Genomic DNA, 57,671 nt, shown 5'->3' with positions numbered 1-57,671 from the left:
CTTTTGAAGTTAAAAATACTCTTACACAAAATGATATAAAAGATAATATGGATACTATAAATAATATAAGAGTAAATTCTTATGAACCAACTCTTGAATTTTATAATCAAGTTCAAATTATAAGATATTACTACAATTTTAATAATATTGATGTAGATAGATATAATATAAATGGAAAACTTACTCAAGTATTCATTGGTGCCAGAGAAATAGATAGTAGCTCTATAGATCCAGATACATGGCAAAATAGACATCTTATTTACACTCATGGATATGGATTGGTGATGAATAAAGTTAATTCTGTAACTTCATCTGGACAGCCTAATTTTGTTATAAAGGATATGCCTCCTAATAATTCTACAGATATAAAAATTGATAATCCTAGAATATATTATGGAGAAAATACTGATGATTATGCAGTAGTTAATACTAAAATAAATGAGTTTGATTATCCTAAAGGTAGTAGTAATGCTACTAATAAATATGATGGTAAATTTGGAATAAAGATGAACTTTATTAATAGAATTTTATTTTCATTATACAAAAAAAATATTAATTTTCTTCTTTCAAGAGATATAAATAGTGATAGTAAAATATTAATAAATAGAAATATAAAAGATAGAGTAGAAAAAATAGCACCTTTTTTGGAGTATGATTCTGATCCTTATATGGTAATAAGTGGTGGGAAATTATACTGGATGCTAGATGGGTATACTGTTTCAAATAAATATCCATATTCGCAACCTCAAAGTAATGGAATAAACTATATAAGAAATTCATTCAAGGTTGTTGTAGATGCATTTAATGGAACTACTAATTTTTATATAGTTGATAAAAATGATCCTATAGTTAAAAGTTACTCAAAAATATTTCCCGGGTTATTTAAAGATATAAGTGCTATGTCACCTGATTTAAGAAAGCACTTTAAATATCCAGAAGATCTTTTTACAATACAGTGTAATGTTATTGGAAAATATCATGTAACTGATCCAAGTGTATTTTATAATGGTGAAGATGTATGGGAAGTTGCTAAAAATCAGAAACAAGTTGATGGTGAGAAGAATTCTATGAATTCACCTTATGTTGTTATGAAACTTCCTGGTGAAAAAACTGAAGAAATGATATTGATACAATACTTAAATATAAAGAATAAGGATAATATGGCGGCTCTATTTGGAGCTAGAATGGATGGAGATAACTACGGTAAAATGGTATTATACAAATTTCCACCGGAGAAAACTGTATATAGTCCATACTTGTTTAAGCAACAACTAAATCAGGATCCTACTATATCACAGCAGTTATCATTGTGGAATAAGGACGGTTCAAATGTACAATTTGGTGATACTATAATAGTTCCAATAAATAATTCTCTTGTTTATGTAGAGCCAGTTTATTTAAGGGCTAGTGGAAAGAATAGCATACCTGAAATGAAAAGAGTAATAATGTCTTATGGAGATAAGATATTAATAGCTAAAAATATTGATGATGCAATATCTCAAATGTTTAATTATAATAAAGAGCAACAGAATGTATCAGGGTCTGATAGTGCTAGTACTACAGAAGATATAAGCAGTAAATCTGAGCAATTAGAAAAGGCTCAGGATTTATATAATAATGCTATTGAAGCTCAAAAAAATGGAGATTGGTCTAAATATGGTGATTATATAGATCAGCTTGGTAAGTTAATAGAGGAATTAAATAAATAATAATTTTTAAAAGACTGCCTATATAATTTTTGTAGACAGTCTTTTAAATTAGAAATATTATATATGATTAGATGGTAAAAGGTAATATAATATAATTGTTGGCTTAAAATTAAGTTTTTTCTTTGAAAGGGAGTTTATATTATGGATTATGATGTACTTATTTTAGGTGGAGGTATAATAGGATGTTCAGTTGCCTATGAACTTTCAAAGTATAGTTTAAATATAGCATTAATTGAAAAGGATTATGATATAGCAGATGATGTAGCTCTTATAAATGCTGCTGTAGTTTATGATGGAACTGAATGTGAAAACACATTATTATCTAGGCTAGAATCCATGGGAAATAGTATTATAAGAGAAATTGCACCTAAATTCAATATAAATTTTGAAGAAAAAGGGTATTTTATAACTTCGGATAATGAAAATCGGAAAGATGATATTAAAACTATCTATAATAGGGCACTGAGAAATGGAATTAAAAATATACATATGTTAAATAGAGATCAAGTATTAAATATCGATCCAAATTTAAATATGAGGATTGATAAAGCCATATATTCTAAGAATATGGGAATTATATCACCATATGATCTTGCAATATCATATGGTGAAATTGCATTTGACAATGGTGTCAATTTTAAAATGGGTGAAGAAGTGCTTAATATAGAGTCAATGTCTAAAGGGTTTAAAGTTGTAACAAATAAGAATAAGTTTACATGTAGTATGGTGTTAACAACTATACAAGGTAAATATTATAATTTAGATAAAAATGATAGAAGAGTTAGAAAGAAAAAGTACATAAGTTATTACTTTATAGATAACATTCAGAACTTATATAAGAGTAATAATATATCTTCTATATTAATGGAGGATTATAGTAAAATATATATTATTCCAACACAAAATAATGGACTTATGGTGGAAATAAACACTGATGAGGATATAGATTATGAATGTGGATTAAAGATAATAGAAGGATATATTGGTAAAATAGATGAAAATAATGTTAATATATTTTATAAGTCTAAATACTATGATGATGATCTTATTATAGACGATAGCTTGATTGATAAAGGATATATAAGAGTATTGGAAAATCATAGAGGACAAATTACAATGACACCTGCAATTGCTAAGATTGTATGTGAAAGTATAGTTAATAATTTAAATTGTGTTCCTAAAAAGGATTTTATAGATAAAAGAAGAGAGTTCTACAGATTTAGAGATATATCAAATGATAAGAGAAGAGAGATAATAAAACTTAACAAGAAGTATGGTAAAATAATATGTTATTGCGAAAATGTAACTGAAGGTGAAATTATAGATTCAATAAGAAGGCCATTAGGAGCGCGTACTATAGAGGGTATAAAGAGAAGGACTGGAGCTACATTTGGAAGTTGTAGAGGATCTAGATGTCTTTATAAAGTAGCTGATATATTAGCAAGAGAAACTAATAAGAATATAACAGACATTGTTAAGGATTCTAGTGGTTCAAAAATATTATTAAGTAGAATAAAAGAATTTGATGAAATTTAGTTGGGAGGAATATTTATGGATACAATTAATTTTAAAGATCAAGTTAAAGATAATGATAAATTTGGAATATTTACAAGTATAGTTAGAATAGAAGGAGCAAATCGGAATGTTATTCCTGTTAAAAGTACTAAGCCTATAAGAAAGAAACTATGGATAGAATGTTCTAAAGCGCTTAGTAGATTACATGTAGGAGCTCCCATAACTGCAGGAGATATTATTTGTAAAAATATACTTAACACAAAGGTAGATATAGTTGCAACGAGAACTGTAGAAAAATGTGTTTATTGATATTAAAATCCTAAAATAATTTGACTATTTTATATATATAATATATAATTAAAATCGAAAATGTTAATTAGTTTAAGCGTCAGTAGCTCAGTTGGATAGAGCAGTTGGCTACGAACCAGCGTGCCGGGGGTTCGACTCCTCTCTGACGCACCAAAGACAGTTAAAACACTGAATTTCAGTGTTTTTTATTTTATTTAAAAATTAAAGATAACTACATCAAAGTAGAAATTAATCTACAGATTAGTAGTTATCTTTAAAGTTACAAATAAAATTTTAATATGAAAATTATGAATTTTTTGAAAAATATGCGGAGTTTTATATAAAAATATATTTATATAACAATTTTATCTAGTTTGTTTTACTTTAACAGATGCACTTCCATCAATTACTACAGTACCTTTTTGGTTTATACATTTGGTATTTAGTATAACAATATTTTTTTCATCCAAAATATCAGTGATTGTAACTTGAGTGGTTATAGTATCATTTATATATACAGGTCTTTTGAATTTTAAATCTTGGCTTAAATAAATAGATCCTCTTCCTGGAAGTTTATTTGCAATTACAGCTGAAATAAAACTAGCTACAAGTAATCCAGGAGTTATCCTGGTCTTAAATATAGTTTTTTTTGCGTATTCTTCGTCTAAATGTATTGGATTAACATCACCACTAAGGTTAGAAAATTTTGTAATCATATCTGATGTTATCTTATTAGTTGTTGAAGCAGTATCACCTAATTTAAGCATAATATCATCCCCATTTCATATATTTATATTTTTTTGTATTACTTAAGTTAATATTAAATTTTCTAGTATTAACTTAAGTAATCATATAATTTATCTGAATAATATATATTAATTTATGATAACTGCTCATCAATCTAAGCAATTGATAATTTTGTATTTTTTATACCCATTAAACCATCATTAAATATTCTATAATCCATAGTTTTCAGTTTTGAAGATATTATTGGTTTGAAGTCCATGTGATTTAATATATCTTTTTCAAGATCTATCCCTGGAGCAATTTCTTGTAATATTATACCATTATCTCCCAGTGTAAATACTGCTCTTTCTGTAATATACATAACAGTTTGATTTTTATGCCTAGCATATTCTGCACTAAAAGTAATTTGTTGTACGGAGTCTACAAATTTATTGAATTTACCTTCTTGTAGTATTTTGAGCTTTCCGTTATCTATGGAAACTTTAAGTCCTCCACTTGTAAATGTTCCGCAGTATATGACTTTTTTAGAGTTTTGGCTTATGTCGATAAAACCACCACAACCTGCAATTTTAGTTCCAAATTTACTTACATTTATATTTCCAAACTTATCACATTGAGCAAGTCCCAAAAATGCTACATCAAGTCCACCGCCATCATAAAAATCAAATTGAATTGCTTGATCTAGTATACTTTGAGGGTTTGTTGAAGCACCAAAACTTAATCCATTTGATGGTACCCCACCAATTCCACCAGATTCTACAGTTAAGGTCATTTCATCTGCTATACCTTCTTCTTTTGCTATTAAGCCAACACCTTCTGGCATTCCAATTCCAAGATTAATTACGGCGTTAGGAACAAGTTCCATTGAGGCTCTTCTGGCTATAACTTTTCTCTCATTTAGTGGCATTATAGAATTTGATGATTTTAATAATACTTTAGCTTGACCTGAATAAGATGGATTATATTGTTCAGCAAATGTCTGCATATGATTTTTTGGATCTGATATAACTATAGCATCAACGCATATTCCTGGAATTTTAACTTTTTTAGGATCAAGAGTATCTTTGGATACAATATTCTCAACTTGGAGAATTACTATTCCACCTGAATTTTTAGCAGCTTGTGCCATAGCAGTTACATCAAGAACTGCTGCCTCTTTTTCCATAGTTGCATTTCCATATTCATCTGCATAAGTTGCTCTTAAAAGTGCAACATCTATTGGAATGCTTTTATAAAATAAATATTCTTTGTTATCTATTGTAACTAATTTTACAATATCTTCTTTAGTTACTTCATTGAGTTTACCACCTTCAATTCTAGGATCTATAAAGGTTTTTAACCCAACATGTGTAAGAACTCCAGGTCTTTTTGCGGCAACTTCTCTATACATTTGAGATATTACTCCCTGTGGTAAGTTATAAGCTTGTATTTTATTCTCCATAGCTAATTTTTGTAGCTTAGGAGCTAATGCCCAGTGACCACCTATTACCTTTTTAACTAATCCCTCATGTCCAAAATGATTTAAACCTTTACTATCACTATCACCTTGACCAGCAGAATGTATTAGCGTTAAATTTTTAGGAGTTTGATTTTTTAAATATGATTTTTCTATTTCAGCTGTAAGATCTTCAGGATGGGAACATCCAACAAAACCACTAACTGCAACAGTATCTCCATCCTTTATTAAACTAATTGCTTCAGCCTTAGAAATTAGTTTTGATTTCATAATATCATCTCCTATAATAATAAGTTTTTGTGCTTCACTGTATTTAATAGCAATTATAATGCCAAAGTTTTAATAAGTTGTTTAAATTATGTAATATCAATGATTCTTGAAATTATTGTTAAATATATGAAAAAATAAAGTGTATATAATATATACACTTTATACAAAAATTTACTTATATAACGTTAATTACTTGTATGAGGTAAATGTTTATTTATTTTACATGTAAATTTATTTTACACTAAATTATGAAAATGTATTTGAATTGAAATTAATTTTAACAATTGATTTGGCTATTTTAAATTGTATAGCTTGATTTTCTTATATAAATTAGCTCTGCTTATTCCAAGTATATTAGCTGTTCTATTCTTATTCCAATTATTTTTTTTTAAACAATCTGATATAACTTGCTTTTCAACATTTTCAATTATATCTTTTAAGCAACTATTTTTATTTCTAATATTGATTTGATTTCTAAATTTATTATTTGTTAATCTTTGTGGTAGATGCTCTAATTTTATAATTAAATCTGAATCAAGTAGATTTATTGCTCTCTCAATAACATTTTCAAGTTCTCTCACGTTTCCTGGCCAATCATATTTTACTAAACAGTCCAAAGCTTCTTTTGATATACCTTCTACATATAATCCTAAACGATTTGCAATATTGTTTTTTAAATTAGTAGCAAGAAGTGGAATATCAGATTTTCTTTCTCTTAAAGGAGGTAGTTCTATTTTTACAACGTTGAGTCTATAATATAAATCTTCTCTAAATTTACCCATTTTAATTCTCTCTTCAAGATTCTTATTTGTTGCTGCAATAATTCTAACATTAATTTTTTTTAGATTAGTTCCGCCTACTCTTTCAATTTCTCTCTCTTGAATTACTTTTAAAAGTTTAACTTGCATATACATTGGCATATCACCGATTTCATCTAAAAAAATAGTCCCTCCATCTGCTAGTTCAAATTTTCCTGCTTTACCGCCTTTCTTAGCTCCAGTGAAAGCTCCCTCTTCGTAACCAAATAATTCCGATTCAAATAGTTCAGATGGAATAGAAGCACAATTTATTTCTATAAATGGGCCTAAATATCTTTTACTAGCATTGTGTATGCCATGAGCAAATAATTCCTTACCTGTTCCGCTTTCTCCTGTTATGAGTACATTTGAATTTGTCTTTGCAACTTTTAGTGCTAGAGATTTAACTTTCTGTATTTTGAAGGAATTTCCTATAATATTCTCAATAGAATATTTTGCTTTTCTTTCTTTTCCAAGTTCATTTTTATAAAACTCAATTTCTTTTTGTAGGTTGTTTATTTTTTTGCTTAAGGTATAAAAATCACTTATATCTTTAAATATAACTTTACCAATTGCACCAATAACTTTACTATCCTTTTTAATTGGAACGCGCATGGAAATCATTTTGTTTCCTTTTATTTCTTGAATGTCACCTACTTCTATATTACCACTTTTTATAATTTCATGTAACCTGGTATTTTCTATTACATCAGTAACATGTTTACCTTCTGGATTAGTACATCCCAAAAAATCCTTATAAGCTTTACTCATCATAGTTATAATACCATTTTTATCTACTAGAACTACACACTCGTTTAGAGTATTCATTATAGTATCTAATATATTTATATATATTTCATTTTTTACTAATTCTTGTTTCATTCTTTGATTGTCTGTAGTATCTTCAAAAATTGCAATTGCTCCAACTACTTCATTATCTATTATAATTGGTATTCTACTTGTTATAAGTTCTCTTTTATTTATAGAAAATTTTTTGTTTAATTCACTCTTTCCTGTTTTTAAGGTTTTAATGAGTTTTGTTCCATGAACTACATTTTCTACATAAGTACCTATACTATCTTTTGTTATAGATAAAAGGTTTTCAGCTTTGGAATTTATAATTATTAGAGAGCCATTTTTATCAACTCCTATTAATGCTTCATTTATATTTTTGATTATTGCGTAAAAACATTCTTTTAAAAACATAAAATACCCCCTTAACGGATATAACTAACTTATATAAAATGTTTTTTATAATGAAAATTTATAGTTTAGTACCTATTTTTTCTCCCATTAATACTTTAGTTTCAAATCCCTGTTTGGTTTGTTTTATTATATCCTGATCTAAGACAATTTTGTTTTTTTCAAAGAATAAGATTATAGTGGATCCTCCAAATTTAAAGTATCCTTTTTCATCTCCTTTAGACACATATTTATTTGGTTTATAAGTTTGGACTATAGAGCCGACACATGTAGCACCTACTTCTACATACAGTATATCTCCAAAGTTTTTAGAATGAAATATACTCCATTGTCTTTCATTTTTGCAAAATAGATTTCTTATTTTCTTTAAAGCCATAGGATTTACTGAATAATAATCACCTTTAATTCTTTTGGAAGTTGTACATTTACCGTAATCAATAAAATGGAAGCGGTGGTAGTCAATTGGAGCGAGTCTTAGAATAATTAAATCTCCTGAATTAAATTTTTCAGATGTTCTTGTGTCTTTAATTAAATCATATAATTTGTATGTAATTCCCTTTATTTGAACTAGGTTATTTAGATCTATATTAGAATAAGCGAGAAGTCGTCCATCACCAGGAGATATTAAAGAGTATTCATTTTTATCAATTGGCCTAGAGTTTGGTTTTAATTTCCTTGTAAAAAAATCATTGAAATTTTTAAATTGACTTTTATCTTTTGATGATTGTGTCATGTCTATATTAAAATTTTTGATGAAAGAATTTATTTTTCTTTTGCTTAATATACTGTTGCAATAATATCCATATAATTTAGAAAAAAACTTTTTTTTTATTATAATTTCTAATAATTTCATTCCTATAGGAGAAGAATAAGTCCATTTAATATAAGTATATCCTGCAACAGTTTCTACTTCATATTTTTTTAGCTTTCTATTATAATACTTGATCATATAATAACTACCTCTAATGTAATTTAAGTTATATTCTCTATTATAAATTTTCTGTTAAATACGGTCAATACAAATGATAAAAGTGGATTCTATAAATTATTTTCATTAAAATTCTAGATAGTATATAATATATTATTGAGATATTACTATAATATATGTATAATTATACTGACTAGTCAATTTATATATAAATAGAAACTTGGAGTGGTATTTATGAATAATACTAAAGATATAATTTTTAAATCTGCCGTAAAGATTTTTTCTAATAATGGTTATAATGGAGCTACTATGGATGCCATAGCAGCGGATGCTGGTGTTGCAAAAGGGACTCTATACTACCATTTTAAAAGCAAGGAAAAAATATTTAAATATATAGTATTAGAAGGAATGAATATTATAAAAAAAGAAATAGAGGAAGTAGCTAATAAAGAGCAGAATTCTCTATCAAAATTAAAGGTATTGTGTAAGATTCAACTGGGATTAGTATATGAAAGAAAAGAATTTTTTAAAGTAATAATGAGTCAACTTTGGGGTCAAGAAGGAAGACAGTTAGAACTAAGGGAAGCTGTAAATAAGTATATTATATATATAGAAAAATACTTACAAGATGCCATAAATGAGGGAACTATAAAAGATGGTGATACATATTCTATGGCATATACATTGTTTGGAACGATTTGTTCTGCAGCTGTATATGAACTTATAAATGAAGATAAGCAACATGCAAATAAAGACAAGAAAAAATACGGAAATATGATTGATAATATTATAAACTATGTATTAAGCGGAATTATGAAGTAAAACCATGATATAAATGATTTTGATTTAGAACCATTTATATCATAGTTTATCAGATTTAATTATAGAAATTAATATTATAAAAATTAATACTAGGGAAAGAGTTAATCCTATTAGTCCTATTAGTGGCATATTATATATTTTAGGTTGCGTATTTGAATTTAAAATTAAGCATGAACTAATTAGCATAGAACATGATATAAATGATAGTGAAAGTCTATTTGTCATTTGGTTTAGCTTTTTTATATAAATATCTGTTTTATCTAATTTTATTTTAAGTTTAGCTCTTCCATTTAATATTCCATCAATTAGTCCTACTATTTTAGTAGGAAGCTTTACTGAATTTTTAGTTAAAGCATAAGAATTCATTAGAATATCGTCTAAGGTTATATTATCTATAATATATGATTTGCTGCTATTTTTAACAAAAGGCACAGCTATATCTAAAATTTGAATTTCAGGAGCTATCTCACTTACAAGTCCCTCTACTATTATTAAACTTTTTATTAAAAGTATAATGTCTTTTGGAAATCTAATATTATTATCTTTAGCACAATTAAATACATCTGTAATTAAAGCAGAAATTTGTATGTTTTCAAGAGAAGTAGATAAATAGTTATCAAGAAGAATACTTATATCATCATATAATTTATTTTTGTCTACAAGTCCTTTTTTTATTCCTATAGACATAATTATTGACACTAGCGTATCTAAATCCTTATATACTATAGATATTATCATTTTATTTAAAGCTAATTTTAGAGAATAGGATACGCTACCCATTAATCCAAAATCAAGAAAACATATCTTACTATCCTGTATCAATAAATTTCCTGGATGTGGATCTGCATGAAAGAACCCATCTGTAAAAACTTGCTTGAAAAATGACATAGCCAGTTTTTTACCAACATCATTTAAATTATATCCATTTTTCTTTAACATATTTAAATTATTTATTTTAAATCCATCTATTTTTTCCATAGTTATGACTTTATTTTTAGATAGATTTTCTACCACATAGGGAACATGACAAAAGGCAACATTTTGGTTTAGTTTTTTAAATTTTATCATGTTTTCAGCTTCCAATTTGAAATTAAATTCTTTATCTGTTGAAAATTTTAATTCATCTAAAGCTTCTTCTGGATCTATTATTGAATCTTGAAATTTATTTTTAGTTATTTTTATTATTTTATATAATATAGATATGTCAGTTTCCATTTTTTCTTTGATATTAGGTCTTTGAATTTTTACTACTACTTCTCTTCCATCCTTTAATATTGCATTGTGGACCTGTGCTATAGATGCAGATGCAAAAGGTTGCCTTTCAAAGTATAAAAAACATTCATCTATATTTTTATTAAAGTCACTGAAAAAAACTTTATTTATATCTTCAAATTTTTCAGATGGCACATCATCTTGTAATTTTGAGAGTTCATCAATAAATTGTGAAGGTAGTATATCAGGTCTTGAACTTAAAATTTGACCTATTTTAATGAATGTAGGTCCAAGTTCTTCAAAAGCCATTCTCAGGTTTTCAGGTGAATTTTTACCTCTAGTTCTTATAAATTTAAAACCATATTTACTTAATACCTTCACAATTTCTTTAAATCGTGTAGATGATTCTTGATACATTTATTATTATAAAATACTAAGATTGTAAATCTTAGTTATTATTTAATTTTTCTTCTATTTTTGTTAATCTCTCATTTATTTGTGATATGTCATCTTTTGAAGCAAAGTTTAAGTTATTTAATATAGTAAAAAGTTCTTCTTTGTTTAATGGTTTAATTTGATCTTTTTTTGTAGTTATATTCTTTTTCAGTGATTCTGAAAGTTCTTTTCCTTCATCAACAGTAATTTTACCTTTTTCAACCATTTCTTCAATTAATTTTGCTGCCTTTTCATAAGTATATGCTGCTGAACCAACACCGGCTAAAAATAAACTTTTTAATTCATTTAACATATATTAAAGTCCTCCTTCATTTATTTTTATAATTTTAAATAAGTATTTTAATTATTTAAAATTATGTATTTATAATTATTTTATAGTATTAATATATTTTATGAAGTTTATAAGTTATTATCTATAAAAAAATTGACATTAGTAGAAATATATAATAAAATATTAAAGTAGTAAAATTTATGCACTCGTAGCTCAGTAGGATAGAGCAGTGGTTTCCTAAACCACGTGCCGGAGGTTCGACTCCTCTCGAGTGCACCATTATTATAAAGTTAATAAATAACTTTTATTATATTATAATCCTGTGAATCAAATTTACAGGATTTTTTAATTAATTTATTTTATAAATTAAGTTTAAATTAAAATTATGTAAGTTTCAATATAATAATAGAAAGTTAACATTATAGTAATATATGGAGATAATATGGATTTTATGCAAGAGGCCATAAAAGAGGCTAATTATTCTTTAAAAATAGGAGAAGTGCCAGTAGGTGCTGTAATAGTTAAAAATAATAAAATAATATCTAAAGCTCATAATTTAAAAGAGAAAATGAAAAATGTAGCATATCATGCTGAGATGATTGCAATAAGTGACGCCTCTAAGAAAATGGACAATTGGAGATTAAATGGATGCAGTATGTATGTTACTTTGGAACCATGTCCTATGTGTGCTGGTGCCATAATTCAAAGTAGGATAGATAAAATTTATATAGGAACATTTAATCCTACATGTGGAGCATGTGGATCTGTTATAAATTTAGTTCAAAATAAAAATATGAATAGCTTTATAAATGTAGAGTGGACCTATAATAAACAATGTAGTATATTATTAGAAGAGTTTTTTAAATTAAGAAGGTGTAATTCATAATTTAATTTGATTTATTTATAGTGCTTTTGTATAATGAACTAGTGAGAACTTTGGAGAGATGTCCGAGAGGTCTAAGGTGATTGACTCGAAATCAATTGTACAGTTAATCCTGTACCGGGGGTTCGAATCCCCCTCTCTCCGCCAGAACAATTTAAAATATTAGAAAATACCATATAGAATATTAATGTTTTAATTGTGTTCTATATGGTATTTTTATTTTTTAGTTAAATGATAATAATGAGGGTTAGAAAACATTTTCACTATAATGTGAAATGTTTTACACTGGTATAATATTTAAATTAATGATAAATTATAAATAACAAAAGTCAATTAAATTTAATTGAACAATAAAAAGCTTTTATATTGAAAATTAATTTATATATCTTCGAAAGCAGTGGGTTTATGAAAATTTATGAAAACCTATATAGGAGGATTAAATGATATTTTGTTTAAATTCAAGGCAAATAGAAATAATTAAAATGCTAATTGATAGTAATGAGCCAATATCAATAAAAAATATAGCATTAAACTATGGTGTTACTACAAGAACTATTAGATATGATATTGAAATTGTTGAAAAGTGGCTTAATGAAAATGAATCATTACTTGTTAGAGTTCCTAGAAAAGGAATAATTATATCAACAAATTTTGAAAAAAGAAAATTACTTGATAAATTGAAATTTATTCCTGTAGAAAATAGGGTATTGTCAAAGTCAGAAAAAATAAAGTATTTAGTTTTAGAGTTATTTACAAGTGAAAAACCATTATCAATTGAAATATTGTGCAAAAGATTATTCTTTAGTAAAAATACAATTATGAAGATTTTAAAAGATGTGGATTTCTATTTAAGGAAATATAAATTGCTTTTGCATAAAAGTAGTAAAGGTGGATTTTCTATAGGTGGAAAAGAAGAAGATTTAAGAAGATTAATCCTTACAATTACTACAGAAATAATAGATTATCAAACTTGGATTGAAATGATAAGAGAAGGAGATGATGAATTAGAAATTAATAATAGTTTATCTATTCTTAAAAATTTTATCAGTATAAAAAGTATGAAAAACTTATCAAAATGTTTTATTCAAATAGAAGAGTACAATAATTATTATATTACTGATATAAATTTTGTTAATCTCATTTTGTATATTCAAATATTGTATAAGAGGTTTAAGCAAGGGTGTTTTATAAAAGAATATTCAAATACACTTATTGGAACAACTGAATATGATATGGCCATTCAGTTAACTTATAAAATGCCAAGTAATATAAGATCGAAGTTACCAAATGGCGAAATAAATGAGCTTGCAAAATATATAATTGAATCTAAATCTTTTAATACTATAAATGAATTGAATAAACTATCAGTTTCTAATATTGCAGATGAAGAAGTTATCTTAATTACTGATAAGTTGATTTCATATATTGAGGAAAAAATCAATATAGATATAAAATCTAATAAACAATTGTATAATAGTTTGGTACTTCATATGAGGAGTGCTATTCCAAGAATAAAAAACAATAATCAAATGAGTAATATATATTTGGATGAGATTAAGGAAAATTATCCATATATTTTTCAGATAACAAAAGAAAGCGTATCCAAAATGATTAGTGAATTTCACAATGAAGTAAGTGATGATGAAATAGGATATATTGCAATTCATATAAGATCTTTTTATGAAGAAAATTTTAACAAGTTAAATTACTTTAATGTTTTAGTAGTTTGTCAAGAAGGAATATCTTTTTTAAATATTCTGACTAAAAAGATAAAACAGAATTTTCCTAATCTTAAATTAATAGGTACATGCTCTGTATATGATTATGAAAGATATAAAGATAAAATAGATTTTGTTATTTCAACAGAGATGCTTAATATTAAGGAAATTGATGTTATAATTGTAAGTCCCTTTTTTTCTAATAAGGACATATATTCAGTAAATCAAATAATAGAACAGTTTAATAAATTTAGGCTTATTTATAAATATAATGCACAAATAATAGGAGGAAAACCGTATATGTTAAAAGATATTATAGATGAAGGTTCAATAAGAACACAGGTACATGCAAAAGATTGGAAAGAAGCTATAACAGAAGCAGGAAATATTTTAGTTGAAAAAGACCTAATTGAAAGTAGCTATATAGACAATATGATTAAGGCTGTAAAGGATTTAGGACCATATATTGTTGTTATGCCTGGTATTGCGTTTGCGCATTCAAAACCAGATGAATCTATTAAAAAGACATGTGTTAGTATGATTACATTAAAAGAACCAGTAGAATTCGGCAGTAAAGAAAATGATCCAGTTCGTATAGTATTTGTATTTGCTGCACACGATGGAAATAGGCATATATTAGCACTTCAGGATTTAGCTAAGTTTCTTTCTGTGGATGAAAATGTAAAGTTCTTGTTAAATACTGAGGATCCTAGTGAAATTTATAAGAAATTAATAAGTGATTAAAAATAGTTATATAAATATTTAAAAATAAGAAAGGATGAATTTAAATGAGTAAAAAAGTAAAAGTGTTAGCTGTATGTGGATTTGGAGTTGGGACAAGTTTGATTTTAAAAATGAATATTGCGGATGTTCTGAAAAAAAATGGTATAGATGCAGAAGTTTCAAATGCTGATATTGCCATAGCTGCATCAGTTCCAGCGGATATTATTTTTACATCTGATGAATTGTATCATCAGTTAAAGGATAAAGTTAAGATTCCAATAATAATAATAAATAATTTTATGAACAAATCTGAAATAGAAGAAAAAGCTGTTCCAGCTATAAAAAAATTATAAAAATAAAATGGAGGAATAAATTATGGAATTTATTAATTATTTAGCAAGTAATTTTTTTAAACAGCCCCCAATATTTTTGGGATTAATTGCTATGGTGGGACTTATTATTCAGAAAAAAAGTATAAATGATATTTTAAAAGGTACTCTAAAAACTATAATTGGAGTAATAATAGTTTTCAAAGGTGTTGGAATAATTAGTACTTCAATCACTCCATTGGCAAATGCTTTTTCAACATTATACAAAATTCCAGATGTCAATAAATTTGATCCTTCTGCATGGGTAAACACACTAGGGCAATTTGGAGGAGAAGTTGGGATAGTACTTATTTCTTCATTTATTATTAATTTAATTGTTGCAAGATTTACTCCTATAAAAAACATATTTTTAACAGGACATATCTTCTTTTGGATGGCTTTTATATTTGTTGCAGTTGGAGCTCAAGGTGGACTTACAGGTACTAAACTTATTGTATTTGGAACTATATGCCTTTCATTATATATAATTGTTCTGCCAGCACTTATGAGACCACTAGTAAAAAAAGTAACAGGAAGTGATGACTTTACTATAGGGCATAGCACATCTATATACTGTTTTTTAGGAGCTGGAATTGGTAAATTAATAGGAGATTCAAAAAACTCTACTGAAGATATGAAAATACCAAAACAATTAAGCTTTTTAAGAGAAACTACAATTGCCACATCTTTATTCTTATTCTTAACATATATAATAGTAGGATTTGTAATAGGACCAGCAGCCAGAGTTGAAGTGTTTGGAGGATCAATTGATTCAATAGCTGTAATTGGTGGTATGCAGTATGACCTATTTACATTCAGTCTTATCGCATCACTAACTTTTGGTGGTGGGTTAATAGTACTTCTCACAGGAGTTCGTTTGATGTTAGGTGAAATTATTCCAGCGTTTAAGGGTATTTCAGATAAATTAATACCTAATTCAATACCTGCATTAGATGTACCTATGATATTTCCTTTTGCACAAAATGCCTTAACAATAGGATTCTTAATTAGTATGATTACAAGTATTATAACTATTATATTCTTAGCAAATACGGGTTTGATGACATATGCAATAATTCCTTTAACAGTTGCATGTTTTTTCGATGTTGCACCAGGAACAATTTTTGCAAATGCATATGGTGGACGTAAAGCAGCTATTATTGCAAGTGCGGTAAGCGGTGTTGTAATGGTATTCTTAGTAATGTTCTCTATGCCTGCACTAATAAATACAGCTGCTGGATTTAATCAAGCTTTTGGAGGAAATGATTTTTCATTATGGGCTATAATAGCTTCATTGTTTAACTAAAAGTAGCTATTTAAAATATGGCAAGCACAAGGGTGTTTGTCATATTTTATAAGACAAATTGAAGAGAGGCAGGTTAATTAGTATATGAAATATGGTATTCACTTATCAACATTTACAAAAGATTGGTCAGAAGATGTAATGCAGTATATTTCAAAGGTTCATGACTATGGATATGATGGAGTTGAATTTCCACTGATGTCTCCTTTAGATTTTAATACAAGTAAAGCAAAAAAATTATTAAGAACTTATAGATTAGAGTGCACATGTGGAACAGGTATGAATGAAAGTAGAGATATATCATCAAAAGACAAAACGATTAGAGAAAATGGAATAAACCATTTAAAGAGTTGTATAAATATATGCAATGAATTGGAAAGTGACTGTTTAGGTGGAGTATTATATTCACCTTGGGGACAGTGCAAAATGAGAAGTGAGGCAGAAGATGATATAAAAAGAAGCTTAGAAGCACTTTGTGAAATAGGTTTGTATGCAGAAAAAAATGGAGTGGTTCTGGCTATGGAGATTTTAAATAGATATGAATCATATTTTTTAAATACAGTAAAACAAGGAAAAGAGTATCTGAAACAAATAGATAGTAAAAACGTTAAACTCCATTTTGACACATTTCACTCAAATATTGAAGAAAAGAATATTTATTCAGCAATTAAAGAAGGTGGGCAGGATATTTATCATGTTCATGTTTCTGAAAATGATAGAGGGATACCTGGCACAGGTAGTATAAATTGGAACAGCGTTAAAAAAGGATTGAGAGAAATTAAATATAATAGATGGATTACTTTAGAAAGCTTTGTTGCATCTGAATGTTCTCAAGGAAAAGATGTTTTTATATGGAGAAATATAGAAGAAGATGCAGATACAGTTGCAATTGAAAGTTTAAAATTTTTAAAGAAATTATTTAAGGAGGACAAATAAGATGAAAGCAAATCAGGTTAAAGAATTATTAATAAAAGTTTGTAATATGTATGTTGATAACCAAGAGGAATTAAATAAATATGACACAGTAATAGGAGATGGTGATCACGGATCAACTATGGCAAGAGGTGCTAAAGCAGCTAAGTTAAAATTAGAGGAGCTAGAAGATGGAAGTTGCACAGATTACTTTAAAATGTATGGAAGAACTTTGATATCTACATTAGGCGGAGCAATTGGACCACTATTTGGTACTATCTTCTTAGAATTAGGAAGGGCTTGTAAAAATAAAGAGGAATTTGATATTGAACAGTTAAGTGAAGGTATAAAAAATGCTGAAACTAAAATTTGTGCTTTAGGTGGAGCAAAAGTAGGAGATAAGACTATGATTGATGCAATTTCACCTACAGCTAAAGCACTTGAAGAAGTTATTTCAGAAAATATGGATTTAAAAGAAGGAGTTAAAAAGGCATTAGAAGCTGCTGAATGTGGTGTTAAATCTACTATTCCTTTGCGTGCTAATAAAGGAAGATCAAAGTATTTGCAAGATAAAGCTATAGGACATCAAGATGCTGGAGCCACTTCTTTTTATTACTTTATCAAAGTAATAGCTGATTATGTAAATGATAATTTAGATTAAATTTCAGATGTATATAGGAGGTATATATGAGAGTTAAAAAATTTATTAATGAAGAAGATAATATAGTAAAAGATACAGTTTCTGGACTTATAAAGGCCTATGGAGATATTTTAGATAAGGTTCCAAATCAAGATGTAGTAGTGAGAAAAAATATTACTAAAGGGAATGTTGGAGTTGTTATTGGTAATGGATCGGGACACGAACCTGCTTGTATAGGATTTGTTGGAAAAAATATGCTTACTGCTAATGCATATGGTGGAATATTTGCAGCACCAGGTCCTGATGCTACATATGAAGCTATAAAGGCAGCAGATACAGGTGCGGGAGTGTGCGTTCTAATATCAAATCATGCAGGTGATGTTATAAATTCTAATATGGCAATTGATATGGCTGAAGATGATGATATTAATTGCAAAGGTGTATTGTTATATGATGATATAGCTTCTGCTCCAAAATCAAAGATAGAAGAAAGACGTGGAACAGCAGGTACTTTGTTTGCATATAAGATAGTTGGATCCTATGCAGAAGAAGGGCATAAATTAGAAGATGTAGTAAAAATGGCTGAGAAGGTAAGAGATAATACAAGAACTTTAACAGTTGCCTCAGTTCCAGGTACATCACCTATAAGTGGTATGCCTATGTTTGAAATAAAGGATGATGAGATAGAAATTGGAATGGGAGTCCATGGAGAAGCTGCAGCTCATACTATTAAGATGTCAAATGCAAGAGATATAGCTAAGATTTTATGTTCTAAATTAATTGAAGATAAACCATATGAATCAGGAGATGAAGTTGCAGTATTAGTTAATGGGTGTGGTCAAACAACATATATGGAGCTTTTGATAATGTATAAAGAAATAGTATCCATTCTTGAAGATAGAGGAATAAAATCATATAAACCTGCTATAGGAAATTTCATTACAACTCAGGAGATGGGTGGTATTGCCTTAAGCTTTTGTAAGTTAGATGATGAGATGAAAAAATTATGGGCAAAACAAACAGATGCAGTAGGTTTTACTGTTAAATAAGAAGGTGAAAAAATGAAGTTAGTCCCAATGATAGATTTAATAAAGGATGCACAGAATAAACTGCAAGGTGTAGCAGCTATAAATGTAAGCAACCTAGAAACAATTAAATCAGTGTTAGAAGCGTCATGCATGGTAGGTTATCCAGTAATTTTACAAGTAGCACCAATTCAATTGAAGTTGGAAAATATATCTTATTATGAAATTGTAGAAATTGCAAAAATATTGGGAGAAAAATATGATATTGAAACTTCAGTGCACCTAGATCATGCAGAAACAGTTCAGCAATGTTTTGAAGCTATAGATTGTGGTTTTACATCAGTTATGTATGATGGATCATCTAAACCTTTTGAAGTCAATATAAGAAATACTAAAAAAGTAGTTGAATATGCTAGAGAAAAAAATGTAACTGTAGAAGGAGAACTAGGTAGAGTAGGAGGAGCAGAAGCTTCAACTGAAGATATAGAAGCTTTAATGACAAATCCAGATGAAGCAGAGTATTATGTGAAAAGTACAGGAGTAGATTGCTTGGCTGTATCTATTGGAAATGCCCATGGAGAGTATAAACTTGAACCAAAGTTAAATTTTCAACTTTTAGAAAATATTTATAAAAAGGTAAATATACCATTAGTTTTGCATGGTGGCACAGGTATTCCAGATGATCATATAAAAAAAGCTATAACTTTAGGAATAGGAAAGGTAAATTTCTTCACTGAAATAGATAGAGAGTTTGTGAAGGGATTTATAAATGCTTATGAGAAAGACCACAATTCATATATGATGGCTTGTGCAAATGAAGCAAGTAAGAAAATGATAAAAAAAGCATTGGATAAAATAAATTTGTGCAAAGTAAATTAATGAAGGGAGTTACATTATGAAAGTTGGATTGATTTCACTGGGTTTTCCGAATTTTAGATACGATATAGGAGATAAGTATTTAAAGAGTTCAATTGAGAAGTTGAAGAGCCCTGATTATGAGCTTATATATGAAAAAGATATATTAATTGACGAAGAAAAAATTAATAACACGTTAGATAGATTGAAAGAGGAAAATTTAGATTTGCTTATAGTTCAGTGTGGTACTTATACCTATGGTAGTGCTATGGCAAAGATAATTGAAAATTTTTTTGAAACTCCACTTTTAATATGGGGATTTAGAGAGCCATTTATTGAAGGATTCCGTGGCCTTGCTTTAAATTCTTTATGCGGATTAAATATGTTTGGAAGTTTCTTGCACAAAGCAAATAAAAAGTATAGCTATGTATTTGGCAATCTAGAAGAAGAAAAGGTTATGAAAAAGATAAAAGATACTATTACTGCTGTAAAAGTTAGAGCTAAATTAAAACAATCTAAGTTCTGCATAATAGGAGGAAGAGTTCCAGGATTTTATCTTTCAAATGTTGATGAACTCAGGTTTAGATTTGAAATAGGGCCGGAAATTAGATATTATTCTATAGCAAGTTTATTAGATGATGCTAAGAATATAGATACAGAGATTGTACAAAATGAAGTTAATATTATGAAAAAAGAAGTAGATGTATTTACAACTACAGATGAAATGCTTGAAAAATCAGCTAGAATTTATTTAGCTATTAAAAACTTTAAAGAGAAAAACAATATAGATTGTTTTACAATAAAATGTTGGCCTGAATTTCAACAGCTGTTTAACTGTAGCGTTTGTGGAGTTGTTTCAAGGTTAAACAATGAAGGTATAATGGTTTCCTGTGAAGGAGATATTACAGGTCTTCTAACTATGTATATTCAGTATTTAATAAGCAATGAACCATGTTTCTTTGCAGATATTGTAAATGTTAATATGGACGATGTCGTAAAAGTATGGCATTGTGGACCTGCTCCTGTGTGTCTTGCAAAAAAGGGATGTACTACTAAATATACTGAACATCCTACTATGAAAAATGGACTTGGTTTTGCAACAGAATTTAAACTTAAGCAAGGTAAATTAATAATGATTAAAATAAAGGAAGACAAAGATAGATATACTCTTTTCATGGCAAAAGGAACTGGGATAGAAGAAGATAGAGATTTAGTAGCAAATCAAGCGGATATAAAATTTGATGTGCCTTCTGAAAAGATAATAGATACTATTATGACTAATGGAATAGAACATCATTTTGCTATTGTATACAAGGATATTGAAAGTAAAATTATAGAAACTTGTAAATGGATTGGAATAGATATTATAAAAATTTAAAAGGAGAATGATATGAAACAAGAAAAGTTTATATATGCAGCAGGATATTATCCCCTAATGCACAGTAAAAGTGATTGGCATAGGGATTTAAAAGATATGAAAGAGGCAGGGATTAAATTAATAAGAACTGCAGAATTGTTCAATTCCTGGGATAGAATAGAACCTGAAAGAGGAAAATTTAATTTTGAATTTTTAGATGAATTTTTTGATTTGTGTCAGGAAAATGGAATTAGAATTTTGCTTGGTACAGGTACAGCAACACCTCCATATTGGCTTCATAAAGAACATGAAGATGTAAATATAGTAAATAATCATGGAAAACAATATCCAAATAATGTTTCTTATACATGGGCATGTATCGATAATGAAGAATATTTAAAAGAAGTAGAAAGATATATAAAAGTACTTGTTAATCGTTATAAGAATCATCCGGCTTTAGCATATTACCAATTGCACAATGAGATATCATTTCCATTTATGCCTTTATCAGAAGGGGATATAGATATTTATTGCTATTGTAAATACACTCAAGCTAAATTTCAAAAGTGGCTTAAATCCAAATATAAAACATTAGATAATTTAAACCATGCATATCTGTGGGGAGCTACAAATACAGTTCATACAACATGGGAAGAAATAGAACCCCCAAAAACAAAGCCTACAAGTTGGTCTAGCGTAACTAGATGGCTTGATTGGAGACTTTTTGCTATGGAAGATTATGTTAATTTTATTAAGTGGCAAAATGATTTAATTAAAACAATGGACAAGGAACATCCTACTTCAACAAATATATTCTTTATGAAATCTCAAGATCCATTAGGCGTTTTGACTGCATTAGATCAATTTAAAATGGCAGAGGCAGTAGATTATATAGGATATGATTTGTATCCAGGTAGTGGTGATAAATTAGAGAAAAAGCCTGAATATTCATCAATGTTTTTAGATATGGCAAGAAGTACTTCAAAATGCCTTGGAAAAAATTTTTGGCTATTAGAAACAGAGAGCGGTCCAATAAATGGATGGGTTTTAGGACCAAATAGAAATGTAAAGGGATATGATTTAATAAGAAATGTAGTTGAAGCTGTAGCTCATGATTCAAAATTAACATTATATCAAGGATGGCGACAGTGGGACTTTCAACCTCTTCATTGGGGTGGCATAGTTGATCTTGATGGTAATAGAACTGAAAGATACGATGCAGCCAAAAAAATTGGCAAGATATTAAACGATAATAGTAAAGATATTTTTAATGCTCACAATGCGGATTCTAAAGTGGCAATACTCATATCAAAAGAAAATGCTATAGTTCTAAATGGAATAGAGCAAGATGATTTTCTTTTAGATGCAATGAGAGGTGCTTATAAAGTATTTTGGGAAAAGGGATATGCTGTTGACTTTATTACACCTGAATTAGTAGATAATGGGTATATAAATAAATATAAAGTGGTGTACATGCCATTTATGGCAGTTATTGATAAAAAATTAAGTATGGGATTAGAAAAATACGTTGAAAAAGGTGGTACTTTAATAGGAACAGCTAGATGTGGTATGCTTGGAAAATATGGTTGGTATAATCATGAAATTCCATGCTTTGATTTGCAAAAAGTTTTTGGAATAAAAGTAGAAGAAGTTACTGCAAATACTAATCCTAATATTACTTTCAATAGGAAGAATTACTCTGGTTATTGGCATAAGGAAACAATTAAAGTTAATTCTAAAAATGTAGAAACTTTAGCTATGTTTAATGACGATAAACCGGCAGTAACAATGAATCATTATGGAAAAGGATTAGCAGTATATTTTGGAACCCATTGTGACTGTGCATATTTAAAAAATAAATCATACCTACTATGGGATGTGTTAGAACAAGTTTTAATAGAAAAAAATATAGTACCTAAGTTAGTTCTAGATTATTCAAATGTAAGAGATAAAGAAATTGATGGACATTACTTAGAAAATAAAGATAATGGTTTTGTGTTTATAACAAATTATGTTTCTAAAAAACATCAAGATTTTTTTATAAATGGTAAAAAATCTATTTCTGTTAAATTGAGATCAGAAAGACAATACAAAACAGCAAAAGATTTGATTAATGGAAATGAATATGCACTTCAATATTGTAATGGAACTTTAAATTGGAATATGATTATAAAAAAGGATGAAGTTTCACTATTAAAGCTCTATGGATAATGAATAATAAGTAGAAATATTATAAAAGAGGTATATAAAATGATGAAAATTACAGATATAAAATGTTTTGTATTAGATATGGATGGAACTTTTTATTTAGGAGATCAATTAATAGATGGTGCTTTAGATTTTATAAAAACACTTGAAAAGCAAAATAAAGAATTTGTATTCTTAACTAATAATTCATCTAAGAATAAATATGCATACCAAGGCAAACTAAAAAAGATGGGTCTTGAAATAGATCCAGAAAGAGTATTGACATCAGGTGAGGCTACAGCTATTTACTTAAAAAATAAAAAACCTGAAGCAAAAGTGTTCTTACTTGGCACACCTCTTCTTGAAGAGGAATTTACTAATGCAGGTTTTAAATTAGTAAAAGGTAGAGAATGTAACCCTGATTTTGTAGTATTGGGATTTGACACTACATTAACTTATGAGAAATTGTGGATTGCATGTGACTTTATAAGAGATGGAGTTGAATACATAGCAACTCATCCAGATTATAATTGTCCTATTGAGAATTCAAAATATATGCCTGATGCTGGTGCTATGATTGACTTTATTTATGCTTCAACTAATAAAAGACCATATGTTGTTGGTAAACCAAATAAACAGATAATAGATGTTTTATGTGATAAATATGGTTTTTCTAAATCTGAGGTTGCAATTGTTGGTGATAGATTATATACAGATATAAAAACAGGAATGAATTCAGATATTGCATCTGTTTTAGTTTACTCAGGAGAAACAAGTCCTGAGCAATATTCAAAATCAGATATTAAAGCAACTTTTGTTTATCCTTCTATTAAAGAGTTAAACGAAGATCTTATAAATAAAGATGGAGGTAATTATGAATAATTTCACATTTTTTTTAAATACAATTATTGATTTTGGGCGTAATAGTTCTAAAAATTTAAGTAAATATATTAATGAATACAATTGTAAAGATGTTTTAATTGTTATAGATAAAAATTTAATTAATTTAGGAATGTTAAAACCATTTGTAAATCAGTTAAATGAGTGCGGTGTATCTTATAGAGTGTTTGATGAAGTAAACCCAAATCCAGAAGTTCATAATATCGATCAAGGTGCTGCTTTTAACAGATCAGGTAAGTGTGATCTTATAATTGCCATAGGTGGAGGAAGCACTATAGATACTGCTAAAGGAATTTCTGTAATGTCTGTTAATAGTGGAAGCATATATGATTATTTAGATGGCAGGCTTGAAGAAAAAAAGGAAATAGTAAATGATCCGATTCCTATAATTGCAATACCAACAACAGCAGGAACTGGTTCAGAAGTATCTATGTACTCAGTTATAACTGATGAAAAGTCAAGGATTAAGGATTCATTAACATCTCCTAAAATTTATCCTAAAGTTGCAATTGTAGATCCAATGTTAACAATGAAATTACCTCCACATATTACTGCATTTACTGGACTGGATGTATTAGGACACGCATTAGAAGCATATACATCAACTATTCATAATCCACTTACAGATGTGTGGGCGTTGGAAGCTATTAAGTTAGTATTTGACAATCTTCCTTGTGCAGTTAAAAAAAGTACTGAAGAATCTAGAGATAATATGGCCTTTGCATCTCTTATGGCTGGCTCTGCTATGAGTCATTGTGGAGCAACTATTCCTCATGGATTGGGTTGCCCATTGTCAGGACATCTTGGACTTCCGCATGGATTAACTGTAGGAATATTGCAAGTTCCAATGATAAAATATAATAGAGAAGTGTTAAAAGATGAATTCTATAGAATTGTAAAGTATATTGAGCCAAACTTCAATATAAAGGAAAATGAAGCAGCAGATAGGCTTATAGAACTTATAAAAGACTTGTTAAAGCAAATTGGAGTAAAAGAAACTATAGATAAAGATAAGTTAGATGAAGATACACTTAAGTCAATGATAGACGATGCAAAGATTCATGGATCTACATCTTTAAATAAATTACCATTAACTGTAGATGATATACACAAATTGTATAGTGAAATATTTAATTAAATTTGAGCCCTTCTTATAAAAATTAAGAAGGGCTTATACTATAAATTATTTTACTTTAAGTCCTCTATAGCGGTTAATTGCGGCACACAGCTCATATTTTCTAGGTAAAGCAAGATTTCCTGGATGTCCGTTGTAAGTTGATATAGAGTCAAGTCCAAACTTTTCTACTTGATTAAATAACTCATCTACACATTCAACAACTGACTTTTTATTATCTATTATATTTTTCCAAAGAAAATCAAGCATTACAGCAATACAATTTGTTTGACTTGTATCTGCAATCTGTTCAAGGTTTGATAGATCTAATAAGGATTTACCCCACAATATACTGTACTTTCCTTTGGCTTTAATTTTATTTATTCTACCCTTTTTAGTAATGTTAGATTTAAGTATAATTCTCTTTGTATTCTGTTTAAAGCTTGTGTCAGGAAGTGGTTGCCTTTTATCTGATTCATTTGCAATTTCCTTTGCTTGTTTAGTTACATCTTTTGGTACATATTCATCCATCATAATAATTTGATCTGCTATATCAAAATAATCCCCAGATCCACCCATTACAAGTATAGTGGAAACTTTGGATTCTTTATAAAGCTGTTTAATTCTATCAATAAATGGTGTAATGGGTTCTTTATCCCTTTTTACTAGTTTTTGCATCTTTTCATCACGGATCATAAAATTTGTTGCAGATGTATCTTCATCTATTAATAGTAATTTTGAGTTTGATTCTATAGCTTCCATTACATTTGCAGCTTGAGATGTACTTCCACTTGCATTTTCTGTGCAAAACCTTACAGTATCCTTATTGTTAGGAAGATTTTTTATAAAAGGACTTATGTCTACCTTTTCTATCCGGCGCCCGTCCTCTGCTCGTATTTTCACAGCATCACCTCTAGTGATTACAAATTCTCTACCATCACCTGCTATGTGATTGTATATACCTAATTCTAGAGCTTTTAATAATGTTGATTTCCCATGATATCCTCCGCCAACTATTAATGTTATACCATTTGGTATTCCCATTCCCTTTATACTTCCATGGTTTGGAAGGGTAAGTTCTATTTCAAAACTACTAGGGCTTTTAAATGGAATTTGACCATTTTTTAATGGATTTTGGGATATGCCATTTTCTCTTGGTAGAATAGAACCATTAGCAATAAAGGCAACTAATCCTCTTTTATTTAATTCATTTCTTATATATTCTTGATCTATTACCAATTTTATTTGATTTTCAAGCTGACTCTGATCAATATTTTTGTAGATTAATGATCTATCTACAATTTTTGGAATTGCATTAGAAAATATTTTATTTGCAGCTTTACCTAGAATTTTTCGTCCAGAGGCAGGAAGGCCAATTTCAAATCTTGCTTCAATATTATTATCGTCTATTATTATTGAAGTTCTTTCAAGAATTTCTTGGCCACAACTATCTATAGTTAGAAGACCGCTTTTCCCAGTGCCATTTGTACCAGTATAAAGACTTTTTATATTATTGTAAAAGGTTCTTGTTAAAAAATCAGATGCAGCTATTATTTTATGCTTTGAGTCTAATAATTTTTCTGGAAATCCACTTTCCTTGCGAGATATAATAATTCTAGCTTTTGATGGTGGTGCAAAAGGATCAGATTGAACGTGATCAATTGAAAGTATATATTTATTAAAGTTATATTTTCCTTTAATGTTTTTGTAGCTAGAATATCCCCGTCCATCTATTGAAAATAATAATTTTTCAAGTTCACTATAACTTTTCAAAGTTATTTCCTCCTTGAGTACAATATTTTATGTTTTACAGAAAGTATACATCTTCAAAGATTATGTTGACAATATGTCTTAGAGTATAATTTTAGTTGAAAAAGATAATAGTAATTAATAATAAAATTACCCACTTTAAGTTGATACAAACTTATAGTTAAAATAGGTTGAAATTTTATGAATTTTATAGTATAATATTGATTGTTCCTGTGATTATATAAGTAAAATTAAATATAAATACTATTCATGAGTAAACCTATGGAGAGATGTCCGAGTGGTTGAAGGAGCACGCCTGGAAAGCGTGTGTAGGGGAAACTCTACCGGGGGTTCGAATCCCCCTCTCTCCGCCATTTAAACTTTGTCGTGCTAGATGGGGAGTTAGCGGTGCCCTGTACCTGCAATCCGCTACAGCAGGATTGAATTCCTTGCTTAGGCTTCAAATTGTAAGGCTGGCCTGTAAAAGTGGCGTTGAGAACTGGGTCCCACGCAATGGAAACTCATGAACCCCGTCAGGTCCGGAAGGAAGCAGCGGTAAGTGATAATTTTCGTGTGCCGTGGAAAAACCTAGTTTGAGCTAACTATACAGGTAACGCTTATGATTTGTTAGACGAAGCAAGGTGCACGACTTTAATATTATTTAATATTAATTATAGAGATGCCTAAGGGTGTCTTTTTTATTTTATTCAAAAATAATTAAAAAATTTAATTTCTGCTATCAGCTATAATCCTATATAGGTTATAATAATAAAAGAAGGTGATTATATGGCTTATACGGCATTATATAGAGAATGGCGACCTAAGACTTTTGAAGATGTTGTTGGTCAGGAACATATAACAGTGACTTTAAAAAATCAGGTTTTAAATAATAGAATAGCACATGCCTATCTGTTTTCAGGAACTAGAGGAACAGGTAAAACTTCAACTGCAAAAATTTTGGCAAAAGCGGTAAACTGCCAGAATTTACAGCATGGAGAACCTTGCAATGAGTGTGATATGTGTAAAAAGATAAATCAAGGAATTGCAATTGATGTCATTGAAATGGATGCTGCCTCTAAAAGACGTCTTGAAGATATAAAGGATGTAATAGAAAATGTTAAATATCCTCCTCAAGATGGCAAGTATAAGGTTTATATAATGGATGAGGTTCATATGCTTACTCAAGAGGCAGTGAATGCATTTTTAAAGACACTTGAAGAACCACCTAAAAATGTAATATTCATTCTTGCAACTACGGATCCTCAAAAACTTCCTGTAACTATACTTTCAAGGTGTCAGAAATTTGATTTTAGAAGAATAAAAAGTGTAGATATATTTAAAAGGCTTAGATATATTGTTGATAGTCAGAATATATCTGCTGATGATAAAAGTTTGAATTTAATAGCAAGAATGTGTGATGGAGCTATGAGAGATGGACTTAGTATACTTGATCAAGCAATATCAATGGGAAATGGTAAAGTTGAATATAATAGTGTAGTTGACATGCTTGGTTTAGTTACAAACGATAATCTTTTTAAACTTACAGACAGTATAATAGAAAAAAATGTAGAAGATTCAATGAAGATAATTGACGATATAGTTTTAAGTGGAAAAGATATATATAATTTTATAAGAGATATGATAACTCATTTTAGAAATTTATTAATGGCAAAGGTTTCTGCAAATCCTGAAGAAGTACTTGACATGTCTGAAGAAAATATAAAATTAGTTAAGGATCAATCCGAGAAAATAAGAATAGAAGAAATAATGAGAAATATAAGAATACTTCAAGATGCAGAAGAACAATCTAAGTGGGTTAAACAAAGTAGAATATATCTTGAACTTTCTGTTATAAAAATGTGTAAAATAGAATATGATACTTCAAAAGAAGTAATACTCTCAAGATTAAATTCACTTGAAAATGCATTAAAGCATGGATATATAAGGAAATCTGAAGAAAAAGTTAAAAAACAAGATGTAGTAAAACAGGAATTGAAAAGTGAAAGTAGAAATGAAGATAATAGAAAAGTAAAAGTTGAAACTAAAAATGTAAAGCAAAAAGATGAAAATATAAAAAATGAAGAAAATATCAATTCAAAAATAACTTTAGATATGGTAAAGAAAAAATGGAAAGATATACTAGAGTCATTTAAGGCAAAACATCAAATGGTTATTTTTGCTGCTCTTACTACAGGGGAAGTATATAAGTGTGATAATGGTGTTATAACTATAAAGTATGGAAAAGACTATGGTTTTCATAAGCAAAGACTTGAAAAAAGTCAAAATGAAAAAATAGTAGAATCTGTATTTTCAGATGTATTGAAAGAAAAAGTGAAGGTTAAGTATATTATTGAAGATGAAGATAATCAAATTATTGAATCTAAAGAGCAAATATTAAAGAATACTTTTGGAGAAGATATTGTGGAAATACTTGATGAATGATAAATTTATAAATAAAATTAAAATATGATATAATTAAAGTCATATTAGTTGATTTAAGGAGGAAGTTATATGGCAAGAGGTGGATTCCCCAACTTTGGTGGTGGAGGAAATATAAATAATTTAATGAAGCAAGCTCAAAAAATGCAGAAACAGATGCAAGATATGCAGGAAAAACTTGAAAGTAAAGAGTTTTCAGCTACATCTGGTGGAGGAGCTGTAACTGCAGTGGTAAATGGTAAAAAGGAAATAAAAAGTATAAAAATAAAACCTGAAGTAGTTGATCCTGAGGATATAGAAATGTTAGAAGATTTAGTTTTAAGTGCATGCAATCAAGCTCTTAAGAATGCAGATGAGCAAACTGCCTCAGAGATGAAAAAATTAACAGGTGGACTCAATATTCCAGGAATGTTTTAAAACTCCCCCATCTTACAAGATGGGGTTTTAAAATAAGGTAGGTGATAATAATGGATTTTTATCCTGTAGCTATAGAAAAATTGATAGAAGAATTTGCTAAATTGCCAGGAATAGGTTACAAGACGGCACAAAGACTTACTCTTTATGTTTTAAATTTACCTGGAGATGAAGTAAGAGAATTTGCAGAAGCACTTATAAAGGCAAGAGGAACTATAAAATATTGTTCTGTATGCGGAAATTTTACAGATTCAGACCCATGTGATATATGTTCTAATCCTAATAGAGATAAAGGAACAATATGTGTAGTAGAACAGCCAAAAGATATAATATCTATAGAAAAAATTAAAGAATATAATGGAGTGTATCATGTACTACATGGAAATATATCACCTATGGCAGGAAGAGGGCCAGAAGATATAAAATTAAAAGAACTTGTAAGAAGAATAAATAAAGATGTAAAAGAAGTAATAGTTGCAACTAACCCAAACGTAGAAGGTGAAGCTACAGCTATGTATATATCTAAAATATTGAATCCACTAGGTGTAAAAGTTACTAGGATTGCTCACGGAGTTCCAGTTGGAGGAGATCTTGAGTATTCAGATGAGGTTACTCTTTCAAAGGCTTTGGAAGGAAGAGTAGAAATATAGATTCACATTTATAATTGTCTACATCAAATAAACTTCTTTCATTTTGCAAATGCCTGAAGTGAAGTAAATAAAGTAGTGTTAGGAAACATGGTTTATTAGGGAGAAGAAAAGCCCAGTAGGCCATGTTTTTTGTTTAGAAGATTGATAGAAATAAGGAACAAGGAATAAGGCTTAAACTCAGTAATATCAACGGATTAGAAGATTAAATGGAAAAGAAAATGGAATGAAAAATGGACAAAATCCCCCCTTAATCCTTCCCCCTTAACCCTTTTCTCTAAAAGCACTTTATTTTCATTTTTTGCCCTAAAAATTGAGGAATGAAAGGACTTTAGGAAGTGAGGAACAAGGAAAAAGGAATTAAATGGGAAATTGGAAGGGAATAACAAGCCAGTGTTTTCAAGGGTTTGAGGGGGATTTGTGAAAGGAGTTTATTTGAATTTTGATGGGAGTTTGTTTTGGTTATACAATAATTGTATCACTTAAACAAACTTATATCATTTTGCAAATTCTTTTTAGAATTTTAATAAAGTAGTGTTAGAAAACATGGTTTATTAGGGATAGGAAATCTCTATTAAGCCGTGTTTTTTTATTAGAAATTCTCATTGGGATAGAAATGATAATAATAATATTATAGAAATGAATGACAAAGAAATATTGTAATGTTATAATATTGATAAAGTGGACCATTTTAAGAAAAACGGAGGGAAAATATGTTATCCTATACTTCAATAATAAAGTCCAGACCTTATTTATATCTGGAATTAAAAAAGGCTTCATCCTTGATAATAGAAGGATTTTCAAAGGAAGATATAAAAACAAAAGCTATAGAGGAGAATATATTTGCTTTAAATTCAGAAAACAGAAAAAAAGAAATTGCTTCAACAATAATTAATCGTATAGAAGTGTTAGATAATTTTTTATTAGATAAAATTGTACATGGAAGTTTGCAGACTAGCAAGCAGGTAGCTTTATACAGTATCTTAAAAACAGATAGATTATTTTTTGAGTTTATGAAAGAAGTTTATAGGGAAAAGATATTACTAAAAGATTTTAAGATAACAGATAAAGACTTTAATGTATTTTTTAGAAAAAAAGCAGAGCAAAGTGAGCAAATAGCTAGTTGGAAAGATTATACTTTTTATAAGTTAAAACAAGTTTACAAAAGGATACTATCTGAAGCAGGATTTATTAAACAAGCAAAAAAAGAAGTTGGAATTATACCTCAAATTATAGAAGAAGAAGTAAAAAATTATTTACAAAGCATAGGAGATGTGTCTTACTTAGAAGTAATGTTAGGGGAGATATAGATGAATATATATGAAAGGTTAGATAAGATACTGCCAAGGCTGCAAGAAAAAAGGTTTAGGGAAAATAAGGGACTTGGAAATGAAATAGGATTTTATATTTTCGATTATGACCCAAAGGATGAACTTATAGTTAGGGAACACATAAAGTATCTGAAAGAAAAGATAAATAATAGAGATTCAGATATGCAAGTTATAGAATTTGATTTATATGAAATAATTCTAGAAATACTAGAAAGAAAGAATTATTTGGAAAAGACTTTTAATATGGAAAAACAAAGAGGAAGTGAATATACTTTTAATGCTATTAAAAAAACACTACGTCTTACATCCAATAATGATTTAGTAGTTAAATACATTAAAAGTAGAGTAAAAACACAAGATATTGTATTTTTAATAGGAATAGGAAAAGCATGGCCTATTATAAGATCTCATACTATACTAAATACATTGCATTCAGTAATAGAGGATGTTCCTTTGATTATGTTTTTTCCAGGTGTATATGATGGAATAGAATTAAAATTATTTAATGAAATAAAAGATGATAATTATTATAGGGCCTTTCAATTAGTAGAGAGGTAAGGGGGAGAGATAGATTTATGAAACTTAAGGATATGTTTTATAAGGATATAGAAAGAGATATTAAAGGTGTAATTAAAATTGGACAAGAAAAAGATGAAAATGTATATCAGGAATTAGAGGAATATGTAGTTACCAGAGAATTATCCAGGCATTTTAGTGAATTCTTTGAATCATATAAGAAGAGTATCAATAATTATACAGATAAAATTGGTGTATGGATTTCAGGTTTTTTTGGAAGTGGTAAATCTCATTTTTTGAAAATTTTATCATATTTACTAGATAATAAAGAAGTAAAAGGCAAAAAGGCAATATCTTATTTTGATGATAAAATAGAAGATGCAATGGTGTTGGCGGATATGAAAATGGCGGGGGATATCAGTGCAGATGTAATCTTATTTAATATTGATTCTAAATCGGATTCTGATTCTAAAACCAATAAAGATGCTATTGTAAAAGTTTTTATGAAGGTATTTAATGAGATGCAAGGATTTTGTGCTACTTTACCTTGGGTTGCGGAACTAGAAAGACAATTGGTAACAAGCGGAAAGTATCAAGATTTTCAGGCAAAGTTTGAGCAATTATCTGGAAAGAAGTGGACGGATACAAGAGAAGATTTCTATTTTGAAGAGGATAATATAGTAAAAGCATTAGCACAAACGACTAATATGACAGAAGAAGGAGCAAGAAACTGGTATAACAAAGCAGAGGAAAATTATTCTCTTAGTATAGAAAAATTTGCAAATTTAGTTAAAGAATATATTGAATCTAAGGGAAATAATCATCATGTTATATTCCTTGTAGATGAAATTGGGCAGTATATAGGTGATGACGTTGGTCTTATGCTTAACCTTCAAACAGTAGTTGAAGACTTAGGTACATATTGTGGAGGAAGGGCATGGGTAATTGTTACTTCTCAGCAAGACATTGATTCAATTACTAAAGTAAAAGGTAATGATTTTTCTAAAATTCAAGGTAGATTTAATACTAGGCTAAATTTATCCTCTGCAAATGTTGACGAAGTTATTAAGAAAAGAATTCTTCGCAAAAAAAATGTGACAAAGGAAACATTAAGGTTATTATATCAAGAAAAAGAGTCTATTTTAAAGAATCTCATTACTTTTTCAGCTGATACTCCGGAGATGAAAACTTATAAATCAGAAGAAGATTTTATAGATGTATATCCATTTATACCATATCAATTTAACTTATTACAATATGTTTTTACAGGTATTAGACTTCATGGAGCTAGTGGTAAACATTTATCAGAAGGTGAAAGATCTTTATTAAGTGCATTTCAAGAATCTGCTATTATGTATAAAGATAAAAAATTAGGAACATTAATACCTTTTTCAGCTTTTTATGAAACTGTTGAGGCTTTCTTGGATTCCAATATTCGTACAGTTATTATAAAAGCTGAGGATAATGAACGATTGACTAAAGAAGATGTTGAGGTATTAAAAGTATTATTCTTAATTAAATATGTTAAGGAAATGCCATCTAATATTGAAAATCTTGCTACTTTAATGGTTAAACATATAGATGATGATAAAATTGAGTGTAAGAAAAGAATAGAAGAATCATTGAAGAGACTGATAAAAGAAACTCTTATTCAAAAGAATGGTGACGAATATATTTTTTTAACTAATGAAGAACAAGATGTTAACAAGGAAATTCAAAACATTCCTATAGATATAGGTGAAGTTATATTAAAAGTTGGAGAAGAAATTTTTGAAGGAATTTATAATGAGAAGAGATATAGATATAGTTCTATATATCATTTTGATTTTAATAAAATTATAGATACTAGATATCTTTCATCTCCAAAATATGAAATTGGTTTAAAGATAATAACTCCTTACTACGATATAGGAAAGGAATTATCTGATCAAGAATTAAAGATGATGTCTAGTAGAGAAAATAATTTGATTGTACAGCTGCCTATGGATACTACTTTTTTAGAAGAAATGGAAGAAGTGTTAAAAATTCAAACCTACTTGCTTCGAAAAAGTGGATATACTATAACTTCCCAAATTGAAGAAATTAAAATTAGGAAATCTAGAGAAATAGCAGAAAGAAAGGAAAGAGTAAAGAACCTATTAATTGAAGCATTAAAGAATGCAGATTTGTTTGCTAATGCACAAAAACTAGATATTAAATCTAAAAATTCAGTAGAACGTATTAATGAAGGGTTTAAGTTTCTAATTGATGGTATGTATAGTAAATTAAAATATATTAATACATTTATAGAAAGTAATAAGGAATTGAATGATATTCTTGTAAATTATAATCAGATAGATTTTACGAAAGATGTTCCAAATAAACTGGCTATGGATGAGATTAATGGGTTTATTGAGAGAAATACTGAAAGAAATATTCCAATGACTGTAAAATCAATAATTAATCTGTACGAAAAGTACCCTTATGGTTGGAGAAATTTAGACATAATTGGAATTTTACTTCGATTATTTAAAATGCAAGAAATTAAATTACAATTGGGTAATGAATATTTAAATGTATCAGATAAAAATTTAATTAATCAACTTACTAAAAGAGATTATCAAGATAGGATAGTCGTGAAAAAGAGAAAAAAAATACATGCTAGATATATAAATAATGTAAAAAAGTTAGCAAAAGAAGTATTTGGATTTACTGCAATGCCCAACGATGAAGATGGATTGATGGATAGATTTAAGAAATTATGCGAACATGAACTAAAGATGAGAAACACTGATACAAAAGATTATGGTATATATTTTCTTTTAGAGGAATATAAGAACAATAAATATTATCCAGGTGAAAATATATTAGAAAAAGGTCAGGAAATCTTTGAATCTATATTAAAAATGGAGGATCCTAAGGAATTTTATGAAAAAGTATATGAGATTAAGGATGACTTGTTGGATTATGAAGAAGATGTTTATGATATAAAGAAGTTTTTTAAAAATCAAAAAGAGCAGTTTGATAAAGCTGTTAAAATGCTAAAAATATACAAAAAAAATAAGACTTATGTAGTAGATGCCGATGTAATTAAGATTGTGGAAGAAATCGAGAAAATAGTAAAATCTAATAGTCCATATTCTGATATTCATAAGCTTCCAGGATTGATAGAGTCTTTTATTAATAAATTTGGTGAACTATTAGAAATTGAGTGTAAGCCTGTAAGAAGTGTTATTGAAAGTGATAAGGAAAGAGTTTTAAATGAACTTGCACTTTATGAGTTTGAGGATGGATTAAGAAATAAGTTTAAGGCTAGATTTGATAATTTGCTTAATCGTTTGGATAGTGTAAATAACTTCTATGAAGCTATTGCTATGAAAGAAGAGTCTGATAGGATTAAGATTCGCTGCTTTGATGAGATAGAAACACAGAATGAAAGAAGAAATAAGAAAGCACAAGATATTGCACCTGATGTATTAAATGATGATAATGAAAAAAATCCATATAAGGCTAAGAAAGTGAAAAACATAAGTATAGCCAATATACTTCATGGGGCAAAAGTTATTGAAACAGATGAAGATATAGAAGAATTATTACAAGAAATTAGAAATGTGTTAAAGAAACAGTTAAACGAAGATATAAAATTAAAATTAATTTAGGAAGCAGGAGGGAATGTAGTGAACAAATCAGCCATAAAGAATTTTGCTGTAAGAGCAAGAAAAAAACTTATTGATGATATCATCCAAAAGGCATATGAACTTGGCATTACAAAAAATGAAATAAAAGATATTGAAACCTTTGAAGGTGGTTTTAAAATTAAAGGCCTTGAAAATAGTAAGACCTATAAAAAATATGAAAAGAAGCAAAGAAATAAATTGGTAGAAAATATTAAACAAAATGGTTTTGATCAGGTAATAGAAGAAGTAGCCTATACATGGTTTAACCGCTTTATTGCATTACGTTTTATGGAAGTTAATGAATATTTACCTACAGGAGTTAGGGTATTATCTTCTATAGAAGACGGAAAAACAGAGCCAGATATTATTAAAGAGGCCTTGAATATAGACTTAGATTTAGATAGAGAACTCATTTACAAACTTATAGATAAAAATGATACTGAGGACTTATACAAATACCTCTTAATAAAACAGTGTAATGAACTGGGTAAAATTATGCCTCAGGTTTTTGAAGAAATAGCAGATTATACAGAACTCTTACTGCCAGACAATTTATTAGGAGAAGGTTCTGTAATAAGGGATTTGGTAGAATCCATTGATGAAGAGGATTATAAGGATCAGGTAGAAATTATAGGATGGCTTTATCAATATTATATATCCGAAAAGAAAGACGAAGTATTTTCTGGGTTAAAAAAAAATAAGAAGATAATTAAGGAAAATATTCCAGCAGCAACACAATTATTTACTCCCAAGTGGATTGTAAAATATATGGTGGAAAATTCACTAGGCAGATTATGGTTAGAATCTCATCCTGATGAAGATTTAAAGGCGGAATGGAAATATTATTTAGAGGAAGCAGAACAGGAACCAGAGGTTCAGGAAAAATTGGATGAATTAAAAGATCCTAACCTTAATCCAGAAGACATTAAAGTACTAGATCCAGCCTGTGGTAGTGGACATATCTTAGTTTATGCCTTCGATGTACTTTATGATATATATTTAAAAGCCAATTATTCTGAAAGACATATACCAAAATTAATTTTAGAGAAAAATTTATACGGATTAGATATAGATGACAGAGCAGGACAACTGGCAGCTTTTGCTTTAATGATGAAGGCAAGAAGTAAGAATAGAAGGATATTCAGAAGAAAGGTAGAGTTAAATGTCTGTTCAATACAGGAAAGTAACGGCATACCAAAAGAGGCTGTAGATTATTTTGTTAATTCAAAATATATAAGTGAACAAAATAATAATCTGAGAAAAGATGTTGAATATTTAATAGAAATCTTTAATGATGCAAAAGAATACGGATCTATACTGGATGTGAAGAAAGTAGATTTTGATGCTATTGAGAAAAGAATAGAAGATATTAAATATGAAAATGTAAAAAATTTGTTTGAAAATCAGTACAGAGAGATTATATTAGAAAAGTTGCCATCACTTGTGAAGCAGGCAAGGATAATGAGTGAAAAGTATGATGTGGTTTGTACTAATCCGCCGTATATGGGAAGAAAAGGTATGAATTCTCAACTTGCCAAATATGTTGACGATAGATTTCCTAATAGTAAGAGTGATTTATTTGCTGTATTTATGGAATTAGGGTTTGTAAAATCTCATGGATTTATGACTATGATAAACCAGCAAGCATGGATGTTTTTATCATCATTTGAAAAACTGAGAAGAAAAATTCTATCTAATAGAACTTTCTATAATATGTTGCATTTGGGAACTAGAACATTTGAAGAAATTGGAGGAGAGGTAGTACAGTCAACTTCATTTGTAATAAGAAATATTAAAATAAATAAATATAAATCAGACTATATTAGACTTGTGGATTTTCCAAATGCGCACCAAAAAGAGCTAAAAATGTTAGAAGCAATTGCTGATAATAAAAAAACTTTTAGGTTTAATTGCAGTAGTGACAACTTTTATAAAATACCTGGAAGCCCTATTGCGTATTGGGTAAGCGAAAATATTAGAGATGTTTTTTCAGCTAACAACTCACTATATAAATTATCCACATCTGCAAGTCAAAATGTTACAGGAAATAATGATAAATATGTTAGGTTTTTTTGGGAAATTGATAAAAATAAAATTGGGAAAGATAATAAATGGATTTTTTATGCAAAAGGTGGAGGGTTTAGAAAATGGTATGGCAATTTAATTAATGTGGTTGATTGGAGTCCAGAATCAAGAGAAATATATAGAACCGGACATGCTTCACAAATTATACCTCAAGAATATTGGTATAAAAAAGGAATTACATGGGGACTAATTTCATCATCACTTCCAAGTTTTAGACTATTACCAGTAGATAGTACTTTTGATAAAGGTGGTTCATCAATATTTATAAATACTGATGAAAATTATAATTATATACTAGGTTTTCTAAATTCAAAGATAGCATTATATTTATTAAAATGTTTAAATATAACACTTAATTTTCAGGTTAAAGATATTAGAAACTTACCAATAAAAATAGATATGCTATCAATAGTAAGTGTACTATCTGAAAAATTAATAGAGTATTCTAAATATGACTGGGATTCCTTCGAAATCTCATGGGATTTTAAAAAGCACCCATTACTACTGCATAAAAAAGATAGCAATAAAATAAAGACAGCTTTTAAGCAGTGGAAAGATTTTGCAAATAAACAATTTGACCAACTTAAAGCTAATGAAGAAGAACTCAACCGAATTTTTATAGAAATTTATGGACTGCAGGATAAGATTACTCCAGAAGTAAAGGATAAAGACATAACTGTAACAAAGATTTTTGAGAGTAAAGATGAAATTTATGATGATATAAAGGGCAATAAATATATATTAACTAGGGAAGATGTTATTAAGTCTTTCATCTCTTATGCAGTGGGATGCATGTTTGGACGCTATTCACTAGATGAAGAAGGTTTAATTTATGCTGGTGGAGAATTTGATATTAATAGATATAAAACTTTTATTCCAACAAAAGATAATGTCATTGTAATACCAGATGACGACTACTTTGAAGATGATATTGTGAATCGTTTTGTTGAATTTGTCAAAGTAACTTTTGGAAAAGAAACATTAGAAGAAAATCTTGATTATATTGCAGAAACTTTAGGAAAAAAATCAAGGGAAACATCAAGACAGACTATAAGAAGGTATTTCCTAAAGGATTTTTATAAAGATCATGTAAAAACCTATAAGAAGAGGCCTATTTACTGGCTATTTAATAGTGGTAAGCAAAATGGATTTAAAGCTATAATTTATATGCACCGTTATGATTCATCTACAGTGGCTAGAGTAAGGATGGACTACTTACATAAGTTACAGAAGAAGTATGAAGCAGAGGTAAGACAAAGTGATATTCTTTTAGAATCTGATTTATCTCCAAGGGAAAAGTCTGCTACAATAAAGAAAAAAGAGAGATTAATCAAGCAGATACAAGAATGTGTTGTCTATGACCAAATAATTGCCCATGTGGCAAATCAAAAGATAAAAATTGATTTAGATGATGGAGTAAAGGTAAATTATAATAAATTTCAAAATATTGAGATTCCGCAAGGAGAAGGTAAAAAACCACTAAAAGCAAACTTATTAGCAAAGATATAAAAATATATAAAAGGTAGGTGAAAAGATGAATTTAGATGAAATAAAAAAAATACTGGAGAAAAATTTAAGCAACGGAACAAGTGATGGAAGAAAAAGAAATATTATATTCTGGTATGATGCGGATGGAGAATTTGTTGATGATATTAATGAACTTGAATTATCTAATGCCAAGATATTGAAACTTAGTAATAATAACAGTTTTTATATAAAATATCTTCTTGAAAAGCAGGATACTGAATCTAACTATTTAATTTATGCTCCTTTTCCAAAGCCACATCCACGAGAAAATTGGCTTTTAGATATAGAAAAATATAGTAGTAAATTTTCTCCAGATAAAGCAACGGTTATTATGAGAGATCTTGGATTAAAAGATGAAACTTTAAGAGGAGTATTTAAGAAATATATAAAGTTTTTTGGAAATAAGGAGAGATATAAAAGGTTTTCTTCTTATAATATAGATATTTTTACAGAAGAAAATGTTCATATATCAGTGTTATCATCTATTTGTAAATTACCAGTAGCAGATTTTGAGATGGTGGTAAAAACTCTATTAATGGAAGAAATAAAAGAAAAGAATAAATATATGCAAGATATTATAAAATTTGCTGATGTTAATGTCTTCTGGAACTTGGTAGAAAAAAAATATGGATACCATATGGGAAAAAAGAGCCTGGAGCAGCTAATAATTATGTTCTTAGTAACAGATTTTGCTTATAATTTAGAAGCAAAAATACCTGCTACATGGAAGAAGTTTGTATCTACAAAAAAGGAAGAGGTAATAGTATTTGTTAATCATTTTATGAATCATTCATCAGATTGTAAAGTATATGACCAAATAGCGGAAAAAATAGAGCAGAAGTTAAATCTAAAAAATTATATATCAAAATGGAACTTAGAAGATTATATTCAATGTAATACATTTAAGGCAATTGATGAAGAGATTATTCATTGGTTGGTTCAAAATCTTATTGATAATATTGGTGAATATGAAAGATACCGTAAAATTATCAATAAGAGAAGGACTACTCATTGGTTTCCTAAGTTAAAGCATGAATATAATACTATATATTTTGCAATGGAAATTTTAAGGCTAGAAAATGAATTGCAAAAATCTATTAAAGGTTCTACGGCATATGAAGTGGTAGACAATTATACCAAGATTTATTATTTATTTGATTTGTTTTATAGAAAGTTTTACTTATCATTTGATAAAATTGAAAATAAAGATAGATTTATTGAATTGGCTCAAATTATTGAGAATACATATAATCATTGGTATTTAGAAGAGTTATCTATGAAGTGGTCTAGTAGGATTAATGAGGAATTAATAGATGATATTAGGATTGATGGATTAGTAAAACAACAAGATTTTTATAAAAAATATATTTCACCTTATATAAAAAATGGAGAAAGGGTTTTTATTATTATTTCAGACGCTTTTCGCTATGAGGCAGCAAAAGAATTTACGGATATTATTAATAGAGATAGAAGAGGAAAGGCGGAGTTAAAGTATATGCAAGGAGTTATTCCTTCTTATACAAAGTTGGGAATGGCTTCTTTGCTGCCTCATGAGAATATTGAAATAACTAATAATGCAGAAGTTCTCGTAAATGGTATTAATTCTTCTGGTACAGAAAATAGGCAGAAAATACTATCTAAGTATTCTGATAATGCAGTTGCCATTCAGTATAATGATATAAGAGATATGAAAAGGCCTGAATACAAAAAAATCTTTGAAGGGAAAAAGTTAATTTATATTTATCATAATATGATAGATGCTATAGGTGATAAGCCTTCAACGGAAAGAGATATTTTTGAAGCGGTAGAAAAAACATTTGAAAATTTAAATATGCTTATTAAAAATCTAGTAAATAATGTAAGTGCTACTAATATATATATAACTGCAGATCATGGCTTTATATATAGTAGATCATATATACAAGAATTTAATAAGGTTTCAAGGATGGATGTAGATAAAATAGATGAAGGAAGAAGATTTATTTTAACTGAAAATAAAGTAAATGAACAGGGTATTTTTTCTTTACCAATGAAGTACTTACTAGGTAAAAATAGTAACCTAAATGCTGTTATTCCAAAAGGAGTTACTAGATTTAAAATACAAGGAGCAGGAGATAAGTATGTTCATGGGGGAGTGTCATTGCAAGAAATTGTTATCCCTGTTATTAAATTTAAAAATATTAGAAAAGATGAATATAAGCCATCTAAAGTAGAAGTCAAATTAACAAATATTTCACGAAAAATTACTAATAGGATTACCTTCTTGGAGTTTTTCCAAAAGGATAAAGTAGAGGATAAAAAATTGCCATTAACTTTAAGATTGTACTTTGTAGATGAAGGTGGAAATAGAATTTCAAACGAGAACATTATTATTGCAGATAGTAGATCATCAAAGCCAGAAGAACGTACATTTAGAGAGAAATTTACTTTAAAAGATCGGTCTTATGATAAGAGTAAGGAATATTATTTAATAATGGAAGACGATGATGAAACAGTAGAAAAAATATATGAAAAAATACCATTTATGATTGATTTAGCAATTATGAATGATTTTGGGTTTTAATAATCTCTGTGGAAAATAGAGATTAACATGGGAGAGATAAGTATGGATGAACTGAATAGTAAATTAAACACTTACTTTGCAGGTAGGGTGGTTAGAAAAGATTTAACAAAAAAAATTAAAGAAGGTGCTAATGTACCTATATATGTATTGGAATACTTATTAGGAATGTATTGTGCAACTGAGGATGAAGAGGGTATTAACGATGGTGTGGAGAGAGTTAAGAAAATTCTGGCTGATAATTTTGTAAGACCTGATGAAGCAGAAAAAGTAAAATCCAAGATAAAGGAACTTGGACAGTATACTGTAATAGATAAAATAACTGTAAAACTTAATGAAAAGAAAGATATTTATGAAGCACAATTTTCTAATTTAGGATTAAAGGGAGTTGAGATATCATCTCATTATGTAAAAGAATATGAAAAACTTCTTTCAAGTGGTATTTGGTGTATTTTGAAAATGAGTTATTTTTATGACGAGGAGATAAGAGATGTAAGCCCGTTTAATATCTCGAATTTGACACCTATTCAAATGCCTAATTTAGATATTGAGGAGATATTTAAAGGGAGAAGATATTTTACCAAAGAAGAATGGATAGATGTATTATTAAGATCCACTGGGATGGAGCCTACACAATTAAAATATAATGTTAAGTGGCATTTATTAGCAAGAATGATTCCTTTGGTAGAAAATAATTTTAATTTATGTGAACTAGGACCTAGAGGTACAGGCAAATCACATATTTATAAAGAAATATCCCCTAATTCAATTTTAGTATCTGGTGGTCAAACAACGGTTGCAAATTTATTTTATAATATGTCAACAAGGAAGATTGGATTGGTTGGACTTTGGGATGTTGTGGCTTTTGATGAAGTTGCAGGAATTACATTTAAGGATAAAGACGGTATACAAATTATGAAAGATTATATGGCTTCAGGTTCCTTTGCTAGAGGTAGAGAAGAAAAGAATGCTTCGGCTTCTATGGTATTTGTAGGCAATATTAATCAAAGTGTAGATGTGTTATTAAAAACATCACACTTATTTGAGCCATTTCCTGAGGTAATGGCTTATGATAGTGCGTTTTTTGATCGTATTCATTTTTACATTCCTGGATGGGAGATTCCAAAGTATCGCCCTGAATTTTTTACCAATGAATATGGATTTATTACTGATTACCTATCAGAATTCTTTCGTGAGATGAGAAAAAGGTCTTTTTCTGATGCTATTGATAAATATTATAATTTTGGTAATAACCTTAATCAAAGAGATGTTATTGCAGTAAGAAAAACTGTATCTGGGCTTGTAAAACTAATATACCCTAATGGAGAGTATACAAAAGAAGATATTGAGGAAATCCTAAGATATGCTCTTGTTGGAAGAAGACGAGTTAAGGAACAATTGAAAAAAATTGGTGGAATGGAATTCTATGATGTACATTTTTCATATATAGATAAAGAAACTTTTAATGAAGAATTTGTATCGGTACCAGAACATGGCGGAGGTAAATTAATACCAGAAGGAATGAATAAACCAGGTCATGTTTATGTAGTAGGACACGGTGAAAATGGCATGCTTGGTACATTTAAAATAGAAACGGAAGTTGTACCAGGTTCAGGGAAGTTTGAAAGAACAGGTTTAGGATCTAATAGAAAAGTGAAGGAGAGTATTAATATAGCTTTTAACTATTTTAAGGCAAATAAAAAGAATATAAGTGGAACTATTTCTGTTCAAACTTTTGACTATCTAATGCATGTTCAAGATTTACAAGGTATAGGGGTAACTTCTGAATTATCTCTGGCAGCATTTGTTGCTTTGTGCTCAGGTGCATTAAAGAAACCTGTTCAAAGTCAGATTGTTATATTAGGTTCCATGAGTATTGGAGGTACTATAACCAAAGTTGAGGAATTGGCAAGTACACTTCAAGTATGTTTTGATGCTGGAGCAAAGAAAATTTTGTTACCTATGGCATCAGCTGTAGATATACAGACAGTACCACCAGAACTATTTGCAAAATTTCAGATTTCATTTTATCAAAGTCCTGAAGATGCTGTGTTTAAGGCATTAGGTGTAGAATAAAGGGAAGTGTGTTTTATGGATAGATATGAACGCATACTTGGAGGAATTTTTGGTGTTGCTTGCGGTGATGCTTTAGGTGGAACGTTGGAATTCATGTCAAAGAATGAAATTGAAAAGAAATATGGATATCTAAAAAATATTATTGGTGGAGGTCATTGGAACTTAGTACCTGGTGAAGTGACAGATGATACAATGATGACTATTGCTGTGGCAGAAGGTATCTTGGACAGCCCAGACAATCCTATTGAATATATTGGAAAACACTTTATGAGATGGTATAATAGTAATCCAAGGGATATAGGTAACATTATTCGAATTGTACTTAGTGAGTATAAAAGAAGTAATGATTGGATGAAAGCATCTTACTATGCCCATAAAGTAACAGGCGGCATGACTGCTGGAAATGGTTCACTTATGAGGTGTTTGCCAGTAGCACTTTATTATAATGATATTGAAAAAATACTTAAAATTACTGCTTTACAAAGCGTTCTTACCCATTATGATCATAAAGCAACGGAGGCATGTCAGTTTTATAATTTATTAGTTTATAACTATCTAAATGAAAAGTCTAAAGTATCTACTATAATAGAACATATCGAAAAATATCCAGAGTATAAAAAGGTTTTTCAGATATCAAAATATGAATTGAAGCCAAGTGGATATGTGTTTGATACGCTTATATGTTCATTATGGTGTTTTATTAATACTTCTTCATTTGAGGATGCTGTATGTGAAGCAGCTAATCTAGGAGGAGATGCTGATACTATAGCCGCTATTACTGGTGGAATTGCTGGAGTGTATTATGGTTACAATACAATTCCTGACAGGTGGAAGAAAAAAATTTTGCTAAAAGATAAGTTAATTTCTATAGCACAGCGAATTATAAATGATAATCATGGGATAACAGAAAAATCAGAATGACATTATAATATTGACTAATTTGTATATTAATCCTGATTTATGTCAATTATTTATATATTAATGTAAATTAGGAGGTATTTTATGAATAAGAGAAATATAATTAAATTACTATTTGGTAAAAAATTAAAATATACAAAAAGTCAAATGAAGCTTTTAAATGATATAGAAAAAGCAAGAGAAGAAATAAATAAATGTAATGCTTATTTTGATTCAGTAAAAGATCCATATCTTGTTGATTATGCAATTTATATGGAAAAGGCCGCAAAAGCAAAATATATGTATTTATTAAGTCAAGCAAAGAAAAATGGAATTAAAGCAAGCACTGAAAATATAATTGAAGGCTTTTATCCTATTAAAAAATCATCTTAAAGGAAAATTAACATTTCTATTTTGTATTAATGTTTTATTATTGATAGAATATAATTTAATAGTAAAAGATTGTTTATAATATTAATACAAGGAGATGTTTAAATGTTTCAATTTGAATATATAGGATATTTTTTAATTTCAATTTTAGCCCTATATATAATTGTAAAGGTGTTTTCATGGCCTATAAGGATACTTTTTAAACTTATTGTAAATGGAGTTTTAGGAGCTTTATTACTGATACTAGTTAATTTTGTAGGAAAATATTTTGGACTTTATATAGGAATAAATGCAATTACAGCTTTAATAGCAGGTTTTTTTGGAATACCTGGAGTTATATTTTTAATTATTTTTAAATTATTTTTCTAATGATACCTTTATGGATGTGTTTTAAATAAAGCATGTCTATTTTTATAATAACTTTTTCAGCTTAAGGTAGCGTAATAGGAGTGATAGATTGAATTTTGATAAACCAACAGTAAGAGGAGAGTTTATAAAAAGGCCCAACAGATTTATAGCATATGTAAATATAGGTGGTAGTGTAAATGTAGTTCATGTTCCAAATACGGGAAGATGCAAGGAAATTTTGCTGCCTGGGGCTGAAGTTGTGCTTAGATGTGAGAATAATAATAACAGAAAAACTAAATATGATCTGATAGCGGTGTATAAGAATAATAATCTTATAAATATAGATTCACAAGTGCCAAATAAAGTAGTTGAAGAAGCATTGAAGAATCATAAAATACCTAGATTTGAGAATTATAATAATATTGAAAGAGAGAAGACATTTGGAAATAGTAGATTTGACTTTAAGCTTTCACAAGATGCACAGAAGGTTTGCTATCTTGAAGTAAAAGGAGTTACGCTAGAAGAAAATGGTATAACAAAGTTTCCAGATGCACCAACAGAAAGAGGTAAGAAACATGTACTTGAACTTATAGAAGTAAAAAAATCAGGAAGAGAAGCTGCAATTTTATTCTTAATTCAGATGAAAAATGTAAGCTATTTCACACCGCAAGATAAAACAGATAAGGAATTTGGACAAGTACTTAGATTAGCTGATAAATGTGGTGTTGATATAATGGCATATAATTGTGATTTAGGAGAAGATTTTATAACTTTAAAAGATGAGATAGAAGTTAGACTTTAAATTATAGTGAATAGATAAGTTTTAATAAAGTATTAATTTAAAGATTTGAATACAGTTTATATTTGAAAAATATTACATATGTATATTATAATATAAGTATATGTTTTCATTTATGTACTATAATATATTTATATGTTTTAATTATATTAATAGAAATGAAACACTTCAACCATAAATGTCCTGTTTCTTTAGGGGGTGTAAGCTGTTTTTATACAGCGGTAAAGTTATGAAATTTAATTATTGTCCTATATGTGGAAGAAAGTTAGATAAAAAGTATAGTTGGGATGAAGGTGATGTACCTTATTGCCCTGTTGATGATATGTTGTATTTTGATACTCCAAAACCATGCATTGTAGTTGCAGTTATAAATGATGATAAAATATTACTGTTAAAGCAAAGTTACATATATGAAAATTCAAAGGTATTGCTTTCAGGATATGTTTCAAATGGAGAAACTGTTGAAGAAACTGTACATAGAGAGGTTATGGAGGAAGCTGGGCTAAAAATTAAAGATTTAAGGTATCTTGGAAGTGATTATGTAGATGGTAAAGATATAGTAATGCTTACATTTATGGCAAAGTATAATGGAGGTCAGATAAAAAAATCTCCTGAAGTAGAAGGACTTAATTGGGCTAATTTAGATGATGCAATTTCTCAAATGAGTGAAGATTTTATAGGTAAAAGAGTGGTAAATAAAGTTTTGGGTATACTTAAAAATGAAAAAAATAATTACTAAAAATTTTTATTAAGGAGGAAAAATGTGGCTAAATATGTGCCTGAAATAAGAGGAATTTTAAAAAGACATACTATTCAGTTGCCAGAAGTTATAAGAGAGGCAAGTGGAATAAAAATATTTGGAAAAAGATTAAAATCTTTTGTTTTTACAACTGATGTAGCAATTATAAAAAACACAAATGCAGATGCAGTTATTGCAGTTTATCCATTTACTCCTCAGCCACTTATAACTCAAGCAATTGTGTTAGCTGCAGATATTCCCGTTTTCTGTGGAGTTGGTGGAGGAGTTACATCTGAAAGAAGAGTTATTAATTTAGCACTTGATGCAGAGTTTAAAGGAGTTATGGGTGTTGTTGTAAATAGTAATACACCTAATTATGTTATAAAAGAGATAAGAGATACTATTGATATACCTATAATAGTTACTGTAATATCAGAATATGAAAATATAAAAGAAAGAATAGAAGCTGGTGCTACAATAATAAATGTGTCAGGTGCTGATAAAACTGATACGATAGTTAGAAATATAAGGAAGGAATATCCTACATTTCCTATAATGGCCACAGGAGGGCTTACAGATGAAAGCATAAGAGAAACTATAAAATCTGGAGCAAATGCAATAACTTTTACTCCTCCTACTGCAAGTGAGATATTAAGCAAAATTATGGATAAGTATAGAAAAAAATATGAGAAAACAGATTCTATGAATAACTAGTTTATTTTAAAATAAATTAGTTATTAGAGGGAGTTAGTATGAATGGTGTTTTGTATTATTTTAGTGGTACTGGAAATACTAAATGGGTTGCAGATAAATTTAAAGTTGCGTTTAAATCATATAACATAGATTTAAAATTAATAAATATAGAGGATAAGGAAAAAGTAAAAAATCAAGCTTCAAAAAAATGTGATTTTATAGTTGTAGGTTCACCAGTACATGCAGAATTTCCACCAAAGATTATGTGTGATTTTTTGAATAAACTTAAATTTCAGGATAAAAATATTAAAGCTATAGTATACTCTACACAAGGTGGAAAATCATCAGCCTGTTCGCGGTTTATGTCAAAATGTCTTAGAAAAAAAGGATATAAAGTTCTTGAGCAAATTTGTATAAAAATGCCCAATAATTATTATTTTTCAGTAGGTAAAAAACCTAGTAAGAATAGTATTAAAATTTTACTATCAAATGCTGAAAAAAAGATACAATATATTGTAAAAAACTTTATAGAGAATAAATATATAATTGAATCAAATAATGAACTAAGACTTCAATTTAGCAAGATTTTATGTAATTTTTTTAGAAAGAGTATTCCTAAAATATCTAAGAATATAGCTTCTACAAAAGATTGTAATAAGTGTGGTCTATGTCTTATGAACTGTCCACAAAATAATATAACTTTTGAAAATGGACATGCTATATTCCATAGTAAATGTATTTTATGTATGAGATGTATTCATATTTGTCCTATAAATGCAATAACATATAAGAATAAAAGTGTAGAACAAACACAAAAGGATATTATGAAGTCACTTGATATACATAAATAAAATTATATTTTTATGAACATTATTAATAGTTACACATATACTATTGTTAAATAGAAGTAAAATAGTCTTATGGTAAATGTTTGTTAACAAAAAAATATATAAAAAAATTTTAAAAAGTATTGACATATTAAAATTGAAATTCTATAATAAAATACAATCTTACTAATAAATTTGAGATTTAAAAATTTAATATATCCTATGAAAAGAATAGTAACTTAAAATGAATTTAAGAGAGCTGGTGGTTGGTGCAAACTGGTAATTTTATTTTAAGTGAATCCGTCTTTGAGGATTATTACGATGAGTAATACGGTATGTCCGTTATTTATATGAGAGGGTTGTAATTTAGATTTAATTACAATCAATTAGGGTGGCAACGCGAATCAATCGTCCCTGTATAGATTGATTTGCGTTGTTTTTATTTTTATACTTTATTTTTATACTTTTAATTTTAGTGTATAAACTATAAAGTCAGATTATTGTGTAAATTTGACTTTATCAATATATAACTTCGCATAGTTAAAGTAAATTATTTTGGAGGTAAAAAAATGCATAAAAAGTTATTTATACCAGGACCAGTTGAAGTATCAGAAGATGTATTACAAAAGATGGCTACACCTATGATAGGACATAGAAGTAAGGAAGCTTCTGAACTTCAGAGAAATATTAGTGATAAACTAAGAAAAGTGTTTCATACTAAGGAGGAAATTTTACTTTCTACTTCTTCAGGCACAGGTCTTATGGAAGCAGCTATAAGATGTAGTACTGTGAAAAGGGCAGCTGTATTCTCGGTAGGAGCTTTTGGAACTAGATGGCATAAAATTGCAGAGTGCAATAATGTACCTGCTGATTTGTTTGAGGAAGAATGGGGAAAAGCTGTTGATGTTGATAGAATAGATAAGGTTCTAGCTACAGGTAAATATGATGTGCTTTGTATAACACACAATGAAACTTCTACAGGAGTTATGAATCCAGTTGAGGAAATATCAAAGGTATTAAAAAAATATCCAGAAGTTGTATGGTGCCTTGATACAGTTAGTTCTATGGGAGGTACTAAGATAGAAGTAGACAAACTTGGAGTTGATATTTGTCTTACATCTACACAAAAAGCTATAGGGCTTCCACCAGGAATGGCAATATGTTCTTTTTCAAAGAAGGCAATTGAAAGAGCTAAGAAAGTAAAGTTTAGAGGATATTATTTAGATCTACTATCTTTATATAATTATATTCATAAAAAAGATTATCAATATCCATCAACACCATCGCTTTCTCATATGTTTGCTCTTGATTATCAGCTTGATAAAATTCTTTCTGAAGGACTTGAAAATAGATATAAAAGACATTTAGAAATGGCTGAATATGTTAGAGCTTGGGCAAGAAAATATTTTGCACTTTATTCTGATGAGAGATATTTATCAAATACTGTAACTAATATAAAAAATACAAGAGGAATTGATATTAATGATTTGAATAAACAGCTTGGAGAGAGAGGATTCCAAATATCAAATGGATATGGAAAATTAAAAGGCAAAGCATTTAGAATAGCTCATATGGCTGATCTTACATTGGATGACATAAAAGAACTTTTAAACAACATAAACGATATACTACAATTATAAAATTTATTTAATCTGAATTTTATAAATATTTATTTATTTAGGAGGTTTCAAAATTGATAAAAATATTAGTAAGTGATGGAATGGAAAGGATAGCTATAGATAAATTAGTTGAAGATGGATTTGAAGTTGTGGATAAACATTATGAAGAAGATGAATTGAAAGAGCAAATAAAGAATTTTGATGTAATAGTAGTTAGGTCTGCAACTAAAATAAGAAAGCCACTTATAGATATTGCAAAAAATGGTAAACTTAAATTGATAATAAGAGGTGGAGTAGGGCTTGATAATATAGACGTAGAATATGCTAGAGAAAATGGTATACAAGTAAATAACACACCTAATGCAAGTACTGTATCTGTTGCTGAAATGACTTTGGCTCATATGCTTACAATTTCAAGATTTATAAATACCGCTAATATTACAATGAGGCAAGGAAAATGGGAAAAGAAAAAATATAAGGGTGTTGAATTATATGGAAAGACACTTGGACTTATAGGATTTGGAAGAATAGCTAAGGAAGTAGCAAAAAGAGCAAAAGCTATGGGAATGAAAGTAGTTTACTATGATAAGCTTGGTAAGGCTAAAGGATATAATGACTATACTTTCTATAACTTTAATGATTTGCTAAAAAAGGCTGATTATATATCTGTCCATATTCCATTTGCTAAAAATACTAAACCACTGATTGGAAAAGAACAATTTGAGATAATGAAAGATGGGGTGTATTTAATAAATTGTGCAAGAGGAGGAGTTGTAGATGAAAAAGCATTGTTAGATGCACTTAACTCTGGAAAAGTTGCAGGAGCAGGAATTGATGTATTTTGTGATGAACCAAAACCAAATCAGGAATTGTTAAATCACGATAGAGTATCTGTTACACCGCACATAGGAGGATCTACAAAGGAAGCACAACAGAGAATAGGATTAGAAATAGTTAATATAGTTGAAAAATTTTTTAATTATGAAAATAAAAAAATTATAAATGCATAAAGTTATTTTATAGAAAATAATTGGAGGATAATATGGCTATTATAAAACCATTTAAAGCTATAAGACCAAGAAATGATTTAGCAAGTAAAGTTGCTGCTCTTCCATATGATGTAATGAGCAGCTCTGAAGCAAGAGAAAAAGTTAAGGGAAATAAATATTCATTTCTTCATGTTGATAAGGCTGAAGTTGACTTGGATAAAAGTATAGATATATATGATAAAAGAGTATATGAAAAGGCAAGAGAAAACCTTAATAAGATGATTGAGGAAAATGTATTAATAGAAGATAAAAAGCCATGTTTATATATATATAGATTGACTATGAATGGCAAAAGTCAAACTGGTATTGTTGGATGTACTTCTATTGATGAATACATGAATAATAAGATAAAGAAACACGAGAATACAAGACAAGATAAGGAAATTGATAGAATAAATCATGTAGATTATTGTAATGCTAATACAGGACCAATTTTTATGACATATAGGAATAATAAAGAAATTAATAATATTATAGATAGTTGGATAAAAAAAGATCCAGTATATGATTTTAAAGCTGACGATGGAGTTTTCCATAAAGTATGGGTTATAGATGATGATGATGTTATTTTGGATATACAAAATGCATTTAAAAATATAGATAGTCTTTATATAGCTGATGGACATCATAGAGCAGCATCTGCAGTAAAGGTTGGACTAAAAAGAAGGAAAGAAAAAGTTAATTATAATGGTAATGAAGAATTTAACTTTTTCTTATCTGTAGTATTTCCAGACTCTGATTTGCGCATTATAGATTATAATAGAGTAGTTAAGGATTTAAATGGACTTGATACAAAAGATTATTTTAATAAAATTAGAGAAAAATTTGAAGTTTCTTTATATGAGGAAGAAGGACAATTTAAACCTTGCAAGGAACACACATATGGCATGTATTTAGATGGAAAGTGGTATGTGCTTAAAGCAAAGGAAAATAGTTATAACAGTAAAGATGTAGTTTCAAGTTTAGATGTATCAATTCTTCAAGATAATTTGTTGGAACCTGTTTTGGGTATAAAAGATCCAAGACAAGATAGTAGAATTGATTTTATAGGAGGAATAAGAGGACTTAAAGAACTTGAAAGAAAGGTTGACTCTGGTGAATATAAAGTGGCATTTTCAATGTATCCAGTTACATTAGAAGAACTTATGAAAATTGCAGATGAGGGAAAAGTTATGCCACCTAAATCCACATGGTTTGAACCTAAACTAAGAAGCGGGTTGTTTGTTCATAAATTGGGGTAAAAAATGAAATAATAGAAAGCATAAAGGAGAAAAGCAAAATCCTTAAAAAGATTTTAGCAATTCGAATTTATGCTTTTTTATGTTGAAATTTATATAAAAGTATAAGAAAATAAATTTCATGAAATAAATATTGACAAAATTAATATATCATAATATAGTAAAGATAGAAATTAAGAAATGTTTTATCAAGAAACTCTTTTGATAAAGGAGATAGAATATGTGGAAAATAATAAAACTGTATTAGATATGATTCTTTCAGTGTATGATAGTCTTTTTGAAGCAGAAAAAAAGATAGCAAAGTACATTATAAATAACAAGGAAAAAGTTATAGATATGACAATTTCAGAATTAGCTTCTAAAAGTGGTAGCAGCGAAGCAACAGTTTCAAGATTTTGCAAGAAATGTCATATGAAAGGATTTCATCATTTGAAGATAAGTCTAGCAAAAGAAATGGTAGAATCAAATGAAAATCCAGTACCTGTATCTAATGACATTGATGAATCTAATATTAGACAATCTCTACAAAATATTTTAGCTAATAAAATAGAAGAGATAAAACAGACTGTGCAAATGATAGATGAAAAAGAATTTAAAGAGATATTAGATTTACTTAGAAATGCTAAATCTGTTCAATTTGCTGCAGTTAGTAACACAATTCCAGTTGCTTTAGATGGTGCATATAAGTTTAATCAAATTGGTATTCCAGCAGTGTCATATACTATTTGGCAAACTCAAATAGCATATACATATAACTTAACAGAAAAAGATGTTGTAATTGCAATATCTAATTCAGGAGAATCAAAAAGGTTAATAGATGTAGTTGAGGTTGCAAAGAGTAAGGGGGCAACTACTATCTCCATTACTAATAATGAATATTCTCCTCTTGCAATTTCTAGTAACTATCATATTATAACTGCCACAAGAGAAAAATTGTTTTTAGATGAATATTACTTTTCTAGAGTATCTGCTTCTGTAGTAATTGAGATTTTATATTTATTTCTAACTGTAGGGAAAAAAGATGTATATGAAAATATTAGCAGACATGAACAATCTATAGCTGATGATAAATTCTAAAAATATTATTTAATTATAAGGAGAGGAATTTAATATGAAAAAATATAATTGGGCTATTTTAGGGACTGGTACTATAGCAAGAGAAATGGCAACTGCATTAAATGAGGTAAATGGTGAGATTTATGCTGCAGGTAATATAAATTTGCCTAAAGCTCAACAATTTGCTAAAGAATTTAATGTTAAAAATGTTTATAGTGATTGTGATGCTATGATCAAAGATCCTAATGTAGATATAGTATATATTTCAACACCTCATAATGTACATTATGAATATTTATTAAAGGCAGTAAAAAACGGGAAACATGTACTTTGTGAAAAGGCAATTACAGTAAATGCAAAACAATTAGATGAAGTAGTTAGCATTGCAAAAGAAAAGAATTTAGTTGTTCAAGAAGGAATGACAATGTACCACATGCCTTTATATAAAAAATTAAGAGAAATAGTTAATTCTGGAGCTATAGGTAACGTAAAGATGGTTCAAGTTAATTTTGGAAGTTGTAAAAAATATGATGTAAAAAACCGTTTCTTTAGCAAAGAGCTAGCAGGAGGAGCTCTTTTGGATATAGGTGTATATGCAACCTCATTTGCAAGATACTTTATGGAGAGTAAGCCAAATGTTATACTTACAACTGCTAAATATTTCGAAACTGGAGTGGATGAACAATCCGGTATAATTATGAAAAATGACTGTGATCAAATGGCGGTAATGGCTTTAACTATGAGAGCAAAGCAACCAAAACGTGGAGTTGTTGCTGGAGAATTAGGATACATTGAAGTTAATAACTATCCAAGAGCAGATAAGGCTACTATCACTTATACAGAAGATGGAAGAACTGAAGAACTTCATTTAGGAGAAACAGAGAAGGCTCTTAATTATGAAGTACAGGATATGCAAGAGTATATTATGAATAAAACTGGTGATGAACAACTTAATTTATCAATAGACGTAACTCATCTATTAAGTGAAATAAGAAATCAATGGGGATTCGTATATCCATTTGAATAAATTATAGCTGTATTTAGTATTGGGGCTGTTGCATTAGCAAATTTTTTTATGCTAATGTGACAGGCCTTTTATGTAGTTTTTATAAAGTAGTCAATATTTAAGGAGGATAACAAAATGGATACTAATAATTTAAAGAAGGCTTGTGCAAAAGAGGCATTAAAATATATAAAAAATAATACTGTAATTGGACTTGGCGGAGGAAGAACTATTGCATACATGATAGATTATATAATAGAAGATAAAAATCTTAATGTTAAAATAGTTACACCATCGATTCAGACAAAAATGTTATGTATAGAAAAAGGTCTAGAAGTTCTTCATACATGTGCTGTAGACAGAATATCAGTGGCATTCGATGGATGCGATGAGGTTGATTTGAATCTCAATGCATTAAAAAGTGGTGGTGGAATTCATACAACTGAGAAATTAATTGCAAATATAGCAGATCAGTATATATTGCTTGTAGATGAGGATAAAGTTTCAGATTCATTAACATTTAAAAAGCCTGTGGTACTTGAAATTTTAAGAGATTCTCTAAAATATGTTGAAAGAGTAGTTAAAAAATTAGGAGGAATACCTAAAATTAGAAAAAGTTCTATAAAAGATGGATTTACAGTAAGTGATAATGGAAATTTCTTAATAGATGTAACTTTTGAAAATGTTACAGATATTAAAAAATTGGAGAAAAATTTAAAAGATATAAGTGGGGTTATTGATACTTCATTATTTGTAGGTGTGGTTAGCAGAGTATTAGTTGCTAGTACAAATGGTATTAGAATAATTAAGAAAAACTAATATCTATTTTAATAATGGCTGATCATTCCTATTGTTTCTTTTATGCTATAATATATTTGTTTATATATTATAGTATATTTTCAAATGCATAGAAATATTTATAGGTGGTGTAAGTATTGATGGAAAATACACAGGCTGTTATGATTGATTTGGTAAAAGGAAGTTCAAGTGAATACATTATAAGAGATAATTTAGGTATAACTATAGGTAGAGTTTTTACATTAGATTTTTCAAAAATAAATAAATATACTATGCTTAGAATGAAATTTTATAAATCAGGTGATAGAAGTTATAAGTTATTAAGAGAGTCACTTGAGGTATTAACTAAAAGTTTATTTCAAAATATGAGCTTAAATAAAATTAATATATTAGTAGATGATGATATAAATATGGATGCTTTTATCGATTCAGGATTTAAATTTGAAGGTATCATATCAAATAGTATAAAAAATAAATCAAAATATAAAAATGAAATACTGTTTGGTATTGATTTTAATGAATTTAAAAATATAACTATAAATAAAGGATTGCATATAAATGGAAAGAATATTAATATAAAGTTGCTTACACCAAGTGATACTAATGACTTACTTAAATATTATATAAAAAATAGAGAATATCTTAGTAAATTTGAACCTAAGCGTGAAGAAGAGTTTTATACATTTAATGTACAGAAAAAGAATTTAATTGAAGATTATAAAGATTTCTTAAATGGAAAGAGCTTAAATTTTGGAATATATAAAAATTCTAAATTAATTGGTAAAATACAAATGTCTAATGTAGTAACTGGTATTTTTAAAAGTGCATTTGTTGGATATTCTATAGATGAAGATGAACAAGGTAAAGGATATATGAAAGAAGCTTTAGGTCTTGTTGTAAACTATGCTTTTGAAGAAATGAATTTACATAGGTTAGAAGCATCTACTCTTGTAGATAATTTTAGATCCCAAGCTGTGTTAGAATCCTGTGGTTTTAATAAATTGGGGTTAAATAAAAGTTACTTATTTATTAATGGAAAATGGAGAGATCATATTACATTTTATAAGATTAATTCTAAAATGTAAGTATTTTATAAATAAACATTACCTGGTGTATCAATATGTAAATAATAAAGTATTATATAGTATATAAGAGATATTTTTATATAAATTTGTCAAATATAAAATTTAAAATTTTGATATGTGTGAGTCTGTGATATAATGAATTTCGTTGTCTTGAAGGGGAGCAATACAATCCAAGCAGGACGACAAAGCAATGTAAATCAGCATTTAAAAAAAGATAAAAAAATGTTGACAAATGCAAAATAAGATGATAGAATATAAAAGCTGTCTTAAGAGATGGCAAGAAAAAATGATCCTTGAAAATTAAACAGAGCATAAATAAGTGAAAGCTTATATAAATAAACCAGCAATTCTTTGTATTAATTTTAAATGAGCAAAGGAAACTTTTAAAAAAAGGAAACTTTTAAATTGAGAGTTTGATCCTGGCTCAGGACGAACGCTGGCGGCGTGCCTAACACATGCAAGTCGAGCGAA

The 57,671-nt window shown here is 28.4% G+C and carries 46 protein-coding genes, 4 tRNA genes, 1 rRNA gene, 1 other RNA gene and 1 other annotated feature (1 of these 53 running past the window's edge); of the genes, 45 read left to right on the top strand and 7 right to left on the bottom strand.

Annotation, left to right across the window (positions count from 1 at the left end; all coding sequences use genetic code 11):
- The 4 genes from H2684_RS11135 to H2684_RS11120 all read left to right on the top strand — a co-directional run.
- Positions 1-1,709, top strand: the 3' portion of a protein-coding gene (locus H2684_RS11135) for a UPF0182 family protein (RefSeq protein ID WP_182089473.1). Its footprint begins 1,039 nt before the window's first position; 1,709 of the gene's 2,748 nt are visible here — the last part of the coding sequence; its start codon lies beyond the left edge, outside the window; it ends in the stop codon at positions 1,707-1,709.
- Positions 1,710-1,850: 141 nt separating this feature from the next.
- A complete protein-coding gene (locus tag H2684_RS11130; RefSeq protein ID WP_182089472.1) occupies positions 1,851-3,245 on the top strand; it encodes an FAD-dependent oxidoreductase in 1,395 nt (464 codons plus the stop codon).
- A gap of 15 nt (positions 3,246-3,260) precedes the next feature.
- Positions 3,261-3,533 (top strand): DUF1667 domain-containing protein, encoded by a 273-nt coding sequence (locus H2684_RS11125; RefSeq protein ID WP_182089471.1) that lies wholly within the window; start codon positions 3,261-3,263, stop codon positions 3,531-3,533.
- Positions 3,534-3,609: 76 nt separating this feature from the next.
- Positions 3,610-3,686, top strand: a tRNA-Arg gene (locus tag H2684_RS11120).
- A gap of 191 nt (positions 3,687-3,877) precedes the next feature.
- Here H2684_RS11120 and H2684_RS11115 read toward each other — a convergent pair.
- From H2684_RS11115 to H2684_RS11100, 4 genes are all read right to left on the bottom strand, one after another.
- Positions 3,878-4,279 carry a MaoC family dehydratase gene (locus tag H2684_RS11115; RefSeq protein ID WP_182089470.1) on the bottom strand — a complete coding sequence of 134 codons (402 nt, stop codon included), beginning with the start codon at positions 4,277-4,279 and terminating at the stop codon, positions 3,878-3,880.
- A 134-nt stretch (positions 4,280-4,413) separates the two neighbouring features.
- Entirely contained in the window at positions 4,414-5,985 is a 1,572-nt protein-coding gene (locus H2684_RS11110) for an acyl CoA:acetate/3-ketoacid CoA transferase (RefSeq protein WP_182089469.1), read from the bottom strand.
- A gap of 293 nt (positions 5,986-6,278) precedes the next feature.
- Positions 6,279-7,988, bottom strand: coding sequence for a sigma 54-interacting transcriptional regulator (locus H2684_RS11105; protein ID WP_182089468.1), 1,710 nt, complete (start codon positions 7,986-7,988; stop codon positions 6,279-6,281).
- 58 nt (positions 7,989-8,046) lie between these two features.
- On the bottom strand, positions 8,047-8,934 hold the full coding sequence (locus H2684_RS11100) for a phosphatidylserine decarboxylase (protein ID WP_182089467.1): 888 nt from the start codon (positions 8,932-8,934) through the stop codon (positions 8,047-8,049).
- A gap of 213 nt (positions 8,935-9,147) precedes the next feature.
- Between H2684_RS11100 and H2684_RS11095 the strand changes: the two genes are divergently transcribed.
- Complete coding sequence (locus H2684_RS11095; protein WP_182089466.1) at positions 9,148-9,735, top strand: TetR/AcrR family transcriptional regulator; 588 nt, start codon at positions 9,148-9,150, stop codon at positions 9,733-9,735.
- Between the two features lie 39 nt (positions 9,736-9,774).
- On the opposite strand, the gene H2684_RS11090 is transcribed toward H2684_RS11095, so the two are convergent.
- Both H2684_RS11090 and H2684_RS11085 read right to left on the bottom strand, forming a co-directional pair.
- Positions 9,775-11,364 carry an AarF/UbiB family protein gene (locus tag H2684_RS11090; RefSeq protein ID WP_182089465.1) on the bottom strand — a complete coding sequence of 530 codons (1,590 nt, stop codon included), beginning with the start codon at positions 11,362-11,364 and terminating at the stop codon, positions 9,775-9,777.
- A gap of 31 nt (positions 11,365-11,395) precedes the next feature.
- Positions 11,396-11,695 (bottom strand): hypothetical protein, encoded by a 300-nt coding sequence (locus tag H2684_RS11085; protein WP_182089464.1) that lies wholly within the window; start codon positions 11,693-11,695, stop codon positions 11,396-11,398.
- A gap of 181 nt (positions 11,696-11,876) precedes the next feature.
- On the opposite strand from H2684_RS11085, the gene H2684_RS11080 reads away from it, so the two are divergent.
- The 14 genes from H2684_RS11080 to H2684_RS11015 all read left to right on the top strand — a co-directional run bounded on the left by H2684_RS11080 (position 11,877) and on the right by H2684_RS11015 (position 25,683).
- Positions 11,877-11,953: transfer RNA gene (locus tag H2684_RS11080), tRNA-Arg, on the top strand.
- 163 nt (positions 11,954-12,116) lie between these two features.
- Complete coding sequence (locus tag H2684_RS11075) at positions 12,117-12,560, top strand: nucleoside deaminase (protein ID WP_182089463.1); 444 nt, start codon at positions 12,117-12,119, stop codon at positions 12,558-12,560.
- A 52-nt stretch (positions 12,561-12,612) separates the two neighbouring features.
- Positions 12,613-12,704, top strand: a tRNA-Ser gene (locus H2684_RS11070).
- A 293-nt stretch (positions 12,705-12,997) separates the two neighbouring features.
- A complete protein-coding gene (locus tag H2684_RS11065; protein ID WP_182089462.1) occupies positions 12,998-15,019 on the top strand; it encodes a BglG family transcription antiterminator in 2,022 nt (673 codons plus the stop codon).
- 44 nt (positions 15,020-15,063) lie between these two features.
- Positions 15,064-15,351 (top strand): PTS sugar transporter subunit IIB, encoded by a 288-nt coding sequence (locus H2684_RS11060; protein WP_182089461.1) that lies wholly within the window; start codon positions 15,064-15,066, stop codon positions 15,349-15,351.
- A gap of 22 nt (positions 15,352-15,373) precedes the next feature.
- Positions 15,374-16,672, top strand: a complete 1,299-nt coding sequence (locus tag H2684_RS11055; protein WP_207719452.1) for a PTS ascorbate transporter subunit IIC — start codon at positions 15,374-15,376, stop codon at positions 16,670-16,672.
- 84 nt (positions 16,673-16,756) lie between these two features.
- Entirely contained in the window at positions 16,757-17,605 is an 849-nt protein-coding gene (locus H2684_RS11050) for a sugar phosphate isomerase/epimerase family protein (RefSeq protein WP_182089460.1), read from the top strand.
- Between the two features lies 1 nt (position 17,606).
- Entirely contained in the window at positions 17,607-18,242 is a 636-nt protein-coding gene (gene dhaL, locus H2684_RS11045) for a dihydroxyacetone kinase subunit DhaL (RefSeq protein ID WP_182089459.1), read from the top strand.
- 26 nt (positions 18,243-18,268) lie between these two features.
- Complete coding sequence (locus H2684_RS11040) at positions 18,269-19,270, top strand: dihydroxyacetone kinase subunit DhaK (RefSeq protein WP_182089458.1); 1,002 nt, start codon at positions 18,269-18,271, stop codon at positions 19,268-19,270.
- Positions 19,271-19,282: 12 nt separating this feature from the next.
- Positions 19,283-20,125 carry a class II fructose-bisphosphate aldolase gene (locus H2684_RS11035; RefSeq protein ID WP_182089457.1) on the top strand — a complete coding sequence of 281 codons (843 nt, stop codon included), beginning with the start codon at positions 19,283-19,285 and terminating at the stop codon, positions 20,123-20,125.
- Between the two features lie 16 nt (positions 20,126-20,141).
- Positions 20,142-21,479 (top strand): L-fucose/L-arabinose isomerase family protein, encoded by a 1,338-nt coding sequence (locus H2684_RS11030; protein ID WP_182089456.1) that lies wholly within the window; start codon positions 20,142-20,144, stop codon positions 21,477-21,479.
- 12 nt (positions 21,480-21,491) lie between these two features.
- Complete coding sequence (locus H2684_RS11025) at positions 21,492-23,669, top strand: beta-galactosidase (RefSeq protein ID WP_182089455.1); 2,178 nt, start codon at positions 21,492-21,494, stop codon at positions 23,667-23,669.
- A gap of 39 nt (positions 23,670-23,708) precedes the next feature.
- Positions 23,709-24,527, top strand: a complete 819-nt coding sequence (locus tag H2684_RS11020; protein ID WP_182089454.1) for an HAD-IIA family hydrolase — start codon at positions 23,709-23,711, stop codon at positions 24,525-24,527.
- Positions 24,520-25,683: an iron-containing alcohol dehydrogenase gene (locus H2684_RS11015; protein ID WP_182089453.1), complete on the top strand. Its 1,164-nt coding sequence runs from the start codon at positions 24,520-24,522 to the stop codon at positions 25,681-25,683. The genes H2684_RS11020 and H2684_RS11015 overlap by 8 nt, the downstream gene beginning before the upstream one ends.
- A 45-nt stretch (positions 25,684-25,728) precedes the next feature.
- Here H2684_RS11015 and H2684_RS11010 read toward each other — a convergent pair whose 3' ends face one another.
- Positions 25,729-27,432: an ABC-ATPase domain-containing protein gene (locus H2684_RS11010; RefSeq protein ID WP_182089452.1), complete on the bottom strand. Its 1,704-nt coding sequence runs from the start codon at positions 27,430-27,432 to the stop codon at positions 25,729-25,731.
- A gap of 260 nt (positions 27,433-27,692) precedes the next feature.
- Here H2684_RS11010 and H2684_RS11005 point away from each other — a divergent pair.
- From H2684_RS11005 to H2684_RS10880, 26 genes are all read left to right on the top strand, one after another.
- Positions 27,693-27,782, top strand: a tRNA-Ser gene (locus tag H2684_RS11005).
- A gap of 11 nt (positions 27,783-27,793) precedes the next feature.
- An RNA gene (ffs, locus tag H2684_RS11000) (signal recognition particle sRNA large type) lies at positions 27,794-28,057 on the top strand.
- A 137-nt stretch (positions 28,058-28,194) separates the two neighbouring features.
- A complete protein-coding gene (gene dnaX, locus H2684_RS10995; protein ID WP_182089451.1) occupies positions 28,195-29,850 on the top strand; it encodes a DNA polymerase III subunit gamma/tau in 1,656 nt (551 codons plus the stop codon).
- 69 nt (positions 29,851-29,919) lie between these two features.
- Positions 29,920-30,264, top strand: coding sequence for a YbaB/EbfC family nucleoid-associated protein (locus H2684_RS10990; protein ID WP_182089450.1), 345 nt, complete (start codon positions 29,920-29,922; stop codon positions 30,262-30,264).
- Between the two features lie 50 nt (positions 30,265-30,314).
- Positions 30,315-30,911: a recombination mediator RecR gene (recR, locus tag H2684_RS10985; protein ID WP_182089449.1), complete on the top strand. Its 597-nt coding sequence runs from the start codon at positions 30,315-30,317 to the stop codon at positions 30,909-30,911.
- A 710-nt stretch (positions 30,912-31,621) separates the two neighbouring features.
- On the top strand, positions 31,622-32,218 hold the full coding sequence (locus H2684_RS10980) for a DUF1819 family protein (RefSeq protein ID WP_182089448.1): 597 nt from the start codon (positions 31,622-31,624) through the stop codon (positions 32,216-32,218).
- The gene (locus H2684_RS10975; RefSeq protein WP_182089447.1) at positions 32,219-32,797 is read left to right on the top strand and encodes a DUF1788 domain-containing protein; all 579 of its coding nucleotides are present in this window, start codon (positions 32,219-32,221) and stop codon (positions 32,795-32,797) included.
- 17 nt (positions 32,798-32,814) lie between these two features.
- On the top strand, positions 32,815-36,393 hold the full coding sequence (brxC, locus tag H2684_RS10970; RefSeq protein ID WP_182089446.1) for a BREX system P-loop protein BrxC: 3,579 nt from the start codon (positions 32,815-32,817) through the stop codon (positions 36,391-36,393).
- An 18-nt stretch (positions 36,394-36,411) separates the two neighbouring features.
- Positions 36,412-40,005, top strand: coding sequence for a BREX-1 system adenine-specific DNA-methyltransferase PglX (pglX, locus tag H2684_RS10965; protein WP_182089445.1), 3,594 nt, complete (start codon positions 36,412-36,414; stop codon positions 40,003-40,005).
- A gap of 25 nt (positions 40,006-40,030) precedes the next feature.
- Positions 40,031-42,586: a BREX-1 system phosphatase PglZ type A gene (gene pglZ / locus H2684_RS10960; protein WP_182089444.1), complete on the top strand. Its 2,556-nt coding sequence runs from the start codon at positions 40,031-40,033 to the stop codon at positions 42,584-42,586.
- A 42-nt stretch (positions 42,587-42,628) separates the two neighbouring features.
- Positions 42,629-44,659, top strand: a complete 2,031-nt coding sequence (gene brxL / locus H2684_RS10955; protein WP_182089443.1) for a protease Lon-related BREX system protein BrxL — start codon at positions 42,629-42,631, stop codon at positions 44,657-44,659.
- Positions 44,660-44,674: 15 nt separating this feature from the next.
- A complete protein-coding gene (locus H2684_RS10950; RefSeq protein ID WP_182089442.1) occupies positions 44,675-45,580 on the top strand; it encodes an ADP-ribosylglycohydrolase family protein in 906 nt (301 codons plus the stop codon).
- Positions 45,581-45,661: 81 nt separating this feature from the next.
- Entirely contained in the window at positions 45,662-45,949 is a 288-nt protein-coding gene (locus H2684_RS10945; protein ID WP_182089441.1) for a DUF2508 family protein, read from the top strand.
- A gap of 102 nt (positions 45,950-46,051) precedes the next feature.
- Positions 46,052-46,315, top strand: coding sequence for a pro-sigmaK processing inhibitor BofA family protein (locus H2684_RS10940; protein WP_182089440.1), 264 nt, complete (start codon positions 46,052-46,054; stop codon positions 46,313-46,315).
- An 88-nt stretch (positions 46,316-46,403) separates the two neighbouring features.
- Positions 46,404-47,096 (top strand): DNA/RNA nuclease SfsA, encoded by a 693-nt coding sequence (gene sfsA, locus H2684_RS10935; RefSeq protein WP_182089439.1) that lies wholly within the window; start codon positions 46,404-46,406, stop codon positions 47,094-47,096.
- 226 nt (positions 47,097-47,322) lie between these two features.
- Positions 47,323-47,832, top strand: a complete 510-nt coding sequence (locus tag H2684_RS10930) for an NUDIX domain-containing protein (RefSeq protein WP_182089438.1) — start codon at positions 47,323-47,325, stop codon at positions 47,830-47,832.
- Positions 47,833-47,856: 24 nt separating this feature from the next.
- A complete protein-coding gene (locus H2684_RS10925) occupies positions 47,857-48,546 on the top strand; it encodes a hydrolase (RefSeq protein WP_182089437.1) in 690 nt (229 codons plus the stop codon).
- Positions 48,547-48,584: 38 nt separating this feature from the next.
- Positions 48,585-49,376: an EFR1 family ferrodoxin gene (locus H2684_RS10920; RefSeq protein ID WP_182089436.1), complete on the top strand. Its 792-nt coding sequence runs from the start codon at positions 48,585-48,587 to the stop codon at positions 49,374-49,376.
- Positions 49,377-49,565: 189 nt separating this feature from the next.
- Positions 49,566-49,771 (top strand) — a binding site (T-box leader).
- Positions 49,772-49,921: 150 nt separating this feature from the next.
- Entirely contained in the window at positions 49,922-50,992 is a 1,071-nt protein-coding gene (locus H2684_RS10915; RefSeq protein ID WP_182089435.1) for an alanine--glyoxylate aminotransferase family protein, read from the top strand.
- 53 nt (positions 50,993-51,045) lie between these two features.
- The gene (locus H2684_RS10910; RefSeq protein WP_182089434.1) at positions 51,046-51,981 is read left to right on the top strand and encodes a D-2-hydroxyacid dehydrogenase; all 936 of its coding nucleotides are present in this window, start codon (positions 51,046-51,048) and stop codon (positions 51,979-51,981) included.
- Positions 51,982-52,013: 32 nt separating this feature from the next.
- Complete coding sequence (locus H2684_RS10905) at positions 52,014-53,261, top strand: DUF1015 family protein (protein WP_182089433.1); 1,248 nt, start codon at positions 52,014-52,016, stop codon at positions 53,259-53,261.
- Positions 53,262-53,480: 219 nt separating this feature from the next.
- Positions 53,481-54,335 carry a MurR/RpiR family transcriptional regulator gene (locus H2684_RS10900; protein WP_182089432.1) on the top strand — a complete coding sequence of 285 codons (855 nt, stop codon included), beginning with the start codon at positions 53,481-53,483 and terminating at the stop codon, positions 54,333-54,335.
- A 34-nt stretch (positions 54,336-54,369) separates the two neighbouring features.
- Entirely contained in the window at positions 54,370-55,341 is a 972-nt protein-coding gene (locus H2684_RS10895) for a Gfo/Idh/MocA family oxidoreductase (RefSeq protein WP_182089431.1), read from the top strand.
- 114 nt (positions 55,342-55,455) lie between these two features.
- Positions 55,456-56,136, top strand: a complete 681-nt coding sequence (gene rpiA / locus H2684_RS10890) for a ribose 5-phosphate isomerase A (RefSeq protein WP_182089430.1) — start codon at positions 55,456-55,458, stop codon at positions 56,134-56,136.
- Between the two features lie 119 nt (positions 56,137-56,255).
- On the top strand, positions 56,256-57,200 hold the full coding sequence (locus tag H2684_RS10885; RefSeq protein ID WP_182089476.1) for a GNAT family protein: 945 nt from the start codon (positions 56,256-56,258) through the stop codon (positions 57,198-57,200).
- Positions 57,201-57,601: 401 nt separating this feature from the next.
- Positions 57,602-57,671 (top strand): 16S ribosomal RNA (locus H2684_RS10880); the annotation flags it as partial.

The organism is Clostridium sp. cel8 (assembly GCF_014050525.1).
Taxonomy (GTDB): domain Bacteria; phylum Bacillota; class Clostridia; order Clostridiales; family Clostridiaceae; genus Clostridium_B.
Note: the sequence above shows the minus strand (reverse complement) of the source record. Positions and strands in the feature narration are given on the sequence as shown.

Excerpts from the sequence above, each read along its gene's own strand:
- H2684_RS11130 (WP_182089472.1), top strand. The coding sequence starts at position 1,851 with ATGGATTATGATGTACTTATTTTAGGTGGAGGTATAATAGGATGTTCA.
- H2684_RS11125 (WP_182089471.1), top strand. The coding sequence starts at position 3,261 with ATGGATACAATTAATTTTAAAGATCAAGTTAAAGATAATGATAAATTT.
- H2684_RS11115 (WP_182089470.1), bottom strand. The coding sequence starts at position 4,279 with ATGCTTAAATTAGGTGATACTGCTTCAACAACTAATAAGATAACATCA.
- H2684_RS11110 (WP_182089469.1), bottom strand. The coding sequence starts at position 5,985 with ATGAAATCAAAACTAATTTCTAAGGCTGAAGCAATTAGTTTAATAAAG.
- H2684_RS11105 (WP_182089468.1), bottom strand. The coding sequence starts at position 7,988 with ATGTTTTTAAAAGAATGTTTTTACGCAATAATCAAAAATATAAATGAA.
- H2684_RS11100 (WP_182089467.1), bottom strand. The coding sequence starts at position 8,934 with ATGATCAAGTATTATAATAGAAAGCTAAAAAAATATGAAGTAGAAACT.
- H2684_RS11095 (WP_182089466.1), top strand. The coding sequence starts at position 9,148 with ATGAATAATACTAAAGATATAATTTTTAAATCTGCCGTAAAGATTTTT.
- H2684_RS11090 (WP_182089465.1), bottom strand. The coding sequence starts at position 11,364 with ATGTATCAAGAATCATCTACACGATTTAAAGAAATTGTGAAGGTATTA.
- H2684_RS11085 (WP_182089464.1), bottom strand. The coding sequence starts at position 11,695 with ATGTTAAATGAATTAAAAAGTTTATTTTTAGCCGGTGTTGGTTCAGCA.
- H2684_RS11075 (WP_182089463.1), top strand. The coding sequence starts at position 12,117 with ATGGATTTTATGCAAGAGGCCATAAAAGAGGCTAATTATTCTTTAAAA.
- H2684_RS11065 (WP_182089462.1), top strand. The coding sequence starts at position 12,998 with ATGATATTTTGTTTAAATTCAAGGCAAATAGAAATAATTAAAATGCTA.
- H2684_RS11060 (WP_182089461.1), top strand. The coding sequence starts at position 15,064 with ATGAGTAAAAAAGTAAAAGTGTTAGCTGTATGTGGATTTGGAGTTGGG.
- H2684_RS11055 (WP_207719452.1), top strand. The coding sequence starts at position 15,374 with ATGGAATTTATTAATTATTTAGCAAGTAATTTTTTTAAACAGCCCCCA.
- H2684_RS11050 (WP_182089460.1), top strand. The coding sequence starts at position 16,757 with ATGAAATATGGTATTCACTTATCAACATTTACAAAAGATTGGTCAGAA.
- dhaL (WP_182089459.1), top strand. The coding sequence starts at position 17,607 with ATGAAAGCAAATCAGGTTAAAGAATTATTAATAAAAGTTTGTAATATG.
- H2684_RS11040 (WP_182089458.1), top strand. The coding sequence starts at position 18,269 with ATGAGAGTTAAAAAATTTATTAATGAAGAAGATAATATAGTAAAAGAT.
- H2684_RS11035 (WP_182089457.1), top strand. The coding sequence starts at position 19,283 with ATGAAGTTAGTCCCAATGATAGATTTAATAAAGGATGCACAGAATAAA.
- H2684_RS11030 (WP_182089456.1), top strand. The coding sequence starts at position 20,142 with ATGAAAGTTGGATTGATTTCACTGGGTTTTCCGAATTTTAGATACGAT.
- H2684_RS11025 (WP_182089455.1), top strand. The coding sequence starts at position 21,492 with ATGAAACAAGAAAAGTTTATATATGCAGCAGGATATTATCCCCTAATG.
- H2684_RS11020 (WP_182089454.1), top strand. The coding sequence starts at position 23,709 with ATGATGAAAATTACAGATATAAAATGTTTTGTATTAGATATGGATGGA.
- H2684_RS11015 (WP_182089453.1), top strand. The coding sequence starts at position 24,520 with ATGAATAATTTCACATTTTTTTTAAATACAATTATTGATTTTGGGCGT.
- dnaX (WP_182089451.1), top strand. The coding sequence starts at position 28,195 with ATGGCTTATACGGCATTATATAGAGAATGGCGACCTAAGACTTTTGAA.
- H2684_RS10990 (WP_182089450.1), top strand. The coding sequence starts at position 29,920 with ATGGCAAGAGGTGGATTCCCCAACTTTGGTGGTGGAGGAAATATAAAT.
- recR (WP_182089449.1), top strand. The coding sequence starts at position 30,315 with ATGGATTTTTATCCTGTAGCTATAGAAAAATTGATAGAAGAATTTGCT.
- H2684_RS10980 (WP_182089448.1), top strand. The coding sequence starts at position 31,622 with ATGTTATCCTATACTTCAATAATAAAGTCCAGACCTTATTTATATCTG.
- H2684_RS10975 (WP_182089447.1), top strand. The coding sequence starts at position 32,219 with ATGAATATATATGAAAGGTTAGATAAGATACTGCCAAGGCTGCAAGAA.
- brxC (WP_182089446.1), top strand. The coding sequence starts at position 32,815 with ATGAAACTTAAGGATATGTTTTATAAGGATATAGAAAGAGATATTAAA.
- pglZ (WP_182089444.1), top strand. The coding sequence starts at position 40,031 with ATGAATTTAGATGAAATAAAAAAAATACTGGAGAAAAATTTAAGCAAC.
- brxL (WP_182089443.1), top strand. The coding sequence starts at position 42,629 with ATGGATGAACTGAATAGTAAATTAAACACTTACTTTGCAGGTAGGGTG.
- H2684_RS10950 (WP_182089442.1), top strand. The coding sequence starts at position 44,675 with ATGGATAGATATGAACGCATACTTGGAGGAATTTTTGGTGTTGCTTGC.
- H2684_RS10945 (WP_182089441.1), top strand. The coding sequence starts at position 45,662 with ATGAATAAGAGAAATATAATTAAATTACTATTTGGTAAAAAATTAAAA.
- H2684_RS10940 (WP_182089440.1), top strand. The coding sequence starts at position 46,052 with ATGTTTCAATTTGAATATATAGGATATTTTTTAATTTCAATTTTAGCC.
- H2684_RS10930 (WP_182089438.1), top strand. The coding sequence starts at position 47,323 with ATGAAATTTAATTATTGTCCTATATGTGGAAGAAAGTTAGATAAAAAG.
- H2684_RS10920 (WP_182089436.1), top strand. The coding sequence starts at position 48,585 with ATGAATGGTGTTTTGTATTATTTTAGTGGTACTGGAAATACTAAATGG.
- H2684_RS10915 (WP_182089435.1), top strand. The coding sequence starts at position 49,922 with ATGCATAAAAAGTTATTTATACCAGGACCAGTTGAAGTATCAGAAGAT.
- H2684_RS10905 (WP_182089433.1), top strand. The coding sequence starts at position 52,014 with ATGGCTATTATAAAACCATTTAAAGCTATAAGACCAAGAAATGATTTA.
- H2684_RS10895 (WP_182089431.1), top strand. The coding sequence starts at position 54,370 with ATGAAAAAATATAATTGGGCTATTTTAGGGACTGGTACTATAGCAAGA.
- rpiA (WP_182089430.1), top strand. The coding sequence starts at position 55,456 with ATGGATACTAATAATTTAAAGAAGGCTTGTGCAAAAGAGGCATTAAAA.
- H2684_RS10885 (WP_182089476.1), top strand. The coding sequence starts at position 56,256 with ATGGAAAATACACAGGCTGTTATGATTGATTTGGTAAAAGGAAGTTCA.